Raw genomic sequence first — 57120 nt, forward strand, 5'->3', positions numbered from 1 at the left:
GGCCTTCACCGCGTGAGACCTCCTTCCCCCTCCCAGGGGGAAGGCCGGGATGGGGGTTTGCCCCAGGGTCCAGAATTAGGCCACGTCACGCGTGGCGATGCTGGGTCTTGCGGCGCAAGCGCCGCGTTCCTGCTCCTTTCTTTCACGGGCGAAAGAAAGGTGGGCCAAAGAAGCGCTCTCCAAGACCTCACCGGCCCTGACCAGCCCGCCTCACAGCGGGCGTCGGACAGAGGGCGCGTCAGGTGAGTGAACATCCCGTGTTCTCGGTTCAGGCCCGCGGCCTTCACCGCGTGAGACCTCCTTCCCCCTCCCAGGGGGAAGGCCGGGATGGGGGTTTGCCCCAGGGTCCAGAATTAGGCCTCATCGCGCGTCGCGACTGACCGCCGTAACGCAGCGAAGGCGGGAAGTATGCGCGCGCAGAGGCCGAAGAGATGGTGACCAGGGAGAACTGATACGCGCGACCCCGCGCGTGTCACAAACGTCGTTGGTCAGGGTCTGCGAGCCTTTTCTTTGCCCCGCTTTCTTTTCGCGAGATAGCGGGAAGAGGCGGCGCTTACGCCGCAATGCCTTGTCGGACGAGGGCCCTATCACCTTAAGCGGACACCATGGTCTCTGGTTCAGGCCGGGATCAACCGGAGGTTGGCCCGCGGCCTTCACCGTCCTGTCTTCTTTCCACTTCGGCTTTTGGTTACTTCTTGCCGGGGACGGCGACAGGGGGGCGGCATGGGGGGAGACAGGAGGCGGGTGGCCGGGGAGTCCCGGGTGGCCCTGAGCAAGAGGGCACAGGCGGTGGCCCGGCGGCTGCGGAATGCCTGGCCGGACAGCCGCTGTTCCCTGCACCATGACAGTGCCCATCAGCTGCTGGTGGCCACCATTCTGTCGGCCCAGTGCACGGATGCCCGCGTCAACCAGGTGACGCCCGCCCTCTTCACCCGCTGGCCCGATGCGGCCGCCCTGGCGGGGGCGCCCCGGGAGGAGCTGGCCGCCGCCGTTCATGCCTGCGGCTACCACAACCAGAAGGCGCGCTCCATCCAGGGGGCCTGTCGCCGCATCGTCGAGGAGCATGGCGGCCAAGTGCCCGCCACCCTGGAGGAGCTGATCCGCCTGCCGGGGGTGGGTCGCAAGACGGCCAACTGCGTGCTGGGCGCCTGGCATGGGAAGCCCGCCCTCGTGGTGGACACCCACATGATCCGCATCCTCGGTCTGCTTGGCCTGGTGGCCAGCCGGGATCCGGAGGTGATCGAACGGGAGATGATGGCCCTGCTGCCTCCCGCCGAGTGGGTCGCGTTCACCCACCGCATCATCGACCACGGGCGAGCCGTCTGTGTGGCCCGGCGGCCGCGTTGCGGCGAGTGCGTGCTGGCGGATCTTTGTCCCTCGGCCATGGACTGATCCGCCCCATTTTCATTGGTATCGATATCGGTATCGATATCGGTATCGGTATCGGTATCAGTATCAGCGCGGCCGTCGCCCCTTTGTCTCGCATTCGATCGCAGGTGTCAATGTGCTTTGTGTTCACCAAGCGCTCCGCCACAGGTGGGGAGAAGGGCAGGAATGGGTTTCCGCGAACGACTTTTCCTTGTGCTGGCCGGCCTTTTCATCGCCGCCCTGGTGGCCTGCAACCTCATCTTCCAGAAGTTCTTCACCTGGAGTCCCTTTGGACTGGTCACCTTCGAACTCAGCGTGGGGATCCTGCCCTATCCCATCACCTTCCTGGTGACCGACATCATCAGCGAGCTCTATGGACGACGCAAGGCCAACCAGGTGGTGGTCTCCGGCCTCTTCGCCTCGATCTTCGTGATGGGAGTGGTGATCGTGGCCGATCTGGCCCCGGCCACGGACTGGTCGCCGGTGGACGGACCGACCTTCCGCCGCGTCTTCGGTCTCTTCGGCCCCGCCGTCTTCGCCTCCATGACGGCCTATCTGGCCGCCCAGTTCATCGACATCCGCCTCTTCCACTTCTGGAAGCGCCTCACGCGCGGCCGCCATCTTTGGTTGCGCAACAACGGTTCGACCATCGTCTCGCAGTTCGTGGACACGGGATCCGTCCTGGGCCTGCTCTGCCTGGCCGGCGTCATCCCCTGGGAACGCTTCAGCAGCCTGCTGGCCATGGGTTTTCTCTTCAAGGTGATCGTGGCCCTGCTGGACACGCCCTTCTTTTATCTTGCCGTGGCCCTGCTCAAGTCCCGGGTGCACGAGGATCCGGAGGAACTGGCCTGGGAGGGGGATGAGGCCTGAGGAGGCCCGCCTCCCGCGTCTCGTCATGGCGGCCGGGCTGCCTGGGGCGCACCGGGCGGGACACATCAAGAACAACTGGGAGCAAGATGGACGGGCATCACATCCGGCGCGTCGAGGAGCTGACCCGCGAGCTGCTGGTCCAGGTGGGGGAGGATCCGGCGCGGGAGGGACTGTTGCGCACGCCCCAGCGCGTGGCCACGGCCTGGAACTTCCTCACCCAGGGTTACCGCATCAATCTGGGGCACCTGCTCAACGACGCCATCTTCCACGAGGAGTGCAGTGAACTGGTGGTGGTGAAGGACGTGGAGTTCTTCAGCCTCTGCGAGCACCACCTGCTGCCCTTCTTCGGCCGGGCCCACGTGGGCTATCTGCCCCGCGGCAAGGTGATCGGCCTCTCCAAGATCCCCCGCATCATCGACATGCACGCCCGGCGCCTGCAGGTGCAGGAGCGGCTGACCCACCAGGTGGCCCAGACCCTCATGCACGTCCTCGAGCCCGCCGGCGTGGCCGTGGTGATGGAGGCCCGCCACATGTGCATGCAAATGCGCGGCGTGGAGAAGCAGAACTCCTACGCCACCACCAGCGCCATGCTGGGCGAGTTCCATGATGACCAGGAGACCCGGGCCGAGTTCATGTCCATCATCGGCATGAAGACAATCTGATCGCCATCGCCATCGCCATCGCTATCGGTATCGCTATCGCTATCGAGTTTCGATCCCGATCCCGATCCCGATAGAGATCCCGAGTGCTTCGGTGGGTATGGACAATCACAGGAGGCATCATGGAGTTCCAGTACCACGACCCCTTTCCACTGGGCGAGGACACGGCCACCTACACGTCGCTGGGCAAGGACTATCTGGAGCCCATCGCCTTCAAGGGCGACGTCGTGCTCAAGGTCGGGCATGAGGCCATCTCGCTGCTGACCCGCAAGGCCTTCACCGATGTCAATTTCCTGATGCGGACCAGCCACCAGGAGCTGGTGGCGCGCATCCTGGAGGATCCCGAGGCCAGCGACAACGACCGCTACATCGCCCGCGCCATGCTGCTCAACGCCGTCATTTCCGCCGAACGGAACCTGCCCTTCTGCCAGGACACGGGCACGGCCATCATTTACGCCAAGAAGGGCCACCGGGTGGCCACCTCCGGCCGCGACGAGGAGGCCGTCTCCCTGGGCGTGTTCCGCGCCTACACCCAGGAGAACTTCCGCTATTCCCAGATGCTGCCGCTCAGCATGTATGAGGAGAAGAACTCCGGCACCAACCTGCCGGCCCAGATCGACATCATGGCCTGCCACGGCACGGACTACCGCTTTCTCTTCGTGGCCAAGGGCGGGGGCAGCGCCAACAAGAGCCAGCTCTTCCAGATGACCAAGGCCGTGCTCACGCCGGCCGCGCTCAAGCCCTTCCTCGTCGAGAAGATGAAGACGTTGGGCACGGCGGCCTGTCCGCCCTACCACCTGGTCTTCGTCGTGGGCGGCACCAGCGCCGAGGCGGTGATGAAAGTGGTCAAGCTGGCCTCCTGCGGCTGGCACGACGGCCTGCCCACCCAGGCCGGTCCGGGCGGCCAGGCCTTCCGCGACCTGGAGCTGGAGCAGGAGCTGCTTGAGGAGTCGCGCCGCCTGGGGATCGGCGCCCAGTTCGGCGGCAAGTACTTCTGTCACGACGTCCGCGTGGTGCGCCTGCCCCGCCATGGCGCCAGCTGCCCCATCGGGATGGGCGTCTCGTGCAGCGCCGACCGCAACATCAAGGGCCGCATCGATGCGGATGGCATCTGGTTGGAGCAACTGGACCTGGATCCCATGCGCTTCCTCAAGGACTCCGAGCAGGACTTCGCCACCGGCGTGCCCATCGACCTCAACCGCCCGATGGAGGAGATCCGCGGCGAACTCAGCCGGCACCCTGTCAAGACCCTCCTGCGCCTGACTGGCAAACTGGTGGTGGCCCGCGACATGGCCCATGCCGCCCTCCATGCGCGGTTGCAGAAGGGCGAGCCCCTGCCCGAGTACATGTGCCGCCATCCCGTCTACTACGCCGGTCCGGCCAAGCGACCCAACGGCATGGCCACCGGATCCTTCGGACCGACCACGGCCCAGCGCATGGACTCCTACGTCGACAGCTTCCAGAAGGCGGGCGGCAGCCACATCATGATCGCCAAGGGCAACCGCAGCCAGGCGGTGACCGAGGCCTGCCAGGCCAACGGCGGCTTCTATCTGGGTTCCCCGGGCGGCCCGGCGGCCCTCCTGGCGAAAAACCACATCCTGAGCCAGAAGATCATCGACTACCCCGAATTCGGCATGGAAGCCATTTGGGAAATCGAGGTGAAGGACTTCCCGGCCATCATCCTGGTGGACGACAAGGGGAATGACTTCTTCCGCCAGCTGCTGTGAGGCGGACCGCCCAGGGCCTTGGCGGCCGGACGGGAGCGCCGGATCCCTTGCCATGGGGACGACTGATTCTGCAGCATGGGAAAGGATGGTGATGACATACGCCAATAACGGAACAACACTGGTCCACCATTGCTAGGTGGGGTGCCCTGGATTGAACGGGTCGCTTGTTGGCCTTTCAATTGGCAGAATAATTGCACCAGCTCCGCAATCGGGGAAGAAGGTCTCCAAAGGGGCTGGCCGTGCCACCCGTCCGTCAGGCGGTCCGGTGGCCATGTTAAAGGAGAGAAGACTCCTGTAAGGATTGCCGGACGCGTGGCGCGGGGTCGACCACCTTGCCACCCGGCACCCAGGTCCCTACTTTGAAACGATTTCATGGTCGTGCGTCAAGCCGACCCTGACCAAAGGGCCAGACACCAATAACTTGGGAGACAGAGGGATGCAGTTCCGCAAAGACGAGCGTGGCTTTACCCTGGTCGAAGTGCTGATCGTGGTGATCCTGGTGGCCATCCTGGCTGCCATCGCCGTGCCCAAGTACATCCAGGCCGTCAAGGGCGCACGCGCCTCCGACGCCAAGGTTCAGATCAACGCCATTCTGAATGCGTCCAAGATCTACCAGCAGGAGACGGGCAACTGGCCCTCCGACATCACGGCCCTGACCGACCAGGGATATGTCGAGCTGGACAATGCCACCATGCGCATGTGGACCTTCCAGCTGGTGGGCGACCAGCAGGTCCAGGCCACGTCCACGGCCGAGATGAAGGGCGGCGCCGGCAACGTCGTCACCTTCAACATCCAGGAAGGTCGCTGGGAAGGCTACGGCTTCCCCAAGACCACGGGCGAGTAGAGCAACCGGTCGGCCGCCTTGGGCGGCCGACCTCCTTGTTTCTCTTCCGCTTCGCATGTCCGGTCCGGCCCGCCAGCCGACCGGCGGGCGCGCTGGCGCTCCTGGATCGCCTTCGCCCAAGCATGTCACTGGCTCGCTCCGATTTGACGAGAGTTCTCACCTTGTCTCTGACCTAGCACTGGGGTCCGTGTGGATATCGATCAACTACTGAAGTTCGCGGTGGAGCAGGGCGCTTCCGACCTGCACCTCTCGGTGGGCAACACGCCCATGATCCGCCTCCATGGCGCTTTGAAGAAGCTCAACATGGGCATCATGACCCAGGAGGCGATGGACAGCTACGCCGCCCGGGTGATGAACTCCCGCATGAAGCAGACCTTCGAGGAGAAGTTCGAGGTGGACTTCTCCTACAAGTTGGATGGCGTGGCGCGCTTCCGCGTCAACTTCTTCCAGCAGATCCTGGGCTCGGCGGCGGTTTTCCGCACCATCCCGGATACGTTGAAGACGCTTGATGAGTTGGGCCTGCCCGGCAAGGTGTTGACCGAGCTGGCCCTCAAGGACCGCGGCCTGGTGCTGCTCACCGGGCCCACCGGCTCGGGCAAGTCCACCACCCTGGCGGCCATGGTGGACATCATCAACGATGCCTACGAGAAGCACGTCATCACCATCGAGGATCCCATCGAGTTCTTCCACACCTCGCGCAACTGCATGATCAACCAGCGCGAAGTGGGGGCGAACACGCACACCTTCGCCAGCGCCCTGCGCGTGGCCCTGCGCGAGGATCCCGACGTCATCCTGGTGGGCGAGATGCGCGACCTGGAGACGGTGCAGCTGGCCCTCACGGCGGCCGAGACCGGCCACTTGGTGCTCGCCACCCTGCACACCTCCAGCGCGACCAAGACCATCGACCGCGTCATCGACATCTTCCCCAGCGCCCAGAAGCAGCAGGTCCGCTCCATGCTGTCGGAGTCGCTGGAGGCGGTGGTGGCCCAACGCCTGCTGCCCACCAAGGACGGCAAGGGCCGCGTCGTCGCCACCGAGGTGATGGTGGCCACCACGGCGGTGCGCAACCTCATCCGCGAGGACAAGATCTTCCAGATCCCCAACGTCATCCAGTCCGGCTCGAAAGCGGGCATGCACACCCTGGACGGGGATCTGCTGCGCCTGGTGCGCGAAGGCAAGGTGGACCGCTCCGAGGCGATCCAGATCGCCGAGAATCCCAAGGTCTTCGACCTGGAGCTGGGCGACCATTACGTCTGATCCCCACCCGATCGGACACCGCGAGAAGGGAGGCCTGCATGTCGAGAACCGGAACCGCCGTCCAGCCGGGTCCGTCCTGGCTCCGCTCCGAGCGCGGCATCTCCTTCTATCCGCAGCTCATCATCGCGGTGCTGATGCTGGCCGTGGCCTCCACGGCGCTGGTCAAGAACATCTACCAGGCCCATGAGAACACGCAGGTGGAGTACCGCCGCCTGCGCGCCCTGGAGGAACTGCAGGCCGAGATCGAATACTGGAAGGCGGCCGTCTTCATCTACGGCCCCAACCACCCGCGCCCCAACACCCGGCACATCGTCAACCTGGACACGGGCAAGCGCGGGCGCCGCAACTACATCCTGGCCGAGTTCGACCCCGCCCCCCAGATATCCCTCATCCGCCTCAACGGGGCCGACGCCTATGAGATCACGGTGGCCATCCGCTGGCCGGAGCGCGGCGTCATGCGGCGGGAGACCCTGCGCACCGCCATCAACCAGATCCGCTAGGAAAGGGGGGCACCATGAACGCTCTGCGCACCCTGGGACGCTCCGAACGGGGCATCTACCTGACTGAGTTGATGGTCTCTGTCAGCATGCTGGCCGTGATGGTGCTGGGCATGACGACGGTGCTCATCGTGCAGGCCCGCCAGATGGCCCGGGACAAGGTCCTGACCGACATGTACTACTACGCCGACATGATCCTGGACGAGACGGCCACCTCTTTCGGCACCGCCGCCGAGGTGGAGCGCAACGCCAACGCGGGCGGCACGGTTCGCCAGGACCTGGAATTCAATTTCGTGGGCACCACCAACATGGGTCGCAAGATGGAGAGCCGCTTCACGCGGGAGGGGGAGCGCAAGGTGATCATCCGCCACAACGGGCAGCGCCCCGCCTTCATCGACAAGTTCCCGCCCGCTGAACTGGACCCCGACCGCCATCGCAAGCTCAAGTACCGGGTCTACGTCAAGGATTTCCGGGTGCGCTCCTACCAGGATCGCGAGTTCGTCAATCCGCGCATCGGCAACATCCTCTCGGAGGTGGTGCTTACGCTGGAACTGGAAGACAAGGCGAGCGACTACAAGGTGGAGCGCACCTTCCGGCGCATTTTCACCACGCCCAACAAGCATATCACCGAGAACCGCCTCTTGCAGTCCGGACAAGGAAGCTGAGATGCCTTGCCCGCGCCCACAGTCCCGCTCCAGCGCCGCCGCTTCGACCGGCGCGGGCCGGCTGCGGGCGGTGGAGTGCGGCGTGGCCGCGCTGCTCGCCTTGCTGCTCGGCACGCTGGCCAGCGGACTGCCCGGCGGGCGGGGTCCGCGGCGGGACGGAGAAAGAGGGGTGGCCGTGCTGCTGCTCACCGTGCTGCTCAGCACGGTGGCCCTCAGCGTGGCGGGCGCCCATTTCATGCAGAACCGCCAGCATCGTTTCGAGTTGATGCGCCAACGGGCCGAGGTCTACGCCCGCTATTGCAGCGAGTATGCCGTGGCCCGCTACGGCGTGCCCGCCTTCATGCAGCGTCCGGAGCTGGCCGACGTCAACCGGGACGAGCAGAACTGGATCGAGCCCCGGCGCCTGGGCGACATCATGCCCGGGGCCTTCCAGGGGGACGATGCGGCCCACTCCTTCGCTTTCGGCTATGACAGCCTGATGATGGACAAGGTCTTCGACCTGTCCAGCTCCAAGGCCTTCTACTTTGTCAGCGCCCAGGGCGTCGTCACCTGGTCCGACGGCCGCGGCCGGCCGCGCGAGGCCCGCCACCGCAGCGCCCTGGCCCTCACCTTCAGCGATTTCTCGCGCTTCATGTACTTCTCCAACGGCGAGATCTCGCCCGAAGGCAACCAAGTCTACTTCGGCGCCAACGAGGACTGGTACGGCCGCGTCCACGTCAACGGCCGCGCCGCCATCTCCAACAACAGCAACCGTCCCCGCTTCCATGGCCTGTTCTCGCAGACGGCCGATGATGTCATCAACCTGACATCGACCCAGTACGAGGATGTCTTTCTGGGCGGCTGGTTCATTCCCCACCCGCGCATCCAGTGGCCGCCCGCCCGGGCCATCGACCAGATCAAGGAGCTGCGCACCGCCGACCACACCTACGAGGCCTCCTACGAGGTCCACGATTCCCTCTATTCGACGACGCATCCGCTCACAACCTGGATCAAGTTCGACCGCAGCCAATATTGGGTGGCCCAGTACCGGGCCGACACCCTGGGCGCCGCTGGCGACACCATCTATGTCCCCATCCAGGGCGCGCAGAACTGGCTGCGGCGCAATCTCCCCACCACGCCGGGCCGGGAGCTGATCTATGTGAAGGGGGTCTGCCGCCTGCAGGGCGTGGTGCGGGGCAAGGTGACGGTGCTCGCCTCCGATTCCCTCTTCATCATGGGGGACGTCATCACCGAGGACACGGACGTCGTTTCCTGCGGCAGCCAGGAGCGATTCGGCAAGGTGCCCCTCGGCTCCCCCAACCGCATCGGCCTGGCCAGCGAGAACAACATCATCATCGCCTCCACCCTGGCCAACGGCTTCTCCAACGGCGCCAACAACGGACCCACCTGCGCCCTGGCCAACGACCCCGTCGTGAGCACCTGCGGCCAGGCGCGCAAGGACGTGATCATCACCGCCGCCCTCTTCGCCGTGGCCTGCAGCTACGAGGCGGAGTTCTGGAACACCACCGCCTGGCAGGGGGGCACGCCTCCCACCGGACCGCAGGACGGGCAATGCGAATACCCGGGCCGACCCAACATCTGCAACGCCCATGCCCGGGTGTGGACACCGGCCCAGTGCCCGGGCGCCAGCGGCATGTTCGACAACCGCGGCCTCATCTGGCTCTGCGGCTCCATCGTGCAGACGCACCGCGGTTTTGTCATCCGCAACGGCAACGAATACTGGGGCGACCGTTCCATTGGCTACACGGGCAAGGTCTACCGCTACGACGACAACTTCCTGGCGGGCGGCCCCCCTGTCTGGTTCCGCGTCACCTACGAAGATGGCAGCGTGGACGTGGTGACCGAGATGGTCGTGCCCGATTACGACCGCTGGCGGGCCCTGCGCCGACAGGAGCTGGCGGCGCGATGAGCAAGGGAAAGGAGACGGACATGCAGCCGACAACCATGTCCTCGGGCGGGCGGCCCGGCTTGCGCCGGATGGCGGCGGGGGAGGGCGGCGTCGCCATCCTGCTGCTGACCGTCATGCTTAGCATGGTGGCCCTCAGCATCGCCACGGCCCATTTCATGCAGAACCGCTCCCACCGCTTCGAACTGATGCGCCAGCGGGCGGACATCTATGCCCGCTACTGCAGCGAGTACGCCGTGGCCCGCTACGGGGTGCCGGCCTTCATGCAGAACCCGGAGCTGGCCGACGGCGGGGACAACGAGAACAATTTCATGGAACCCCGCGCCATGACGGACATGATGAGCAACACGTTCATGTCCTCCGACGACGGTTACGCCTTCCGCTTCGCCTACGACAGCCTGAAGATGGACAAGGTCTTCGACGTCACCAGCTCCAAGCCCTTCTACTTCGTCTCGGCGCAGGGGGTGGTCACCTGGCGGGACCGCCGGACCAACACCGTGCGCGAGGCACGCCACCGCAGCGCCCTGGGCCTCACCTTCAGCGACTTCTCCCGCTTCATGTACTTCTCCAACGGGGAGGAAAGCCCCGAGAACAACCCCGTCACCTTTGGCGTCAACGAGAACTGGTACGGCCGAGTGCACATCAACGGACGCGCCCGCATCTCTGACTTTGGCTGGCCCATCTTCCACGGCTTCTTCACACAAACCGAGGATGTCGTGGATAACCTGTCTGTTGGTAATTATGACCAGGTCTTCCAGGGCGGCTACACCATCCCCTTCCCCGTCATCCAGTGGCCACCAGCCAATGCCATCAGCCAGATCAAGGAGCAGCGTCTCCCCGACCACACCTACGAAGCCCACGAGGACGTCGATGAGGGAGGCAACATCCGCCGGCACCCCCTCACCACCCTGCTCAAGTTCCGCGACCGCCGCTACCATGTGGCCCAGTACTGGGCCGACACCCTGGCCGCCGGGGTGGACACCATCTACAAGCAGGTGAACGGGCAGAACTGGGTGAGCAAGAACCTGCCCACCGCCCAGGGCCGCGAGATGATCTACGTGAAGGGGGTCTGCCGCCTGGAGGGCATTGTCCAGGGCAAGATCACAATCCTCTCCAGTGACTCCATGTTCATCATGGACAACATCATCACCTACGACACACAGCTCTCCCAGTGCGGCAACCTGGCGGAATTCGGAAAGGTGCCGGTGGGCTCTCCCCACCGCATCGGCCTGGCCAGCGAGAAGGACATCATCATCGCCGCCACCCTGCCCAACGGTTTTTCCGACGGGGTGGGCGGTGGCCTCACCTGCGGCATCGTCTACAATCCGGCCACGGATTCCAACATCGGCAACATCTGTAGTCAGGGCCGCCGCGACGTGATCATCACCGCCGCCCTCTTCGCCGTCGGCTGCTCCTACGAGGCCGAGTTCTGGAACACGACGGCCTGGGGGGCGGCCATGCAGGCCCTATCGAACAGCACGGCGGAGGATTGTGATCCTCCCGCCAACGGTGCGGTGCGCATCTGGCGGCCACTGCCCCTGCCGGCACAACCCTGGCCTCCCAATTACCGGTACAAGCGTTGCGACGGGGCGGTTCAGCTCACCGACCGGCGGGGCACCATCTGGTTGACGGGCAGCATCGTGCAGAGCCACCGCGGCTTTGTCATCCGCAACGCGCCCGGGCCCTGGGGGCAGGCCACCATCGGCTATAATCAGAAGGTTTATCGCTACGACGACAATTTCCTTTCCGGCGGCCCGCCCGTCTGGTTCCGCGTCACCTACGCCGACGGCAGCCAGGACGTGGCCACGGAGATGGTGGTGCCGGATTATGACCGCTGGCGCAAGGCGCGCCGGGAAATCCTGACCAACTGACACAACGGGTGATCGATCAGCAGCAAGGACACCAGCGCATGTTCTTCGGAGGACAATCCAACCAGACGCTGGGACTCGACATCGGCACGCACTCCATCAAGGCCGTGCTGTGCGAGTTCCACCACAAGACGCCGCGGGTCGTCAAGGCCGGCGTCCGGGAGATCCGGGGCGAGGCGCCCTACGAACCCAAAAAGCTCCGCAAGTCGGAGACGCTGCTCACCTTGAGGGAATTGATGGGCGACCTGCGCATCAATCCGGGCAAGGTGAAGTCGCTGGTCACGTCCCTGGGCGGACCCGCCACCAGCATGAAGGAGATCGTCTCCGTCCGCATGACGGAGGAGGAGCTGGCCTCCAGCCTCATCTTCGAGGCCCGCAAGCACCTGCCTCTGGACGACTCGGACACGATCATCGATCACCAGACGCTGGGGGAGGATCCGGAGGATCCCCAGAAGACGAGGATCCTGCTGGTGGCCACCACGCGCAAGATGTACGGCTGGCACGAGGGCATCCTGCGCGAGGCGGGCTTCAAGCCGGGCGTGGTGGACTTGGAGCCCCTCGCCGTCCTCAACTCCTTCGCCCAGAACGCCCAGCTGCCCGACCAGGGCATGCTGCTCTTCCTCAACCTGGGGGCGCGCGGCACGCAGTTCATCATCACGGGGCGGCAGACCAAGGTCTTCTACCGTGAGATCCCCCTGGGCGGTTGGCACCTGAGCGAGGATCTGGCCCGCCAGAAGTCGCTGCCCATCGAGGAGGCGGAGGAGCGCAAGCGCAAGAACGGGGTGGCCGCCTTCCACGGAGGCAACGGCGACGGCAGTTCGGCCCTGGCCCTGCAGCAGCGCACCGTGCTCGAGGATTTCCTCGACGAGATCCGCCGCACCCTGCGTTTCTACGCCAAGGAGAGCGGCAAGAATGATTTCGGCAAGGTGCTGCTGACGGGCGGAGGCGCGGCCATGCCCGGCCTGCCCGAGCTGCTCACCGAGAAGTTCAATCTGCCCGTCGAGGCCTGGAATCCCCTGGCCGAGCTGGAAGGCGCCGAGAACCTGCCCCTGCAGGGACCGCAGTTCGCCCAGTGCGTGGGCCTGGCGATGAGGAGGGACTGAGTTGCAACACCTCTACCGCATCAACCTCAACAAGGGCGAGGACAAGGCGGCGCGCATCGCGCAGCAGCTGGACAACCAGCGCTGGGCCCTGCTTGTCCTCCTGGCCCTGCTGGCGGGCGGCGTCTCATGGTGGACCTGGTCCAGCAACCGTGAGCTGGACCACATGATCGCCGACAAGGAGGCCAAGATCGAACAGGTCAAGGCCGAGCTGCTGGAACTGAAGGAAACGGGCAACAAGCTGTCCAAGCAGGACATCCTGCGCTTGGCCAAGATGGAGAAGAGCCGCCTCCTCTGGACGCGCAAGATCATGGGCCTGGGCATGGAATGCTCGCGGGAGATGGCCCTGACCAGCGTGCGCTTCGAGAAGGGCTACCTCTACATCGTGGGCGTCCACAAGGTGCGCGAGGGGGTCGATCCCATCGACAACGTGATGGCCTTCGTGGACCAGCTCAAGGCCAACGCCCTCTTCAACCAGGACTTCGCCAGCGTGCAGTTCTTCAGCAGCCAGGACATCGTCAGCCACGACCAGAAGGCCCTGCTCTTCGAGATCCAGTGCAAGATCCAGCCGCAGTTCCTCAGCCGCGAGATGAACTTCGGCCAGGAATCCTAGGCCAGCGAAAGGACGCCGCCCATGAAACGAAACATCACCGGGTACGTGCTGCTGCTGGCTTTCGCCATCGCCATGAGCTACGCCTTCAGCACCATCGTCATCGCCAAACCCCAGCGCATCACCGAGCTGGAGGCCCAGCTGAAGTTCGAGCAGGAGAAGTTGATCAGCGCCCAGATCCTGGCCAGCGAACTGGTCAGCGTGTCCAGCATGATCGAGAAGAACCTGGCGGGCTCCACAAGGGACGGCCTCACGGAAGAAGCCAGCCTCGATTTCCTCAACACCATCATCGTCCGCTTGAGCGAGCTGGGCTGCGAGATCACCGACCTCAAGGCCCTGCCGCGCGAGAAGAACATCACCGACTACATCCGCACGCCCTACCAGGTGTCCTTCCGCGGCACCTACGCCCAGTTCGGGCGCTTCCTGAGCGAGATGGAGAAGGACAGCCGGCTGGTCACCGTGGAATTCCTCAAGATCGACAACGACCTGACCCAGTTGAATTTCGCCCGCACCTTCGATGACCTGAAGACACACAACTTCATCGTCAAGTTCTCCACCCTGACCCTGGTGCGCAGCGACCAGGACACGGACGCCGTGGCGAAGGGCGGACCAGGTGCGACCACCGCCAACACCGGGAACGCGGCCGTTCTGGCCGGGGAGGATGGCCAGTGAAAACCTATGCCCAGCTCTTCTGGAACCTGCTCATCGTCCTCTTCTTCGTCTCCCTGGGCTGGTTCGGCTGGCAGGCCTGGAACCTCCGCACCACCGTGGCGGAGTTGAAGGCGCGGCCCGACATCACGGTAGGCAGCGACAAGCGCCTGCGTAAAACGGTGGACGACCTGGAGGACCGCCTCAAGGAGCGCGCCACCTTCGTCTTCGAGAGCCGGACGGATCCCCTGGAGCTGTCCCGCGTCATCATCTCCAAGAACATCATGATGGACGACAAGAACTTCCTTGCCGCCCTGGAGAAGAAGCCGCGCCTCTCCTGCATCATCAACGGGGACGTGCCGCGGGCCATCATCCGCCTGAAGAACAAGAACCACGTGGTGGCGCCGGGGGACCGCTTCGAAGGATACCACGTGGCGGACATCGGCCGCGAGCAGGTCCGCCTCAGCGGCAACGGCCAGAACCTGACCCTGCGGGTGGAGGCCGCCACCAAGGACTTGGCCAAGCGCCTGTCCGAAGCCCACATCGACTTCTGATACCGAGGGAATTCACTGAAAACGGAGATAGAGCCCGATGACCAATCGATCCCTCCTTTCCATCTGTTGCGGAGGCATCCTGCTGGCGTCCAGCTGCTGGCTGGCCCCGGCCCACGCCATCACGCCCAGCCTGGACAACCGGGTCAGCATCAATGCCCAGGACGCCAACCTGGCGGACATCCTGGCCATCCTGGCCCGCCAGTCGGGCTACAACATCGTCACCGGCTCGGAGCTGAGTTCCGAGAAGGACAACGAGTTCGACCGCATCTCGCTCAGCCTGACCGACACGCCCATCCAGGAGGCGCTGGACCTGGTGGTGCGCGCCGCCGGCCTGAGCTACGAGAAAGTGGGCAACAGCTTCCTGGTGGCCGACCCCGTCAAGATCGCCACCGAGACCGGCCAGACCTCCTACGTCATCCCGCTCAACTTCGTCTCCGCCAGTGAAGTGCGGGAGATGATCAAGGACCTCACCAAGAGCGCCCAGGTGGACACCTCGGGCAACGCCCTCATCCTGCGCACCTCGACCAAGGTGCTGGACGAGGTGCGGGAGGTGGTGGCCCGCGTGGATCGGCCGGTGCCCCAGGTCATGCTGGAGGCCAAGCTGATCGAGGTCGTGGTGGGCGACCAGGAGTTGATGGGCGTGGATTGGGCGCGCCTCAACAAGATCACCAACATCCTGGCCGAGAACGGCAAGGTCCGCCAGGATTGGATGACCCCGGACGACTGGGGCAATCCCAGCAGCAACCAGGGCTGGAAGAACAACGCGGGAGGCCCCTGGGTCTGGATGAACGAGATCCAGACGGCCCGCGGCGCCCTGCCCCAGACGGCTCCCTTCCAGCCGCTGGACCTGGAGAACATGGGCCACTTCAGCCGCCAGATGACGGCCTTCGACGTGACCCTCAACTTCATGCTGCGCAACAACAAGGCCAGCGTGCTGGCCGCCAGCAAGGTGGCCACGCTCAACAACCGGCCGGCCAACATCGCCGTGGTGGACGTGGTCAGCTACGTCTTCAACGCGGGCGGCCAGACGCAGCAGATCACGGTCAAGGAGCAGGAGGTCGGCATCAAGCTAAGCATCCGACCCTCCATCAACCCCGAAGGCTGGATCACCACCGAGGTGTCGCCCGAGGTCAGCTCCATCGTGGACTGGATCGGCCCCAACTCCGACATCCCGCAGGTCAAGAAGCGGACCGCCACGACCACGGTGCGGGTCAAGGACAGCGAGTCCATCATCATCGCCGGCCTGCTGGAGACGCAAAAGACGCGGGTGGTCAACCGCCTGCCCATCCTGAGCAAGCTGCCCTTCGTCGGCGGCCTGTTCCGCTCCAATGAGGAGCGCATCGTCAAGACCGATCTGGTCATCCAGATCACGCCGCGCATCCTCATGCCCGAGGGCACCCATGTGGAGCCCCTGCCGGCCAACATCCAGGCGATCGAGGACGAACTGCGGCTGGACGACCTCATCCAGGACAACGACAAGTAAGCGGAGGATGCCAAGATGAAGGGTATGAGATTCCTGCTCCCCGCCGCCCTGGCACTGGCCTCCCTCTGGTGGGCCTGTGACAGCCGGACGGTGACCCAGGGCACGGGCGGGGACGGCAGCGGCCGCGCCATCGCCAGTGTCGAGGTCAGCGTCCAGCAGGGCGAGCTGTTCTACTCGCAGTCCACGCGCACGGCCCTGCGCGACACGGTGCGCGTGCTGGTGCTGGACGCCCAGCGCTCGGCCATCGCCGGCGTGACCGTCAGCTGCCAGGTGCAATCCAGTTTCGGCGGCGCGCTGGTGGCGCTGACCAACCACACCACGGACGCAACGGGCGAGGCCCGCTACGCCTTCCGCGTCCTTTCCAGCGACGCCGCCTTCTCCGGCGACCAGACCGTCACCTTCGTCGCCACCGCCGGCAGCCGCACGGGCTCGGCCCGCCTCTATCTCCACGAGCAGAGCGACATCCAGCTGGCCTTCCTCAATCCGGAGAACGGCTCCACCATCTACCGGATGGAGGACGCGGCGGAGACCCTGCCCGTGCAGGTCTACGCCTACCGCGACGTGACGGTGGGCGACGACACCCAGCGCATCGGCGTGCAGGGCGTGCTGCTCAACTTCTCGGTGGCGGCCATCGGCCCGGGCATTCCCGGCGTCATTTCCGCCCAGGGCCTCACCGGCGCGGGCGGCGTGACCACCAACGTCTACTACGCCAACAGCTCCAACCAGCCACGGGACACGGTGCGCGTCGCCTTCACGGCCTCCATCGCCGGCAGCCCGGCCCTCAACACGCAGAGCACGGTCAACCTGCTCAACAACTTCGGCTACCGCCTGGAGCGCATCCTGCCCCAGAACCCGCAGCTGCGCGGCGACATCCTCTGCGCCGACTCGACCCGCTTCGTCTACCAGTACAAGGACCACAGCGGCAGCCCGGTCTCCGGCCAGCGTTTCAACATCGTGCCCAGCCTCGGCGAGCTGACCAGCTCCACCATGTATTCCATGGTCACGGACGAGGCCGGCATCCTGCAGTTCTCCTGGCGTTCCTGCGACCAGGAGGGCGGGCAGCTCGTCCTCGCCCTCAACCACACCAGCGGCCGCACTTACAGCTACTTGTTCTCCGTGCAGGACGCCCGTCCCGTCGACCTCTCCATCATCACGCCGGCCTCGGGCGGCGAGCTGGAGATCGACAGCGAGTGCCTGGACGAGAACGCCACCACGGTGCGGGCCCGTCTGCGCTACAATGACACCTTCTCGCCCATCGTGGGCCGCACCATCGTCTTCTCGGCCGACTACGGGCAGATCGGCGGCAGCGCCACCACCGACGGCAGCGGCGTGGCCAGCGTCACCTGGCACAACTGCAACGAGAACAACGCCGGCCAGACCCTGACGCTGTCGGCCAACTTCATGGGCGGCAGCCCCACGCCCCTGTTGCAGGCCGTGGGCACCTACTCCATGGACCTGCCCCTGGGCACGCCCCATCATATCACCCTTAGCGTGGCCAATCCCGTGCTACCGGATCCCCAATCGGGGGCCCTGCAGTCGCCGGTGACGGCCACGGTCTTCAACAGCCAGAACCAGCGTCTGGGGGCTGGCATGGCCATCGGTTTCCGCACCAACGGCATCGGCCAGATCACGACCAGCGCCTTCACCAATGACACGGGCCAAGCCAGCGCCCTCTTCTCCATGAACAACCAGACGGGCATCAGCATGCTGCGCGCCTACTACGTGCGGCCCAACACCACGCCGGCCGAAACCCTCTGGAGCACGCCCAACACCATCACCGTGCAATCCGGCTTGCCGGCCAACGTCACCCTCTCCACCGCCACGCCGCGCATCCAGATCCTGGGCTTCGGCGCGGCCAGCGTGGCCTTGGTCACGGCCCGGGTGGTGGACGCCAGCGGCGCCACCATCACCATGGACTTGCCCGTCCACTTCACCATCCAGGCAGCGCCCCAGGGGGTCTATCTCAGCCGGCCGGGCACGGAGGAGCAGTTCTTCGCGGGGGACACCCTGGACGTCACCACCCAGAACGGCCAGGCCCAGATGACGATCAACGCCGGGCGGCGCCCGGGCATCGTCCAGATCGCCGCCGTGGTGGAGGCCACCTCCTATGACGTGGTGTCCACCGCCTCGCTGGTCACCATCGTGGCCGGCCCGCCCGTCTACGGCACGCTGGACTTCGATCCCACCGGCGTCCAGGTGGGGGCCTCCATCTGGCGCGTGCGCTGGTCGGCCCACTTTTGGGACCGCTATTCCAACGACGTGGAGGACTCCACCGCCGTCTACTTCTTCCTGGAACCAGCCAACATCGCCTCCATGGACGGCTTCGGCCTCACCGGCTTCGACGCCGACGACGGCGAGCACCTGCACGGCATCGCCGAGGACTGGATGACCTATCACTGCTCCAGCATCGGCGACACCATTGACGCGGCCTGGGCCTGCAGCGCCGGAGAAATCCTGGAGTACAACAACCCCTTCGACCCCAATGAGGTGACGGGCAGCCATCCGGGCGAGGTCTGCGTCACGCGCAACCCGGCCAATCCCATGTTCCAGCTGCCCTTCCAGGCCGGCGATCGGGATGACAACCTGGTCATCACCGGCACAAGGACCCAGATTCCCTACAGCATGTTGCCATGCAACCCCCCAACCCCCGTTCCCTATCCACCGAATGAGTGTTTCATGATAACGGCTCGGCTGGTGGACGGCTATGGCTGCGCGGTCCGGAATCAGCTGATCCAGTTCTGGGCCGACTTTGGTGGTGTCATCACCGTGCGGCCGCAATGGAGGCCACCGGCGGAGTGGGGATACGGACTTGATGTGGGCCTGACGGATGCCAACGGTGTGGTGGTGGCGGACATCTGTTGTGATCCCCGCGTTCTGCAGAACTTGGGGGCGCCCTGCGCCACAAACCCGAACTGCTGGAGCTTCGGCAGTTACACGCTGAACTATGGCTGTTACCGGTTGCCTGATGGCATTCCTTCCTCCAATGACATCAGCGTCACGTTGTCCCGGCCTTGTCAATAGACTTGTGATGCCCGCGCCGCGCGGCGCCAAGCAGGCGCGGCGCGGGCCACCCACCACATCCACGACCGCTCAGGGGAATTTGGAAGAAGAGCATGTTTGAGAAGATCGGCGAGATTCTGGTCCGCAAGGGCTTCATCAATCAGGAACAAGTCAGGCAGGCGATCAGCCAGAACTACATGGGCAAAAAGCTGGGCCAGGTCATGTTGGACCTCAACATGATCACCGAGGACCAGCTGGTCGAGGGCCTGGCCGAGCAATTGGGCGTGGATTTCGTCAGCAGCGAGCGCATCCTGCTGGCCGACGACGACGCCCTCACCAAGGTTGGCGAGGACTTCGCCAAGGCCAACCGCATCGTCCCCATCGTCATCGAGCACGGCGTGCTGGTGGTGGCCATGGCCGACACCGACGACCTCTCCGTGCTGGACGGCCTCAAGCGCTCCGTCTCCATGCCCATCCAGGCACGGCTGGGCGGCGAGCGCACCATCGACGAGGCGGTGGATCGGCTCTACACCAAGATCCGCCGCTCCACCGAGATCCACGACACCATCGCCAAGATGGAGTTCGTGGCCGACCCCGATGCCGACGACAAGGACCTGGGCATCGAGGTGGAGAAGGAGGTGGCGGACAGCCCGGTGGTGCGCATCGTCAACCAGATGTTCACCCAGGCCATCCAGGAGCGCGCCACCGACATCCACGTGGAGCCGCAGGAGAACCACCTGCGCATCCGCTACCGCATCGACGGCATCCTGATGGAGGCGATGAGCATCCCCATCAGCAGCCACGCCGGCATCGTCAGCCGCATCAAGATCATCTCCAAGCTCAACATCGCCGAGCGTCGCCTCACCCAGGACGGCCGCCTCTCCATCAAGACCCAGGACCGCCTGGTGGACGTGCGCGTCAGCGTGCTGCCCACCGTCTTCGGGGAGAAGGTGGTGCTGCGCCTGCTGGACAAGTCGGGTTTCATGTTCAGCCTGCGCAACCTGGGCTTCAATGACGACGACCACGCCAAGTTCAACCACTGGATCACCCAGCCCTACGGCATGGTGATCATCTCCGGCCCCACCGGCTCGGGCAAGTCCACCACCCTTTACGCCGCCTTGAGCGAGGTGCGCTCCATCACGAGCAACATCACGACGGTGGAAGACCCGGTGGAGTACCAAGTGGAAGGGATCAGCCAGGTGCAGGTGCGGGAGAAGATCGGCCTCACCTTCGCCGCCGCCCTGCGCTCCATCCTGCGCCAGGACCCGGACACCCTGCTCATCGGCGAAATCCGCGACCACGAGACGGCGGACATCGCCATCAAGTTCGCCCTGACCGGCCACCTGGTCTTCTCGACCCTGCACGCCAACGACGCCCCCTCCACCATCACGCGCTACATCGACCTGGGGGTGCCGCCCTTCCTGGTGGGCAGCTGCCTCAACCTGGTGATGGCCCAGCGCCTCGTGCGCAAGATCTGCGTCCACTGCAAGGAGGAGCGGGTCTCCACCCCGGAGGACTGGCTGGCCATCCACGAGAATCCGGACAAGTACACGGGCAAGCCGGTCTTCACCGGCAAGGGCTGCCCCCATTGCCGCAACTCCGGCTACCGCGGCCGGACGGGCATCTTCGAGATTCTCGAGGTGCGCCAGGACGTGCGCAAGCTGATCTACGACGGCGCCAGCCAGGAGCAGATCCGCGAGATGGCCATCAACCAGCATGGGATGGTGTCATTGCGCAACGCCGGCCTGCGCCGGGCGATGGAAGGCATCACGACCTTGTCGGAAGTCAAGCGCGCCACGGTGGAAGATTTCTAGCTGAAGGTCAGGCGTCCCGCTTCCCATCGTCACCGGGATCGCTATCGCTATCGGGATCGCTATCGGGATCGCTATCGGGACCATCTTCCTGTCACGATCCCCGAGGACTCGGAATCGAGAAGGAACCACCAACCCGTGCGACAGGAACGCCCTCGGTCGGACCTTGGATTCACCATCCGATTCCGATCCCGATCGCGATCCCGATCCCGAGGGAAGGCGGACTGCCGCGTCAACACGATCAGGCGTAGGAACAGCCCATGCCCAAATTCAACTATGTGATCCGCAACGCCGCCGGCCACCGCGTGGAGGCGACGATCACGGCCAACACCTTCGACGCCGCCCTGGAGATGGTGAAGAACCAGGGCACCCTCATCTCGCTGAAGGAGGCCAAGGGCGATCAGGTGCAGCGCCTGACGGTGCTGGACAAGATCAACATGGCCCTCGAAACGGTGAAGAACCATGTGCCCTTGAAGACCATGGTCTTCTTCACGCGGCAGTTGTCGACCATGTTCTCCGCCGGCCTGACGCTGGAGAAGGCCATCGGCAACCTGGCGCGGGAGGAGCGCAACAAGAAGTTCAAGCGGACCCTGATGGGCGTCCACGCCGAGATCAAGAAGGGTCTGCAGCTCTCCGACGCCATGGCCCACTATCCCTATCACTTCAGCAACCTCTACATCGCGTTGGTGAAGGCGGGCGAGGTCTCGGGCTCCCTGCACACGGTGCTGACGGACATGGCCGACTACCTGGAGACAGTGGAGGACACGCGCCAGGAAGTGAAGGGCGCCATGTACTACCCCATCTTCATGATCCTCTTCCTCTTCTTTGTCGTGTTCATCCTGCTGTGGAAGATCATTCCGCAGTTCACGGACATCTACACCCAGCTGGGCGCCACCCTGCCGGCCCCCACCCGCGCCATGGTGACCCTTTCCGAGTTGATCGCCGAGAACTTCTTCATCTCGGTCTTCATCCTGGTCTTCTCCGTCTTCTGGCTGTGGGTGCTGACCTTGACCGACCGCGGCGAGCTGGTGCTGGACCAGCTGCTGCTCAAGATGCCCGTCTTCGGCGGCCTCATCCACGACAGTGTGATGAACAAGTACGCCAAGACCCTGGGCATCCTCTTCGGCAGCGGCGTCACCGTCACCGAAGCCCTCAAGCTGGTGCAGAGCGTGGTGGGCAACTCGGTCATCTCCCGCGGCGTGGGCGACCTGCAGGAAATGCTGAAGGAGGGTTACTCCCTCTCCAACGCCATGATCAAGACCGGCATCTTTCCGCCCACCCTGGTGCAGCTGACCCAGACGGGCGAGGAGACCGGCGAGCTGGACACCCTGCTCAAGAAGGCGGCGGAGTTCTACCAGAAACAGGTGGAATCGGTCATCGCCCGCCTCACCAGCCTGATCGAGCCGATGATGATCATCGGCATCGGCGTGGTGATCGCCACCATCGTGGTGGTCATCTACCTGCCGGTCTTCGAGTTCGGCCAGGCTGTGCAGCAGCTGGGCTACTAAGGCGTTCGCATGGGATCTGCCGGGGGCCGGGGCGCGCAAGCCCCGGCCCTTTTTCTTGCGCCGGTGCCGGGCTGCTGGATGCTTGACACCGGGCGCCGACACCGGAGCACGCGCACGGACATGAACCTCATCATCGCCTGGACACCGGGGTGGCTGGCCCTCCTGCTGGGATTGGCCCTGGGCAGCCTCAACAACGTGCTCATCCATCGTCTGCCGGAAGGCCGGTCGATCTGGCGTCCACCCTCCTCCTGCCCTTCCTGCGCCAGACGGATCCGTCCCTGGGAGAACCTGCCCCTGCTCAGCTGGCTGCTCCTGCGCGGCCGCTGCGCGGGCTGCGGCTGGCGCATCCCCTGGCGCTATCCGCTGGTGGAGGCGGGCACGGCGGCGGTGGCGCTGAGCGGAGCGGCCGTCCTGCCGCTGGGGTGGGCCTGGCTGGCCTGGCTGCCGGCCTCCTCCCTGCTGGTGGCCTTGGCCGTGATTGATCTGCGCACCCTGCGCCTGCCCAACCCCCTCACCGCCGCCCTGGCCGTCTGCGGCCTGCTGGGCATGGCGCTGCGGCTGGGCGGCCTGGCCGGTCCGGCGAGCGGGCTGCCGGGGATCCTCGACGCCCTGCTGGGTTCCCTCGCGGGCGGGGGCGTGCTCTGGATCTTCGCCTGGATCGGCTGGTGGCTCTTCAAGCGGGAAAGCATGGGGGCCGGCGACATCAAGCTGATGGCCGCCATGGGCCTCCTCCTGGGCTGGCAGAACGCCCTGCTCGCCATCTTCCTCGCCGCGCTGGGCGGCTCGCTGGCCGGGCTGGCCCTGCGCCGCTCGCGCCACCAGGAAATGCCCTTCGGCCCCTGGCTGGCGCTGGGCAGCTGGGTCGCCTTCCTGTGGGGGGAGCGCCTGGTCGCCCTCTACCTGGCCTGGGTGCTGGGCTGAACGCCGCCTGCCCTTGTGGCGTGGCAAGCCCCCCCCTACATTGAGCGCAACAAGCGAGGCGACAACCATGTCCATCCTGCTCAGCCCCGGGCGATTGGCCCTACTGCTCCTGCTGCTGGCCGCGATCGGCGCGGCGGTCCCGCCGCTGCCGGACCACCGGCCGGTGGGCTCGCCCCGTCCCCTCGAGGCGGGGGACCACTTCACCCTGCTGGCCACCCGCCTCTTCCTGTCGCCCTCCCTGGCGGATTCCTTCGTCATGGTGGGCCAGGATCTGCCCGCCACCCTCTTGGATGCGCGCGGCAACTTCTATCAACTGCGCCTGGAGGAGAGAGTCGCGGGCCTGCCCGGTCCAAGCGCCTGGGTCTACCGCAGCGAGCTGGAGCTACGCGACCTGGCCGGCCTGCCCAGCGCCGCCGCGCCGCGCCCCAAGATCCTGGCGACTCCCCTGGCGGCCCGTCCACTGGCCAAGGGGGATACCCTCACCCTGCAGGCGCCCCTGCTCTTCCAGGGTCCGGACCTCCTGGGCGAGCATGAGCTGTACCCGGGGCGGCAACTGCTGACCGTGCTGGCCGCCGAGAACAGCCAGGGCTTCGTCCAGGTGCGGACCGCCGACGGCCGGGGCGGCTGGCTGCACCGGGCGGAACTGGCCGAGGAGCGCCGCCGGCCGCGATGAATCCCCACGAGCTCTTCATGGACCTGGCCCTGCGCGAGGCACGCAAGGCCGCTGAAGCCGGCGAGGTGCCGGTGGGCGCCGTGGTGGTGCGGGAGGGGCATGTCATCGGCCGCGGCCACAACCAGACCGAGGGCCTGCAGGATCCCACCGCCCACGCCGAGATCCTGGCCATCACCGCGGCGGCCAACGCCATCGGTTCCTGGCGCCTGGAGGCCTGCACCCTCTATGTCACACTGGAGCCTTGCACCATGTGCGGCGGGGCCATCGTCCTGGCGCGCCTGCCGCTGCTGGTCTTCGGTGCCTGGGACCCCAAGGCGGGCGCCTGCGGCAGCGTGCTGGACGTGGTGCGCCGGCCCGAGTTGAACCATCGCGTCGAGCTGGTGGGCGGCGTGCGCGAGGCGGAGTGCGGCGCCCTGCTCAGGGATTTCTTCCGCGAGCTGAGAAGCAGGGGGCGGGCGGGACGGGGGGACTTCCCTGCGACCGACGTGAATGCATGACTGTTCGCCACAGTCGCACGGACCCTTCTTTCCATCAAGTCAACGGGCGGCTCCGCATCACAGGCGCCACGCCGCTACCTGCAACCAGGAGATTCCCATGATCATCACCACCACCCCCACCATCGAGGGCCGGCCCATCGCCCGCTACCTGGGCGTCATCGCCGGCGAGGCGATCGTGGGCGCCAACCTCGGGTGCCGAGGCGGTGGTGGGCGTCGACCTGGACTACGAGGTGGTGGGCGCCAACGGCAGCATGCTGATGGTGAGCGTGAGCGGCACAGCGGTGTCGTTTGGCTGATGGAGCTGGGTCGGCCAGAACCGATTGACATGATGTCCGCAACAGGTGCCAGGGCCCTCGTCTGACAAGGCCTTGCGGCGCAAGCGCCGCCGCTTCCCGCTTTCTTTTCGCGAAAGGAAAGCGGGGCAAAGAAAAGGCTCGCAGACCCTGACCGCCGTTGTTTGTGACACGCGCGGGGTCGCGCGTATCAGCTTTTCCTGCTCACCATCTCTTCGGCCTCTGCGCGCGCATACGCTCCGACGCCGCGCTGCGCGCGACGTCCCGGCGTGGCGCACGCGACGAGGCCGAAAACAGGGACTGAACTTGCCAGGTGCATCTTCGCCGGGCGAGAGACATGGCCACGTGAGGTGAAGGCCGAGGGCCAACCGGCGGTTGGCCACGGCCTGAACCGAGAACATGGGTTGTCGATTCACCTGATGCGGCCCTCTGTCCGACGCCCGCCGTGAGGCGGGCTAGTTAGGGCCCGGAGTGTCTTGGAGAGCGCTTCTTTGGCCCACCTTTCTTCTCGCTGGAAGAAAGGTGGGAAGGTGGCGCGCCGCTGGCGCCGCAAGACGTTGCCGAAGGGATGGACGGGATCCCAATTTTCGTTGGGATGAACACGACGCTTGGATGACATGGTCTGGCATGTCGGACCTGGGGGATTCCCCCGCTTGGTCCGGCGCTCGCCCCTGTGCTACCTTGGCCCCCGACGGAGGAGTGCCGGAGTGGTTGAACGGGACGGACTCGAAATCCGTTGTGCGCCTCGTTGCGCACCGTGGGTTCGAATCCCACCTCCTCCGCTGCAGGGCCTCGCCGACGCGGGGCCTTGTCTTGCCCGCCGCTCATGACCACAGTGCGCCATGCAAGTGGAGGCCGGATGAACAGTGCTGATCTGCTGCGCACCCTGCGCGCGTTCATCGAAGACCGCTTCCACCTAGGGGAGGACCGCCTGCCCGAGGAGGAGGTGGGGGCCGCCATCCGCAAGGGCGTCGAGTTCCGCGGCCTCAACGTGTGGGTGCTGGTCTGCGCCATCATGATCGCCTCCGTCGGGCTCAACATGAACTCCACGGCGGTCATCATCGGCGCCATGCTTATCTCGCCCCTGATGGGTCCCATCATGGGGGTCGGCCTGGCCGTGGGCATCCTCGACTGGACCCTTTACAAGAAGTCCATCAAGAATTTCACTGTGATGGTGGTGGTCAGCCTGGGCACGGCCACCCTCTACTTCCTGCTCAGCCCCATTTCCCAGGCCCGCTCCGAGCTGCTGGCCCGCACCACGCCCACCATCTGGGACGTGCTCATCGCCCTCTTCGGCGGCATGGCCGGCATCGTCGCCGCGGCCAGCCGGGAACGGGGCAACGTGCTGCCCGGGGTGGCCATCGCCACCGCGTTGATGCCGCCCCTCTGCACCTCCGGTTACTGCCTGGCCACCGCCCAGTGGACCTATCTGGCCGGCGCCCTCTACCTCTTCCTTATCAACACGGTTTTCATCAGCCTGGGCACCCTGGCCGTGGTGCGCGTGCTCCGCTTCAGCCACGTCTCCTTCAGCGATCCCGCCTTGCTCGCCCGCGTGCGGCGCGTCATCCTCATGGTGGTGGTGATCACGGTGGGTCCCAGCCTCTACCTGGCCTGGGGCATGGTCCGCCAATCCGTCCTCGAGCAGAACCTGCAGAACTTCCTCAGAAAGGAGTTCCGCTTCGCCGAGGCACGCGTGCTCTCCTGGGAGCTGGATCGCTCGACCCGGCCCACCCGCCTGGACTTGTACTTGATCGGGACGCCCCTGGAAGACGAGGTGGTGGCCATGTTGCAGGCCAGGCGGGCGGATTACCGCCTGCAGGACGTGGAGCTGGTGCTGCACCAGGACCAGCCGGGTTCCTGGGCCGAGGCCGATGGCCGGCGGGCCGACCTGCTGGAGGACCTCTACCGGCGCCGCGAGTCGGAGCTGGGGGACCTGGGGCAGCGCGCCCGCCTGCTGGAGGCCCGGCTTCAATTCTGGCATCTGGACGAGGAGCGGCTGGACAAGCTGGCCCGGGAGGCGCGGGCCGTCTTCCCCGACCTGGGCGAGATCGCCGCCGCCCCGGCCATCCTGCACGGCGAGGCGGTGGGGGATACCGTCCTGCTCGTGCTGGCCCGGGGCAAGAAGACCCTGCGACGGGATACGCGCAACCGTCTGGAGGCCTGGCTGGGCGAACGCTACGATCGGCGGCGGGTGGTCCTCCTCCCCGAGCGCTGACCCCTGCCGGCTTTCCGCTCCCCCGGTGGTTCGCTACACTTTGGCCGCGCCCGACACTGTCCGCCAGCCACACTCGGTTCGGGGGTTCCATGCCGTTTGCACCAGCCCAGGTCGCCCTGGGGACGCTCAACCTGAGCGCGGGGCAGATCACCGTCTTTTTGGCCGTCCTCCTCATGGTGGTCCTGCTCGCCTATTTCTACCAGCGCATCAAGAAGGATCCGGGGGGCCTCTTCATCCGCCGCATCGCCGGCATCGACGCCATCGAGGAGGCGGTGGGCCGCTGCACGGAGATGGGCCGTCCCATCCTCTACGTGCCCGGCATCGAGGACATGCAGGACATCCAGACGATCGCCTCCATGCTCATCCTGGGCAAGGTGTCCGAGACGGCGGCCCGCTACAAGACCGAGATCTTCGTCCCCTGCCGCATTCCCTTCGTCATGAGCGTGGCCGAGGAGATGGTGCGCCAGGGATTCTACAACGCCGGCGTCCCCGAAGACCACAAGCCCGGCAACATCAGCTTCATCTCCGACGAGCAGTTCGCCTTCACCGCCGGCGTCAACGGCATCATGCTGCGCGAACGCCCGGCCGCCAACCTGATGCTGGGCCGTTTCTTCGCGGAATCCCTCATCCTCTCGGAGACGGGCTTCGAGGCGAAGGCGATCCAGGTGGCGGGCACGGCCGAGGTCACCCAGCTGCCCTTCTTCATCGCCGCCTGCGACTACGTGCTGATCGGGGAGGAGCTCTTCGCCGCCTCGGCCTACCTCAGCCGCGACCCCAAGCTGCTCTCCAACCTCAAGGCGACGGATTGGTACAAGATCATCTGCATCACCGTCATCCTGCTCGGCTCCCTGCTCGTCACCCTGGACTCCCTGGGTTGGCTGGAGGGGGCGGGCCGCTTCCGCGATTTCTTCCTGATCCAGTAGGATGGGCCGCGTCACCATCGGGCAACAAGGGAAACCCCGCCACGCATGAAAAAAGAGATCCCCCTGCTCATCGCCTTCCTCCTGGGCACCTGGATGATCCTGGAGAACTTCCTGACAGGAATTCCGCGGGTGGGCCAGGTCAAGGAAGTGATCACCAACGGCGGCATCGTGATCATGGCCTTCACCTATGTGCTGGGCATCTACAGCATCGTCTCGGTCAATGTGACGCGCATCCGCCGCGGCATTGACGTGGTGCCCAAGATCGCCCTCCTGACCGCCCTCGTCCTCATGGTGTCCATGGGCTTCTGGCGCGGCATCGCCGAGGGGAGCCCCTTCAACTGGCTCTACCTCAACCTCTACGTGCCCCTCCAGGCCACCATGTTCAGCCTGCTTGCCTTCTACATCGCCAGCGCCGCCTTCCGCGCCTTCCGCGCCCGCAGCGTGGAGGCCACCCTGCTCCTCGTCTGCGCCACGCTGGTGATGGTGGGCCGCATCCCGCTGGGGGAGAAGATCTGGAGCGCCTTTCCCGCCATCAGCGACTGGATCATGAACTTCCCCAACCTGGCGGGCAAGCGCGCCATCATGATCGGTGCCGCCCTGGGGGCCATCTCGACGGGCCTGCGGGTCATCCTCGGCCTGGAGCGCAGCTACCTGGGAGGCGAGTGATGAAGACCCTCACCCGCTGGCTCACGCGCTTCCTGGCCCTGGACCGCCGCTGGATCTTCCTCCTGATGGCGCTGTGCATCCTCACGCCGCTCATCGTGCCCTTCGGCCTCCCCTTCCGGCCGGATCCCGCCGTGCAGCGCCTCTACCAGGCGATCGAGGATCTCGACGAAGGCTCCCTCGTCCTCATCTCCTGCGACTACGATCCCGGCTCCAAGCCCGAATTGCAACCCTTCACCGAGGCGCTCTTCCACCATCTGTTCCGGCGCAAGCTGAAGGTGGTGGTGAGCTGCCTCTGGCCCGGCGCGCCGCCCCTGGTCAACCAGGCCATCGCCCAGGCCCTGGCCGTGGAGGAGATCCGGGCGCTGGGCCTGCAGGACAAGATTGACTACGTCAACCTGGGCTACAAGGATGGCCGCCAGCTGGCCATGCTGGGCATGGGGGAGAACATCCACGCCACCTTCCCCAAGAGCTACGACGGCACGCCCATCGCCCAGATCCCCATCATGCAGCGGATGCGCAAGCTGGGCGACAGCGACCTCTTCGTCAACGTGTCGGGCGGCAGCCCGGGCACCAAGGAATGGGTGGAGACAGCCCAGGGCCGCTTCGGCCTGCGCATGGTCGCCTCCTGCACGGCGGTGATGGCGCCGGACAACATCCCCTACTACGAGGCGGGCCAACTCGTCGGGCTGGCGGGCGGGATGAAGGGCAGCGCCGACTACGAGCTGCTGGTGGGCGTGCCGGGGACGGCCACCCGCGGCATGGACGCCCAGAGCTTCGGCCACCTGCTCATCATCGCTTTCATCGCGCTGGGCAACGTGGCCTACTTCACGACGCGCGGGAGGAAGCACTGATGCTGGACTGGCTTTTCTCCGCGGAGGCCCTGGGCGCCTTCCTGACCTGCTTCGCCACGCTGATGATCTTCAGCTTCCTCTACAAGGACAACCCCTACTACAAGTTCGCCGAGCACGTCTTCGTGGGCACCTCCACCGGCTACGGCATCACCCTGGTCTGGTTCCAGATCTTGCGCCCCAACCTGGTGGACCGCCTGCTGCCGCCGGTGGACGCCGTCAAGCAGTTGCTCTTCCGCCAGGGCCGCCTGCTGCCCGAGGACTACCTGGCCTACGATGTCGGGCTGTGGGAGCGCCTCGCCCACGGCCAGTTCATCTACTACCTCTTCCTGGCCCTGGGCATCCTCATGCTCTTCAAGATCAGCCGCAAGCTGCACTGGCTCAGCCGCTGGCCGCTCGCCTATGTGATCGGCGCCTTCGCCGGCATCCAGATCATCCAATCGGCCCAGGGCGCCCTCATCCCCCAGCTGGAAGCCACCATGAAGGACTTCACGGGCCGGGAGACGATCACGACCACGCTGACCGAGGGCGGCGTGCTGCCCCTGGGCGAGCTGGAGGCCCGGCGCGCCCACCAGGTGGCGACCATCAGCGGCTGGATGGCGCCGCTGGATTCGGCCGGCGCCGTGCGCGCCGGCACGGCCTGGCAACGGGAGCTGGAGATCCGCCTCAACCGGCTCGCCTCCGTCGACGACCCTGCGGCGGCGGGGGTCGGCGTGCGCGACGCCTTCAAGACCATGCGTGTCCGCCAGGCCGAGCTGGTCTCCCGCGACACCGACTTCGAAGCGCTGCTCTGCCGGGAGCTGGGCGGCCGTCCGCTGGAGGAGGCGCTGCTGGTGGCCGCCGGGCAGGAGCCGGGCCTGGAAGACTCCACGCGGGCCGCCCGCCTGGAGACGCTCGTCCTGCGGCGGGAGGATCTGGCCCGGCTCGAGCAGGAGCTGGCGCCCTGGCAGGAGCGGCTGGCCCTGGTCTCCACCCGTGTCTGGCTGGAGTTTCCCCTGGGCCGCGCGGCGTTGGTGGAGGGCTTCGCCCCCCGGCTGGAGCTGCCCCCCCCCGTGGCGGCGGAGGCCCTCGCCTTTCCACCGGACCGCCCGCCATTGGTGCAGGTCCTGAAGGAGAGCGGCTTCACGGGCGGCGCGGCGCGGGACTGGAGCCTGCCCGTGACGCGGCGGCTGGCCGACTCCCTGCTCAGCGAGGTCAATCCCCGACCCGACCGCCTGGCCGACTGGAACGCGGCCCAACTGGACGACCTCCTGCGGCGCCTCGCTCCCGTCCCCGGCAGCCTGCGCGCCGAACTGGAGGCCCGCCTCGACCTTTTCGCCCACCTGCCGGCCGAGGCCCGCGCCGCCGCCGAGACGGACTTCCTCGCCTTCTGGAGCCGCGGCCTGCGCCGGGAGCTGCGCGACCTGCGTCAGACCTGGCTGCTGGGCACCATCGCCACGCACAGCTCGCCGGAGTTGTCCACGCCCTTCACCCGCGAGCAGTCCGCCGCTCTCCGGGCCGATCCCGCCGCCTACCTGGCCGCCCATGGGGTGGAGGTCTCGGCCGGCCAGGTGCGCCTGCGCATGCTGGTGGAGATCCTCTCCAACCTGCTCGTGGTGCTGGGCGTCTGCGCCGGCGTTTTCTACTTCTTCTTTTCGAAAAAGCACACGGGGGCGCTGGGCGCCGTGTCGAAGGTGGGCATCGCCTTCCTCATGATGAGCTTCGGCGCCAGTTTCGGCTACACGGTGATGGGCCGCATCAGCCTGGCCATCGGCCGCTTCCAGGATCTGCTGGCCTGGCCCTGGATGGCGGGCACGGCCCTGGTGGTGCTCGTCGTCGCCCTGGCCTTGGAGAGCCGCCGCATGGCCAAGGCCTGATCCGGGGCGAAGGACTGAGGTCCGCAATCACCCGGGCGACGACCGGCGTGACAGACCAGCCGGTTTGCGCCGGGAATGCCATCAAGAAACGAGCTGCAAGGGCGGGACATGAGACTGTTGGTGACGGGCGGGGCGGGCTTCATCGGCTCCAATTTCATCCGCTGGCTGCTGGAGCGCCAGCCGGACGTCACCGTGCTCAACCTGGACGCCCTCACCTACGCCGGCTGCCGCGAGAGCCTGGCCGACCTGGAGGGGGATCCTCGCTATGACTTCGTCCAGGGGGACATCCAGGACGAGGCGCTGGTCCACCGCCTGGTCGCCCGGACGGACGCCGTGGTCAACTTCGCGGCGGAAAGCCATGTGGACCGCAGCATCGCCGACCCCGACGTCTTCCTGCGCACCAATGTGCTGGGCCTGCGCGTGCTGCTCGACGCCGTGCGGGCGGTGGCGGGGTCCGGCCGGAACTGCCGACTGCTGCAGGTCTCCACCGACGAGGTCTACGGCGACCTGGGCGGGGGGGGCGGCTTTTTCACGGAGGAGCGGGCCCTCGCCCCCTCCAGCCCCTACAGCGCCAGCAAGGCGGCGGGGGACCATCTGGTGGCGGCCTGGCGGCGCACCTACGGCCTGGACCTGGTGCTGACCCGCTGCAGCAACAACTACGGCCCCTACCAGTTCCCCGAGAAGCTCATCCCGCTCATGATCTGGCGGGCCACCCGCGGCGAAGAGCTGCCTGTGTACGGCCAGGGCCTCAACGTGCGGGACTGGCTCTACGTGGAGGACCACGTCGAGGCGCTCTGGACCGTCCTCACCCGCGCCGCGGCGGGAGCCGTCTACAACATCGGCGGCGCCAACGAGTGGCGCAACATCGACATCGTCAAGCTGATCCTGCGGGAGCTGGACCGCCCCGAGTCGCTCATCCGCTTCGTGGCGGACCGCCCCGGCCACGACCTGCGCTACGCCGTGGACGCCGCGCGCCTGGGGCGCGAGCTGGGTTGGCGCCCGCGCACGGACTTCGCGGAGGGCCTGCGCCGCACCATCCGCTGGTACCGCGACCACGAGGCCTGGACGGAGCGTCTGCGCCGGCGGGTGGAGCACGCGCCAGGTTGATCAGCCAGGACAGACCCAGTTGGAGGCATCGCCCCGCCATGACCGTAGCCCTGCTCGGCCGCCCGGCCGCCCTCGTGCTGGCCGGACTTCTCCTTTGCGCCACGGCCGGCGCCCTCGACCTGAAGGATCTGGGCAAACTGGGCCGGAGCGCATCCGCGGCGCCCGCCCCCGCCGCCCCTTCCTGGGTGCTGGAGCGCCCCATTGATCCCGAGAGCTACCGCCTGGGCCCGGGCGACCTGCTCGGCCTCTACGCCTACAACCTGGAGCGGACCCGCGAGGAGCGGCCGGTGGAGAGCGACGGGCGCCTGGAATTGCCCGGCCTGGGGCGGGTGCCCGCCGCCGGACTCAGCCTGGCCGAACTGCGCCGCCGCGTCTCCCGCGACCTGGTCCGTGTCTTCGCCTGCGACTCGGTGGATCTCTGGATCGCCCAGCCGCGCCGCATCCGCGTGCAGGTGGGGGGAGCGGGGCAGGAGACGCGCTGGCTGGAAATGGACTATCAGAGCCGGTTGAGCGCCACCCTGGCGGAGGCGGTGCGGCCTCCGGCGGTCGCCGATCCCGACGCCACCCTGCCCGGGCTGGTGCGGCCCCTTCCGGCCGCGGACAGCCTGGCCTGGCGCAACGTGGTCATCCAACGGGATGGGGCGCGGATCAGCGCCGACCTCCTCCATGTGCTGCGCAGCGGTTCATGGGAGGACGACCCCATGCTCGAGGGGGGCGACCGCGTCATTTGGAGCCGGCGGGGCGCCACCATCGGGGCCTGGGGGCCTTTCCGCCACGGCGAGGGGGAGCAGGAGTTCCGTCCGGGCGACACGCCGCGGCGGCTGGTCGAACTCATGGGCGGGCCGCGGGCCGGCCTGGAAGATGTCCACTACGAGCTGGTGCGGGCCGGAGCCGGGGGCGGGATCCAGGCGCGCTGGACCCTGCATCCGGGGGACGGCCTCTTCGCCTCGCTGGAGCTGCAGCCCTTCGACCGGCTTTACCTGCGCGCCGGCAACCAGCTGGATCCCGTCTGGCAGGCCAGCGTGGGTGGCCAGGTGCGCCGGCCGGGCAGCTACCCCGTGGAAGCGGGCCGCACCACCCTGGCCGACCTGCTGGCCCTGGCGCGGCCGGATTCCGCCACGGCCGACCTCACCCACTTCCGCGTCCTGCGCAAGCCCGTCCATGACCCGGAGACGCGCTTCATCGGCGAAGTGATGCAGCTGACCGAGCTGAACCGCTTCGAGCGCGACTACCTGAAGAGCCGCATCATCCATGAGGGTGGACGCGTCTCCCTGACCTACGACGGCGCCTGGTTCGATCCCGCCCGCGTCCAGGTGCTGGACGGCGACGAGATCCAGGTGCTGCGCCGGGGCCGCGAGGTGGAGGTGATCGGGGCCGTCAACCGGGCCGGCGCCATGGCCTGGCGGGAGGGCTGGTCGGCGCGTCGCTACGTGCAGGCCGCCGGCGGCAAGATGCGCGGCTCCAACCTGACGGACCTGCGCCTCCGCCCCTCCGGCACCGACCAGTTCATTCCGGTGGGCCGCGGCTACAAGCCCCGGCCCGGCGACGTGCTCATGCTCATGTACCGGGAGGAGCTGACCGCCTGGCAGAAATTCAAGGAGGGCATCACTGTGGCCGCCCAGGTGCTCACGGTGGTGCTGGTGGCGCGCTCGTTCTGACGGTCTGTCAAACTGGGGCCTTTGCCGGGCTTCGCGACCCAGTCAAGGCCGGTTGTTCGTGGCTTCCGCCGCATGCCGGTGGTGGGTGAAGGGACGCGGCGCATGATCCGGGGCGAAATGTACACGACCGGCATCCTGGCGCAAGGGTCCAGCTCCAGCGCGGGTCGAACTCCCCTCCGCCCTGGCCCAAGATGAGCTGGATCCGCCGCATCTCCCTCGAGCGGGTTTTCCTGTTCCTGGTGGACTTCGCCAGCATCTGGGCCTCCACCTGGCTCACCTGGTGGCTGCGCTTCCGCTCCGGCCTCTTCCTGGAGCCCGAACCCTTCCAGCCACCGCTGGCCGTCTACCTGGTGCTCAGCGTCTATTGGCTGATCATCTTCGCCCTGCGCGGCCAGTACCGCAAGCTCTACCACATCAGCCGCTTCCGCGCCGTGCAGGAGGTGCTGGTCTCCACCGTGGTGGGCCTGCTCATCCTCTTCGTCCTCACCTATGATCCGGGGCGCGGGGCCTTCGGCGCGGGGCGCCTGCTGCTGATCAGCTACGGCCTGGTGCTGGCGGCGGGGGCGGGCACCGGCCGCGTCCTCTTCCGCACGGGGCAGAAGCGCCTGTTGGAGCGCGGCCATGGGCTGCGTCCGACCATCATCGTCGGGTCCGGCCCGCGCGCCCTCCAGCTCACGGAGCAGTTCGCCCGCCATCCGGGGATGGGCTACCGGGTGGTGGCCCGTCTCGGCGCCGGCGGGCCGGAGGAAGCCGTCCTGGCCCCGGCCGACGGCGGCCTGGAGGACCTGGAGCGCCTCGTGCGCGAGCGCCAGGCGGTGGAAGTGGTGGTGACCGAGCCTGAGCGCGAGCTGCTCCTCCAGGTCATCCAGCGCGCCACCCGCCAGGGGGCGGACGTCCTCATCGTGCCCGACCTCTACGACCTGGTCCTGGGCAACGTCAAGGCCTTCGACATCTGGGGCATGCCCGTCATCCAGGTCTTCCCCCACTTGATGGCCCCTTGGCAGTTCCTGCTCAAGCGCGGGCTGGACCTGGCCGCTGGCGCGCTCCTGCTCGTGGCCGGGCTGCCTCTCCTGCTTCTCCTGCCGCCCCTCATCCGCCGCCAGTCGCCGGGGGCGCCCGCCCTCTTCCGCCAGCGCCGGGTGGGGCGGGGCGGCCGCGAATTCACCCTCTACAAGTTCCGCACCCTGCATGCGGCCGAGCATGCCCGCCAGGAAGAGGAGGAGGCGCCCCCGCCCCTTCTGCCCGACGACCCGCGCCTCATCCCGGTGGGCCGCCTGCTGCGCCGCTACCGCATCGACGAATGGCCCCAGGCCTGGAACGTGCTGCGCGGCCAGATGTCGCTGGTGGGGCCGCGCCCGGAGCAGCGGACCCTGGTGGAGGACTACATCCGCCGCTGGCCGCTCTACGCCCGCCGCCACAACGTGCGGCCCGGCCTCACCGGCTGGGCCCAGGTGCGCCAGCACTACGACCAGAGCCTCACCCGCCTGGAGGACAAGCTGGGCCTCGACCTCTTCTACCTGGAGAACATGTCCCTGGGCCTGGATCTGAAGATCCTGCTCTTCACGGTGCGCACCATCCTGCTGGGCACCGGTCGTTGAAGGGCACGTGCCATGGGGTGGAGGTGAAGTTGCAAAACAGAAATTGTCTTCTAATTTGCAGATATGATTGACCGTCTTGCCTTTCATCGTCTCAACGACCTGCTGACCCGCTGGCCGGCCTGCGCCTTGGTGGGACCGCGTCAGTGCGGCAAGACCACCTTGGCGCGCTCCCTCGGGGGAGAGATCTTCGACTTGGAACTGGAGTCCGAGCGCCTGCGCCTGGATCTGGCCTGGGACGGGCTGATCCGTGGGGATCGCCTGATCGTCCTGGATGAGGCCCAATCCTGGCCCGGGTTGTTTCCGCGCCTGCGGGCCGCCATCGACCAGCGGCGGGACCAAAGGGGCCGCTTTCTCCTGCTGGGCTCCGTCTCCCCCCTGCTCATGACCCAGGTGGCGGAATCCCTGGCGGGTCGGTTGGCCGTGCTGCCGCTCAGCCCCTTCCTGCGCGGCGAGTTGCCGCCGGAGGCCCGGGAGCGGCACTGGCTGTGCGGGGGCTTTCCCGATGGCGGCTGTCTGGATCCGGGCCACTTTCCCGAGTGGCAGGAGCACTACCTGGACCTGCTGGCCCAGCGCGACCTGCCGGAGCTGGGCCTGGGGACCCGCCCGCAACAGACCGCGCGCCTCTTGCGCATGCTGGCCGCCGTGCACGGCCAGGAGTGGAACGCCTCGCGGCTGGGTCAATCCCTGGGGCTCAGCTACCACACGGTCAACCATCATGTGGACGTGCTGGAGGGCGCCTTCCTGGCCCGGCGCCTGCCCGCCTGGCACCGCAACGCGGGCAAGCGGCTGGTCAAGCGGCCCAAACTCTACCTGCGGGACAGCGGCCTGCTGCACAGCCTGCTGCGCATCCGGGACGGCGAGACGCTGCTGGAGCACCCCGCCGTGGGAGCCAGTTGGGAGAGCCACGTGATCGACCAGGCGCTAGGTCTGCTGGAGTGCTTGGGCATCCCCCACCAGGTCACCTACCTGCGCAGCAGCGACCAGTACGAAATCGACCTGATCCTGGAAGGGGCGGGCGCGCCTGTGGCCGTGGAGATCAAGCTGAGCAGCCAGGCCGACCCCCGCGATGTGGCCCGCCTGAGTCTCGCCGCGGACTGGATCGGCGCGGGCACCCGGGTGGTGGTCACCGCCGGCGGGCAGGATCTGCGTTCCGCCTCCACCTGGATCTGCGGCCTGGACGAGTTTCTGGCCGGGCTGCCCGAGTTGTTGGGCTGAAGGCACAACCGGCCAAATCTGGACCTTCATGCACGGTTCACAATTGACCTTCCGGAGAAAGGCTCTGTTGGAGAACGGGTTCAACGCCGATGGTTGTGGCGATGATGTTGGGTGGGTCGCTTGGGTTGGTGGCGCGGCCCTGATTCACCGGCCTGCTGGGCACAGGATGCCGGGTGTTGAAGGCTGGATGCCGCAGGTGGGGCCGGGTCCACCCTGCCTCCTGGCGTGGATCCCCTTGACTCCCGCCCATCAGGACTCTACCTTTCGCGGCTTCAAGGGCGGCTAGCTCAGTTGGTTAGAGCGCTAGCTCGACACGCTAGAGGTCACAGGTTCGATTCCTGTGCCGCCCATGGCCGAAGGCGCAGCCTTTGGCCCACAAGGGGATGACGTCATTGGCGCACGTCACCCCGGGCAAACGAAAGGCCGGGCTCATGTTGACCCTGACCTTTCCAGACGGCGCCTGCCGCCAGGTCCAGCCTGGCGCCACGCCCCTGGAAGTCGCCAAGGAAATCAGTCCCTCGTTGGCCAAGGCCGCCCTGGCGGCCGAACTGGACGGCGAGATCCTTTCCTTGGTCCATCCTCTGCAGAAGGACGCCCGCGTCCGCTTCCTCACCTGGGAGGACGAGGCGGGCAAGGCCGTCTTCTGGCACAGCTCCGCCCACGTCCTGGCCCAGGCGGTCAAGGAACTGTGGCCGGAAGCCATGCTGGACGACGGCCCCCCCACCGAGGCCGGCTTCTACTACGACATCAAATTCCCCCAGCCCATCGGCGAGGAGGACCTGCCCCGCATCGAGGAGAAGATGCGGGAGATCCTCACGCGCAAGGAGCGCCTGGTGCGCCGGGAACTGCCCGCCTCCGAGGCGCGCCGCTTCTTCCAGGAGCGCGGCGAGCGCTTCAAGCTGGACCTCATCGACGCCATCGAGGCCCGCGGCGAAGCTGTCTCCGTCTATGAGCAGGGCGCCTGGGCCGACCTCTGCCGCGGTCCGCACCTGCTGGACACAGCCAGGATCAAGGCTGTGAAAGTGCTGAGCGTGGCCGGCGCCTACCTGCGCGGCGACGAGCAGAACGAGCAGCTGCAGCGCGTGCGCGCCATCAGCTTCCTCAGCCAGGCCGAGCTGGACCAGTACCTCTTCATGATCGAGGAGGCGAAGAAGCGGGACCACCGCAAGCTGGGCCGCGAGCTGGAGCTCTTCTCCTTCCACGAGGTGGGGCCGGGCTTCCCCTTCTGGCATCCCAACGGCGCCATCGTCTGGGACGAGCTGGTGGGCTTCTGGCGCGAACTGCACCGCGCCGCCGGCTACCAGGAGATCCGCACGCCCATCATCCTCTCCGAGGAGCTGTGGCACCGCAGCGGCCACTGGGACAACTACGGCGAGAACATGTACTTCACCAAGATCGACGAAGGCGCCTTCGCGGTGAAGCCCATGAACTGCCCCGGCCACCTCACCGTCTTCGGCAGCCAGCCACATTCCTACAAGGAGCTGCCGCTCAAGTACGCCGAGCTGGGCCAGGTCCACCGCCACGAGAAGTCGGGCGTGCTGCACGGCCTCTTCCGGGTGCGCAGTTTCGTGCAGGACGACGCCCATGTCTTCTGCACGCCTGAGCAGGCCGAGGAGGAGGTGGTCAAGATCATCTCCCTGGTGGACCGCATCTACGCCACCTTCGGCTTCAAGTACGAGATGGAGCTGTCCACCCGGCCCGAGAGCAAGTACATCGGCAGCCTGGAGGTCTGGGCCCATGCCGAGGCGGCGTTGGCGGCCGCGCTCCGGCGGGTGGGCGCCAGCTTCAAGCTCAACCCCGGCGACGGCGCCTTCTACGGCCCCAAGATCGACTTCCACATCAAGGACAGCCTGGGGCGCCGCTGGCAGTGCGCCACCATCCAGCTGGACTTCTCCATGCCCGAGCGCTTCGGGCTGGAGTACATCGGCGTGGACGGCGAGCGCCACCGCCCGGTCATGATCCATCGCGCCATTTTCGGCAGCCTGGAGCGCTTCATCGGCATCCTCATCGAGCACTTCGCCGGCAACCTGCCCACCTGGCTGGCGCCTGTCCAGGCCATCGTGCTGCCCATCACCGAGGGGCAGTTGGAGGCGGCGCGCGCCGTGCAGGAGCGGCTGGCGGCGGCGGGGATCCGCGCCCAGCTGGAGACGCGCAACGAGAAGATCGGCTACAAGATCCGCGCCGCGGAGACGCGCAAGATCCCGTGGATGCTGGTGGTGGGCGCCCGCGAGGCGGAGCAGGGCCTGGTGGCGGTGCGCCGCCACGGCCGCGGCGACCTGGGCGTCCGGCCGGTGGAGGAGATGGTCATGGAGCTGCGCCGGCTCGTGGACGGGCGCAGCCTGGAGGAGGAGCTTCCGGCGACCGGCGCCTGAAGCCCCGTCGCGGCGGCCGCCGCAGGGCGGCCACATGCCTGAACCGCGCAGGCCCAACACAAGGAGTCCATCATCGCCAGAAGGAAGTTCCTGCAGCGCCCGGCCATCCTGGTGCCCAAGCATCGGATCAACGAGAACATCCGCATCCCCAGCGTCCGCCTCATCGCGGCGGACGGCTCGCAGGCGGGGATCGTGGACACGCTGGCGGCGGTCGAGATGGCCCAGCATGAGGGCCTGGACCTGGTGGAGATCGCGCCCAACGCCGATCCGCCGGTCTGCAAGATCATGGACTACGGGAAGTTCCTCTACCAGCAGTCCAAGAAGGACAAGGCCGCCAAGGTCAAACAGCACACGATCACGGTGAAGGGCGTGCGCCTGACGCCCAAGATCAGCCAGCACGACCTGGAGACGAAGGCGGCCCAGGCGCGGGACTTCCTGGAGGACGGCCACAAGGTGAAGGCCTTCGTCATCTTTCGCGGCCGCATGATCACGCACAAGGAGTTCGGGCAGGAGGCCCTGGATAAGTTCCTGGAGATCCTCAAGGAGATCATCCTGATCGAGCAGGAGCCGAAAATGGACGGGCCGCGCAGCATGAGCGCCCTGCTGGCCCCCAAGAAGACCGCGGTCAAGAAGAAGACGGAGGAATAGATCATGCCCAAAATGAGAACCAACCGCGCGGCGGCGAAGCGCTTCAAACTGACCGGCAAGGGCCGGGTCAAGCGCCACAAGGCCTACGGCAGCCACATCCTCACCAGCAAGTCGCCCGGCCGCAAGCGCAACCTGCGCAAAAGCGCCCTGGTGTCCCCCGCCGATGAACCGCGCGTCAAGCGCATGATCCTGAGCTAAGGAGGCCCCCCCATGCCGAGAGCAACCAACAACCCCGCCTCCAAGGCCCGCCGCAAGCGCGTGTTCGAAGCCGCCAAGGGCTTCCGCGGCGGACGGCGCAACCTGCTGCGCCAGACCCTGCAGGCCGTCGATCGCGCCCTGGCCAACTCCACGGCCCACCGCAAGGTCCGCAAGGGCGAGTTCCGCCGCCTCTGGATCGCCCGCATCAACGCCGCCGTGCGCCTGCACGACGCCGACATGAACTACAGCCGCTTCATCCACCTGCTGGCCGCCAAGGGGATGGATCTGGATCGCCGCCAGCTGGCGGACATGGCCGTCCGCGAACCGGAGGCCTTCGGGCAGCTGGTGCGGTCCTTGCGCTAGCGCCGAACGGAATCGCACCTGGAAATGTCCCCCGCGGGGGACATTTCCGTGAGCACTCCTCCCGGGGTGGCCCGCCTGCGCTCGGGAGGCCTCGCAGATATCACGCCGCCGGACCCTCGCCGCCCCACGGGGAGAGGGACACCGGGAAGGGAGCGACATGAGCAGCATCCTGGACAAACTGCGGGCGGATTTCCACGCCGCCCTGGCCGCCGCCGCCGATCGCGAGGGGCTCGCCGCCCTGTGGGCGGCCTGGCTGGGTCGCAAGGGAAGCCTGCAGGATCTCTTCAAGCAGATGAAGGAGCTGCCCCCGGCGGAGCGGCCCGGCTTCGGGGCCTTGGTCAATGTGCTCAAGGAGGAGCTGGAGGCGGCCTTCAAGGCCCGGCAGGAGGCGCTGCGCCGCGCCGCGGGCGTCACGCCGGTGGATCTCACGCTGCCCGGGCACCCCGTGCCCCTGGGCGGCGCGCACCCCCTGCAGCAGATCCTCGACCGCATCACCGAGGTCTTCGCCCACATGGGTTTCACCGTGGAGGACGGGCCCGAGGTGGAGAGCGAGCGCTACAACTTCGACATGCTCAACACGCCTTTCTGGCATCCGGCCCGCCTGGAGAGCGACTCCCTCTACCTGGCCCAGGGCCACATGCTGCGCACCGAGACGAGCCCCGTCCAGATCCGGGTGATGGAACAGGTGCGGCCGCCCCTGCGCATCATCGCGCCGGGGCGCGTCTACCGCAACGACAAGCCGGACGCCAGCCACAGCCCCATGTTCATGCAGGTGGAGGGTCTCTACGTGGACCGCGGCGTGACCTTCGCCGACCTCAAGGGCACGCTGCTGGAGTTCTATCGCCGCATTTTCGGCGCAGCGACGCGCATCCGCTTCCGGCCGCATTTCTTCCCCTTCACCGAGCCCAGCGCCGAGGTGGACGTCAGCTGCTTCCTCTGCGCCGGAGCCGGCTGCCGCGTCTGCAAGCAGTCGGGCTGGCTGGAGATGGGCGGCAGCGGCATGGTGGATCCCGCCGTGCTGGAGGGCGTCGGGATCGACCCCGAGGAGTGGACGGGCTTCGCCTTCGGCCTGGGCGTGGAGCGCATGGCCATGCTGCTCTACGGCGTGGACGACATCCGGCACTTCTATGAGAACGACTGGCGCTTCCTCGAGCAGTTTTAGCGCATGACAGGGCACGGGCGCACCACCAGCTGGCGGACCGCAACATGAAGATCTCCCTCTCCTGGCTCTCCGATTTCATTCCCGTGGACCGCAGCGCGGCGGGGGTCGAGGCCCTGGTCGAGCAGCTGACCATGCTGGGCTTCGAGGTGGAGGGCGTGCAGCGCATCGAGCGCGGCCTGGAAGGGGTGGTGGCGGCCCGCATCGAGCGGGTCGAGCCCCACCCCGGCGCCGACCGCCTGCATCTGGTCACGGTGGACCACGGCGCGGAGCCGCTCACCTTGGTCTGCGGCGCCCCCAACGCGGTGGAGGGCCTGACCGTGCCCCTGGCGCGGCTGGGCGCCCGCCTGCCCGGCCTGGACAATCAGCCGCTCAAGAAGGCGCGCATCCGCGGCGTGGAGAGCGAGGGCATGCTCTGCAGCGAAGTGGAGCTGGGCCTCTCCGACGATCACAGCGGCCTGCTCGTGCTGGACGCCACGCGCTGGCGGCCGGGCGATCCCCTGGCCCGCGACTTCGGCCTGAGCGAGGTGGTGCTGGACCTGGAGATCACCCAGAACCGCGGCGACGCCCTTTCCATCCTTGGCATCGCCCGCGACCTGGCCGCCCTCAACGGCTGGCAGCCGGCCCGTCCCGCCCTGCCCGCCGCACCCAGCACGGAGGGCGGACCCTCCCTGCGCGTGACCATCGCGCCGGACTGCGCGGGCTGCCCGCGCTACGCCGCCCGCCTGATGGAGGGCGTCGCGGTCGGACCCAGCCCGCGCTGGCTGGTGGATCGCCTGGAGGCGGTGGGCCTGCGCGCCATCAACAACGTGGTGGACGCCACCAACTATGTGATGTGGGAACTGGGCCACCCGCTCCACGCCTTCGACTGGCGGCGCATCCAGGGCGGCGAGATCCGCGTGCGCTTCGCCGCCGCCGGCGAGTCCTTCACCACCCTGGACGGGGTGGAGCGGGAGCTGGGGCCGGAGCACACCCTCATCTGCGACGCCGCCCGGCCGGTGGCGCTGGGCGGGATCATGGGCGGGCTGGAGTCCGGCATCGCGCCCGACACGACGACCATCCTGCTCGAGTGCGCGGCCTTCGACCCCGTCAACATCCGCATGGGGGCCCGCCGGGCCGGCCTTGCCTCCGACTCCAGCCGCCGCTTCGAGCGTGGCGTCGATCCGGACGACGTGGCGCAGGTGCTGGACCGGGCCTGCGCTCTCATCGCCCACATCGCTGGTGGCCGCACGGCCGGTCCCCTCGTCGAGGACCATCCGCGTCCGCGCCGACCGCCGCTCATCCGCTTCCGGCCCGGGCGCTGCAACGCCGTGCTGGGGCTTGCCCTCTCTCCTGACCGCATGGTGCGCCACCTGGAGGCGCTGGGCGCCGCCTGCGCCCTGGCGGGCGACGGCACGGTGGCGGTGACCCCCCCCAGCTGGCGCTTCGACCTGGAGCGGGAGATCGACCTGATCGAGGAGGTGGTCCGCCTGGAGGGCTACCAGGAAGTAGCGGAGGCGACCAGCGCCCGCGTCCTGCTGGGCCAGCGCTCCAATCCGCGGCGCGAGCTGGCCGGCCGTGCGCGCCGGGCGGCGATCAACCTGGGCTTCCGCCAGGTGATGAGCTACAGCATGGTCAGTCCGGCCCTGCTGGAGCGCACCCTGCCGGGGCGCCCCGCCCTCCGCATCCGCAATCCCCTGGCCGAGGAGCTGTCCGTCCTGCGCACCAGTCTCCTGCCCAGCCTGGTGGCGACGGCGGTCCACAACCTCAACCGGCGCGCCGAGAGTCTGCGCCTCTTCGAGCTGGACCGCGAGTTCCACCCGGACCCGGCCAGCGAGACCGGCTGCCGGGAGTGCCAGCACCTGGCCCTCCTGCTGTGCGGCGATCGTCGGCCGGCGGGCTGGCAGGGTCCGGCCGAGCCCTTCACCTTCCACGATCTGCGCGAGTCCGTCCTGGCGCTTCTGAAGTCGCTTCACCTTGAAGGGCTTCGCTTTCTTCCCTACCTTGGCGACGTCTTCTCCGCCAATTCCCTGGCCCTTTCCAGCCAGGGGGAAACGCTTGGCGTGTTCGGCCAACTGGACCCTTTGGTCTGCGAAGGACTGGGAACGGAACGGCCGGTGTTCGCGCTGGATCTGGATCTGGAGGCGGTGTCCCGCCTCGCGCCGGGAGTCCCGCGCTACCAGCCCTTCTCCCGGCAGCCCTCCGTCCTGCGCGACCTCAATCTGGTCAGCGAGGCCGGAGTGTCGGCGGGGGAGCTGGCCGAGACGCTGCTGGAGACGGGCCGGCCCCTGCTTCGCCACGTGCAGGTGCAGGACATCTACCAAGGGCCGGGCGTGCCGGCGGGCAGCCTCAGCCGCACCTTCCGCCTGCGCTTCAACGACGCGGAGCGCAGCCTGACGGACGCGGAGCTTGATCCACTGGTGGCGCGCCTGTTGGAGCGGGTGGCCGCCCGACACGGGGCCCGGCTGCGGAGCTAGGCGAGATGGATGCCTTGACCCGGTTGGCGGCCCTGGTCGACCAGCTGCTGGCCGATCACGGGCGATGGCGGGAGCAGGCCGGCCAGCTGGAGCTTCGCCTCCAGGAGCGGGCCGGTGAGCAGGCCCGGGAGTGTCGTCGCCTGCAGGAACGCCTGGATCAGGCCCTCCGCCGGGTGCAGGACCTGGAGCAGGAGCGCCATCGCCTGCGCGAGCGGCTGGCGGCCCTGCCCGACGAGTCCAGCCTGGCCGAGGCCCGGAGTCGATTGGAGCGGCTGCTTGAGAACCTGGAAGACTGAACGGACCCGGAACGCGGGTCGTGGCCATAGATGACGGGATTGATCCCGCGAGCGAATGCAACATGAGTGTCAGCCGCACGGTGACCCTGCACGGCATCCGGGTGCCCCTGCGCACGGAGCTGGAGGACGCGGAGCTCGATGCCGCCGTCCTCATGGTGCGGGAGCGCATGGAGCTGGTCTCCCGTGGCGCGACACATCGCGAGCCGGCCATCGTGGCGGCTTTGGCGGCCCTCAATCTGGCGGGGGAGATGCTCCGCCGGGAGGAGGGTGCGGCCCCCGGGTCCGGCGCCCTTGATGTACTCAGCAAGCGGATCGAAGACCATTTGAGGACGGGAGAAGACACCGGCGGGTGAGAGCCGGGGCCACAGGCATGGACCCCTGCGGGCTCAACCCCTTGCAAAAGAACCGATTAAATAGACTATGGGAGCTTGTCTCACACGAGTGCCGATGGCAGGCCGCGCTTCGTTTCGGCGGAGTCGTCCTTCGGGGCCGGCGGATCCCAGACGCATTCTGGCGGGCACCCACCGTGACGATGTAAGAGGTTTCTTTTGTCTGGCGAGTCCGCAGGGGCTTTTTTCCACCGTCCGCCGCGACCGGCTTCCCTCAACCCAGGGACGCCTTGATGACTTTCCTGCCTGCACTGCTTGTCGGCATCCTGGCCCTGGCGCTGGGTCTCTATGCCGGTTTCCGCTTGGCCATGCGCGGCGCCAACTCCCATTATCAGCTTCGGCTGCGCGAGGCGGAGGACCTCCTGCGCGGCGCCCGCAGCGAGGCCGAGACCCTGGCCCACGAGGCGCGGCTCGAGGCGGAGGAGACCCTGGCGCGGGAACTGGACCGCCTGGAGGAGAAGAAGCAGCAGCGCGAGGAGCAGCTCAAGGAGCGCGAGATCCAATTGCGCGAGAAGGAGCTGACCGTCGAGAAGAAGCGCGAGCTGCTCAGCGGCAAGGAGCTGGACCTCAAGCACCGCGAACAGCTGATGGAGAGCCAGAGCGAGCGGCTGGAGAAGGCGCGGCGCCGGGCCGAGGAGATCGTCGAGCAGCAGAATGAGAAGCTGGAGAGTATCGCCCGCCTGACCACCGAGGAGGCCCGCGCCCAGCTCTTCCACAACCTGGAGCACAAGGTCCAGTCGGAGGCGGCCCAGCACTTCAACGAGATCCGCGAGCAGGCCCGCCTCTACGCCTCCCAGGAGGCCCGGCGCATCCTGGTCAGCGCCATGGAGCGGACGGCCGTGGAGCACAGCGCCCAGTCCACCGTCACCGTCTTCGAGCTTCCCTCCGACGAGATCAAGGGCCGCATCATCGGCCGCGAAGGACGCAACATCCGCTCCTTCGAGGCGGTCACCGGCGTGGAGCTGCTGGTGGACGACACGCCGCGCACCGTCCTCCTCTCCAGTTTCGACCCCATGCGGCGGGAGATCGCCCGCATCGCCCTCGCCAGCCTCATCAACGACGGCCGCATCCATCCCGCCCGCATCGAGGAGGTGGTGGAGCGGGTGCGGGAGGACATGGCGCAGACCATCCTCCAGATCGGCGAGCAGGCCATGCTGGATCTGGGCGTGCACGGCCTGCAGCAGGAGTTGATCCGCCACCTGGGCCTGCTCAACTACAAGAACGTCCAGGGACAGAACCTGTTGGCCCATTCCAAGGAGGTGGCCAGCATCGCCGGCATCCTGGCCGCCGAGCTGCACGTGGACAGCCGGCGGGTGCGGCGGGCCGGCCTCCTGCACGACATCGGCCAGGCGGTGGACGGCTACACGGAGCAGGACAGCTGCCAGCTGGGGGCCGACTTGGTGCGCAAGTACGGCGAGAAGCCGGACATCGAGGAGGCGATCCGCTTCCAGGAGGCCGATGCCGGCACACGCAGCCTGATGGCCACCCTCATCCACGTGGCCAACAAAGTCTCCCTCAGCCGGCCCGGCATCCGCGGCGAACACATGGGCCGCTACATCCAGCGGCTGTGCCAGATCGAGGAGGTGGCCCGCGGCATCGCCGGCGTGGACAACGCCTACGTCCTCCAGGCTGGCCGCGAGCTGCGCGTGGTGGTCAATCCGGCCGAGGTGCCGGAGGACCAGCTGGACCTCCTCTCGACGGAGATCGCCGAGGAGATCCAGCGCCGCGTCATTTATCCGGGCCAGATCCGCGTGACCACGGTGCGGGAGTTCCGCAGCGTGGGCGTGGCCAAGTAGGCGCCCGTGAAAGCGACGGCGCGCATCCTCTTCGTGGGCGACATCGTGGGCGAGCCGGGCCTGCAGGCCCTGGACCGCGAACTGCCCGGCCTGCTGCACGACACGGGGGCGGACCTCTGCGTCGCCAACGTCGAGAACGCCTGGGAAGGCAAGAGCATCAACGCGGAGATCCTCAAACGCGTGCGCGCCGCCGGCGTGCAGGTCATGACAGGTGGCAATCACAGCTGGGACCGCTTCCAGATCCACGGCCTGCTCAAGAGCGAGCCCGGCCTCCTGCGCCCCCTCAACTATCCGCCCGGCCTGGCCGGCCGGGGTTGGACCACCCACATGGCTCCTGGTCTGCCCCCCCTCGTCGTCATGAACGTGCAGGGCCGCGTCTTCATGGCGCCCATCGACTGCCCCTTCCGCCGCCTGGACGAGGAGCTGCAGGCGGTGGAGCGGGAGGTGGCCGCCCGCGCCCGGCCGCCCCTCATCCTGGTGGACATGCACGCCGAGGCGAGCGCCGAGAAGGCCGCCCTCGCCCTCCATGTGGACGGCCGCGTCGCCGCGGTGACGGGCACCCACACCCACGTGCAGAGTTCGGACGAGCGCATCCTGCCCAAAGGAACGGCCTTCATCACGGACGCCGGCATGACCGGCTGCCACGAGGGCGTCATCGGCATGAAGTCGGAGGTGGCCCTGCGCCGCTTCCTCCTGCAGACGCCGCAGAAGTACGAGTCGGCCCTGGGCGCCTCGGTGCTCGAGGGCGTCCTCTTCACCCTGGACACGGCCAGCGGCCGGGCCGTGGCCGTGGAGCGCATCCGCCGTCCGGACTTCATCCGCCAGGCCGGCTGAATCGGGAACCGGATCACGTCGATGAGTGGGGGATGCCCCGGTGGTCCAGCGACCCGTCCGCGGCAGCATCCACTCGGTGAGGAATTCCATGCGAACCCTGATCCACCACATCCGGCTTCATGATCCGCGCAGCCAGGGGCGGCGTCCCGGCAGCCTGGTGCTGGAGGAAGGCCGCATCGCGCGGATCCTGCCGGCCGGGCAGCCCCTGCCGCCGGCCGACCAGGTCGTGGACGGGGGCGGACGGACCCTGACCCCCGGCATCTTCGACGCCCATGTCCACCTCGTCCTGGGTGGCGAGGCCCTGGGCCGGGTGCAGGCCTCCGACCATGCCGACCGCGCCTCCCTGCTCACCGAGCTGGCCAGGCGGGCCCGCGCCGTGCCGGCCGGCCCTGACCAACGCGCTGGCTGGGTGCTGGGCCAGGGGCTGCAACCCGGCCCCCTGGTGCCCACCCTGGCCGAGCTGGACGAGGCGACGGGGGGAGTGCCGCTCTGCCTGGACACCCACGACCTGCATTCCTGCCTCTGCAACAGCGCGGCCCTGGCCCTGATCGGGGTCGCGGGGCGGCCCGATCCGCCCGGCGGCGCCGTGGAGCGCGACGAGGGCGGCCGTCCCACCGGCCTGCTCTGGGAGAATGCGGCCCTCTGGGTGCGTCCCGTCCTGCCCCCGGCCGGGGAGGAGGAGCGCCTCGCCTTCATCCTGGCGGCCCAGGCCCACGCCCATGCCTTCGGCATCACGGGCGTGGGGGAGAACCTGCGCCGCGCCGATCTCCCGCTCTTCCAGCGGCTGGAGGAGGAGGGCCGCCTCACCCTGCGCATCCAGGGCTGGCGCAACGACGGCAACCTGGCCCCCGACACCTACCTGCTCGAGCCTTATCGCTCCCCGCGCCTGCGGGTGGACACGCTCAAGCTCTTCGCGGACGGCGCCCTGGGCAGCCAGAGCGCGGCGATGGGCGCGCCCTACCTGGACGGACGGCGCGGCACCCTGGTGGCGGCGCCGGAGGATCTGCTGGCCTGGATGGGGCGCGGCCTGGAGCGTGGCTGGCGCCTGGCCGTGCATGCCATCGGCGATCTGGCCGTCACCCGCGTGATCGACTGCTTCGAGGAGCTGGCCAAGGAGGGCCATGCCGTGCGCGGCTGGCGGCACCGCATCGAGCATGCCCAGTTCATGCGGCGCGAGGACAAGGCCCGCTTGCGCCGCCTGGAGATCATTCCCAGCGTGCAGCCCCTGCATTGCGGCACCGACCAGGACGGCTTCGCCACGCGCCTCACCCGCGAGCAGGCCGCCCTCGCCTTCCCCTGGAAATCCCTGCTCGAGGCGGGACTGCCCCTGCCCGTGGGCACGGACTGGCCCGTCGAGCCCCTCGATCCCCGCCTCAATCTCTTCCACGGCACGACGCGCCTGAGCCGGGGCGGCCTTTCCCTCATCGGCACCCGCGAGGCGTTGAGCGTGGCCGAGCTGCTGCGCGGCATGACCTGGGAGGCGGCCCATGCGGCGGGCTGGGGCGAGGAGCTGGGCTGCCTGGCGCCGGGGGCCCATGCCGATCTGGTGCTGTGGGAGGAGGATCCCCTGGCCTTGCAGGGGGCTGCCCTGCTGGATCTGAAGCCGCACCGGGTCTGGAGCGCCGGCCGGCTGGTGGAGGGACCGTGCAGCGCCTGAGAGGTCTGCCCCGGCCCCCCCGCCGCCGCCTGCCCGAGGACCTGAACCTGGGCAGGCCGCGGACGGCCCTGGCCCACGCCCGCGACCTGCTGGCGCGGCCTCTGGCCACGCCCGGCGAGCTGGCCGCCTGGCTGGAGGAGCGGGCGGAGTACGAGGCGGCGGTGGAGGAGGTCCTGCTCCTGGCCCGTCTCGACCTCAGCGACCAGGTCGCCGACGCGCAGCGGCACGGCTGGCTGACGGATCTGCATCAGGAACTGGGGGCGCCGCTGGCCGATCTGCGCCACCGCCTGGATCGCAAGGCCTGGGAGGCGTCCGGACGCGACGGCCTGCCCGGGGCGACGGACTGGCCGGTCCTGGCGCGCCGCATGGAGCTGCATCGCGAGAGCAACCTGGTCCTGCAGGAACGCCTGCAGGTGCTGGAGACCGAGTACCTGCTGCTGGCGGGGAACCTGGCCATCCGGCGTTCCGGCCGGTCCTGCCCCCTGTCCGAGATGAGGCATCTGCTGAGCGGGGTGGATCCCGTGGCGCGCCGCCAGGTGTGGGAGGAGCGGGCCGCCCTGCTTGAGGAGCTGCGTCCCACCTTCGAGGACCTCATCGACGAGATGCTCGCCCTGCGCGAGCAGGTGGCCCGCAACGCCGACCAACCCAGCTGGAACGCCCTGCGCGCCGCCGGCGGGCAGGGGGGCGTCGCCTGGCGGCCGGAGGATCTGGTCGCCGGAGCGGAGCCGATGGTGGGCCGTCCCTGGGACATGGCCGCCTGCGCCGAGGGCTGCGGCGGCCGCTTCGCCGGCACGGCGGACCTGGTCGCCGAGCTGACGGACGGCCTCTCCTACCTGGCCCCCGCCCTGGCCCTCACCTTGCGCAAGCTGACGACCCTGGGCCTCCTGGACATCGAGTCGCACCCCGGCAAGTTCGATCTCGACGCCTGCCTGTGGCTGCCCGAGCGGCGGCTGCCCATCCTGCGCATGAACGCCCATGCCCTGGAGGACGACCTTTGCCGCTTCGTCCGCCACTTGGCGGAGGCCGGCCTCGCCCTGGCGGAGGACGCCACCCGCCGGCGGGAGGGCGTCCTGGTCCTGCCCGACCGGAGAGCCGTCGCCCAGGCGCGCCAGGCGGTCCAGGCGGTGGTGGGCGGCCTGGAGCCCGCCGCGGCCCGGTGCGTGGCGGAGCGCACCCGCCTCTTGCGCCAGCAGGAGGCGCGCCTCGCCCTGGCGCGGGAGTACTGGATGTGGCTGCTGCATGAGAACCCGGGGATGGGACGCACCCAGCGCCGCCGCCTGTGGCGGGCGACGCTGAGACTCATCTATCCCGGACTGGCGGCGGACCGGGAGGGACCCGAGTTGGAGGACACGCTCTTCCTCGAGGCCGCCTTCTTCCTGCCCGATTGGACTCCTCCCTCCCTGGCCCGCCACTTGATGGAGGGAGCGGCCCGGTAGGGCCTGATGAGACAAGAGCCCGGCGCGCGGCCGGGCTCCTGCCATTGATGCTGATGCCGAAGCTCACAGCTCGAAGTTGATCCCCTGGGCGAAGGCCGTCTTGCCCGACCAGTTGACCGTGTTGGACTGGCGGCGCATGTAGTACTTCCACACGTCGCTGCCCGATTCGCGGCCACCGCCCGTGTCCTTCTCCCCGCCGAAAGCCAGCCCGATCTCGGCGCCGGAGGTGCCCAGGTTGACGTTGGCGATGCCGCAGTCGCTGCCCATGGCCGAGAGGAAGGTCTCGCTCTCGATGACGTGGTTGGTGAAGATGCCGCTGGAGAGGCCCTGGGGCACGCCGTTCTGCAGGGCGATGGCCTCCTCGATCCCGCCGCTGTAAGGAATGATGTAGAGCAGGGGGGCGAAGGTCTCCTCCTGCACGATCTCCATCTCGTTGCGCACCTTGGCGATGGCCGGCGTCACGTAGCAACCGCTCTCGTAGCCCGGGCCGGCCAGCAGCTCGCCGCCGCAGATCATCTGGCCGCCCTCGGCCTTCACCTTGGCGATGGCGCTCTGCAAATCCTTGACCGCGCCGGCGTCCACCAGCGGCCCCATCAGCACGCCCTCGACCAGCGGGTTGCCGATCTTCACCGTCTGATAGGCGGCGGCCAGCTTCTGGATGACCGTGTCGGCCAGGGATTCATGGACAATGATGCGCCGGGTGGAGGTGCAGCGCTGGCCGGCCGTGCCGATGGCCCCGAAGGCGATGTTGGGGATGGCCAGGCTGAGGTCGGCATTGGGTGTCACGATGATGGCGTTGTTGCCGCCCAGCTCGAGGATGGTGCGGCCCAGGCGCTCGCCCACGATGGCGGCCAGGCGCTTGCCCATGGGCGTGGAGCCGGTGGCGCTGATCAGCGGCACGCGCGTGTCGCGCACCAGGGCGTCGCCCACGCTGCTCCCCTTGCCGATGATGAGGCTGCACACGCCGTCGGGCACGCCGTTCCGCTTCAGCACCCTCTCGGCGATCTTCTGGCAGGCCACGGCGGTGAGGGGCGTCTTGCTCGAGGGCTTCCACACCACCACGTCGCCGCAGATCAGGGCCAGCGCCGTGTTCCAGGACCAGACGGCCACCGGGAAGTTGAAGGCCGTGATCACGCCGATGATGCCCAGCGGATGCCATTGCTCGAACATGCGGTGGCGGGCCCGCTCGCTGTGGGTGGTCACGCCGTAGAGCTGACGGCTCATGCCGGTGGCGAAGTCGCAGATGTCGATCATCTCCTGCACCTCGCCGCGCCCCTCCTGGATCACCTTGCCCATTTCCAGGGTGACGAGGGCGGCCAGCTCCTCCTTGTGGGCGCGCAGTTCCTCGCCCAGCTGGCGGACGATCTCCCCGCGCCGGGGGGCGGGCCACATGCGCCACTCGCGGAAGGCCTGCTCGGCCGTGCGCATGACCTGCTCGTACTCGGCCATCTCGCACTGCTGGATGCCTGCCAGCACCTTGCCGTCGATGGGCGAGGCGGATTCCAGCACGTTGCCCTTGCAGGTGATCCAGCTGCCCGTGCTGGCGCCCTGGTTCAGTTCCTCGATGCCCAGTTTGGCGAGGATATCCTTCATGGGGTCGCTCCTGTGTTGAGGGGTTGATCCACCCGCCGCGGGTGGCCCGCCAAGATGGAATGAGGGCCGTCAAGAAGCAAACAAGTGGGCGAGCGGAAGCCCCCTCCTCCGTCCCCATTGCCGCCCACACCCGCCACAGGGAGAGTCGGGACCGGGCTCTTTGTGCTTGTCCCGCCCCGCAGCGTTTCCGTATTTGCAGCCGTGGCACCGGCACCCCTCATCCTGATGCTCCTCCTGCTCATCTCCGGCTCCGCCGCCGCGGCCCGGCCGCTGGTGGTGGCGGCGGGGGACAGCCTCGTGCTGGAGGGCGCCACCCTGACCGCCTCCCGCTCCCGGCCCGCCGCCCTCGTGCACGGCACTCTCATCCTGCGCGACTGCGTGGTGGCGGGCAAGGCGGGGGGAGCCTCGCTTCTGGTCTGTGAGGGAGACAAGGCACGGCTGGTGGTTGAGCGGTGCCGGCTCTGGGCCAGGCCCCGGGCGCGCCGGGCAGGATGGTCCAAGATGCCGGACGAGGTGGCGGACACCCGTCAGGCGAAGCGGACACTTACTCCCCCGCTGGTGGAGCTGCGCGGCGGCCGCGCCCTGTTCTCTTCCAGCACCATGTGGGCTCCAGGCTTTGGGCCGCTGGTGCAGGTGGCGGCGGGTGCCACGGCGCGCCTGAGGTCCTGCCTGCTGGGCGGGGGCGGGCCGGGGCCGGCCATCCAGGAGGAGAAGGACGGCGCCGTGCAACTTTCGTGGTCCATGAGCGACCGCGCGGCCCGGCCGCATGATCCGGCCCGGCCCGGCCTGGTGCAGGTCCCCGACCTGCGCCTGGTGGACCCCCGCCGCGGGGACCTCCGCCTGCGCTGGGATTCCCCCGCCCTGGAAGCCGGCGACCCTGATGAGCCATGGGACTTCGATCTCACCCGCGCCGATATTGGCTGGACACCCAAGTACGAGGAGGTGGAGGTCAGCGGCACCACTACCCTGACGGAGCGGGGCTGGTACAAGGTGATTGGCTACACGACCTTCACCGGCACGGACTTGGTGATTCCAGAGGGAACGACCATCCGCAATGACGACGGCTATACGATGATTTTCAGCGACACGGATAACACGAACGGTTACAACATTGTTGTTGGAGACCCAGATGGCGCGCGAACGGCCATTGTCGGCTCGCTGGACAGCGGAAGCATCTCCTTTGGATCAACCTCCACGGCACCCAGCCAAGCGGTCACGAGTTTCAATGGCGTTCTATTCAACAGAGCACCTGATTTCTACAACGGCGCCTTGTGTTTCAGATATTGTGATGTTGATCTCAATGGCGCCAGCGGGAACGTCAAATTCAACGCTTATCAAAACACGGAAGTCATATTTGATGCCGTGTGTTATGGCCAGTTCAGGAATTTTGACTTCACGGCAACGCACATTCAAAATGGAGTGATGGGGATTGGATGCATTGATGTCCAGTATTCGGACGTGGATGTGCTGAACAACACTTTCGACAGGATCAACGATTATCCGAACAATTGGTACTGGAAATTGATGCATTATGGCACTGTGCCGAATCCAAGCCACATCATCGCCAGCAATCAGTTCAACGCGCAGGACAATGGAGATCTGAATTTCCCCGTGCTGCTCGGCGGGGCGACCCTCAACTTGCACCACAATGTATTTGACAATGTCGAGGCTGGAGCCATCCTTGCGGCAACCGCGACCTTGAACATGAAGAACGGGGCGAACAATCAGTTCTTCAAGGAGGATGCGGTTGGCTACGAAAATTACCCCATGATCGAGGCAATTCAAACCTGGACTGATCTTGAGTGCGGATACAATGCTTTTGCAGCATATAATTACGCGCCAAGTTATCAATTCATTGTTTCGTCAGGTGGATCCTCCAACTGGGCTTACAATTTCTGGGGAGAAGATTGTGACAATGGTGAAAGTCCGGAGAACCACATTCCGGGCTTTGTGAGCACCTTCTCGCCCTGGCTGGCCACTTGCCCAACCCTCTTCGTCCCCTGTCAGGGCCAGGGTGGGGAGAACGACTTGTACGCATTTGGACAAGAGGCCGCGGAGATCGAGAACCATGAGGCGGCCGTCGCCTACTGGATCGAGCTTCTGGAGGACTACCCCGAATCGAAGTACTGCACGGAGGTGACTGGCATCATCAAGGCCATCGGGCTCTATACGGAGTACGGCGCCGAGGATTATCCGCTGATCCGGGCCGGGCTGGAAAGCGCGGCGGACGAGTCGGAACCCGTGGACGACCTCTTGTCCATTTTCCAGGTCTGCAGCGCATGGTGTGTGGAGGCCATGCACGGCGACCGCCCAGCCGCCGAGGCTCTGCTGGACAGCTTGCTGATCGAGAAAGACGGCTATGCCAAGGCCGAGCTGCTGATCAACACGGCCCTGGCCGAGATTGCCACCTATCCGGAGCAGGGCCAGATGAGCGCCCTGGGACCCGAGATGGAGGCGCAGCGCATCGATCGGCGCCGTCAGGCCCTGCGGAACCTGCAGCGCGTGCTGGTGCCGGCCATGGTGGCGGCCGGATCGCCCGCCCCTGGCCTGGACCCCGGGAAGCCCCTGGAGCGGCCTTCCACCTTCGGCATCCGCTCCTGCCACCCCAATCCCTTCAATCCCACCACCACACTGGACGTGCAGGTGGACGGGGAGGAGGCGCTGAGCCTTGAGATCTTCAACACCCTGGGCCAGCGCGTTGCCGTGCTACATGAGGGAGTCCTCCCGGCCGGCGCCCACACTTTCCGCTGGACGGCCGGCCAGGCGGCCACGGGCGTGTACCTGGCACGAGCGGTGCAGGGGCAGCGGGTGTCCGTGGCCAAGGTGATCCTGGTTCGGTAGGCATAGTCATGAACAAGACCCATGTGATGATTGTGGCGGTCCTCCTCTTCGGGGGACCGCCCCTCCCCCTCCCGGCCGCGGTCTGGACGGTGCCGGACCCGTGGCCCGTGATCCAGCAGGCGGTGGACTCCTGCGCCAGCGGGGACACGGTGCTGGTGGCGCCGGGCCACTACCTCGAGCGGCTGGTGATTCCCGACAAGACGTTGACGTTGGCTTCGCACGCGCTGTTGACGGGGGACACGCTCTTCATCCCCCAGACCATCCTGGACGGGGATTCCCTGGGCACGGTGATCCGGGTGGATACGGGCGGCCAGCACCGCTTCATTCTGGACGGTTTCCAGATCCGGAGAGGCGTGGGGCAGCACTGGGTAGGGGGTGGCGTGCACGTCACGGACAGTGCTGATGTGGCGCTAAGGCGCCTTCATTTCACTCAGAACGTGTCTAGGTATTCCGGCGTTTGTGTTTATGCGGACGAGACGGTTGAGACATTCAGTAGGCCAAAATATATGTTAATGCAACATATAAGAGCTTATGATAATAGTACAAGCGGGTTGAGTAGATATTTGTTAGTTGCTAGTTCTATTAATGGTACTAGGGTGAGTGATGTAAGAATTAGTGATATGGATGATTCCGGATTAATGCATGTAAGTAGCTCTGACAGCCTTTATGTTTCCGATATTTATGTGAGACGTGCGGTTTCAAGTGGTACACTCATAAGCGCCGGATTGCAATCTAATGGAGGACTTGGGTTCCAAGAGTATAGCAATATTACCATTGAAGATTGTACATGGAGTAATAGTGTTTTCGTAGTATTGAATGGATTTTGGCCAGGCACTGTGAAGAACGTGCGATTCATGGACAACACCCAAGTGGGCAACAGATCGCAAGCCAACAGGCTGTTTGACGTGATGTTTTGGGGTGTTCCAAGCCACCTGGACAGCTTGGTTTTTCAACGCAATCGGGGGGTGACGGGGCATTCCGTGGTGGGGGAGTTTGAACTACGGCACCCAAGTGACGCTCCCTGGCACCATGGGCGCTTGACCAATCTGATCGTGGAGGATTGTGTGTTGGGGGACAGCACGTATACACCCTGGAATTCCAGCAACAACTATCCTTCCATGTTGACCACCTCGAAGCTGACCCTGGAGAACGCCAGATTCGTGAACAACACGGTGATTCTGACCCCCGGGGCTGGTACACCAGAATGAGGAATTCAAGGAGCAAACTTATTGAAGTTCAGAAGCTACGGAACGGATAGTACTATTTTCCGAGATGTCCTATTCAAGGATAACTTGATAATTGATCAGGATGAGCCTGAAAGCATGCCATCATATTGGGCGAATGAAGGATACTGCGCCATAATCAAATCAGAATTGTATGACTATTTTCTTGTTGACAATGTGGTGTTTGATGGCAATCGACAGCCCAATATGGCCTTTGAACGGCCTTATGGGGGTTATTTGTCGGACGACGTCGACGTGGGCAGCGTGCTGCTCCTCGACCGGGCGACCAATCAATCCGCGAACACCATTCCCAAGCTTTTCACCAATCTGGTCTTTCGCAACAACGACGAGGGGAACATCCGGGCCAAGCTGGAATCCTACTTGCACTTCCGCAACGTGCTGATGTTGGCCACCTCGCGGCAGGGATTTGATTTGGAAGCGAAGTCAGTGCAGATGGACAATGTCTGGATCGACAGCTGCACGGCCTTTGCGCCCATCCCCTTCCAGTCGGAGCAGATGCCCCTGCGGCTGAAAGTCACGGAGCCCAGCTTCATCCGCAACACGACCATCACCAACAGCCAGACGCCCTACTTGGTCATGCCCGGTTACCGCAACCTGGACGCCCCGGCGGACCCAGTGGTCACCTTCGAGAACTGCCTGTTCTGGAACAACCAGATCACGCGCATGGAGGCGGAGCTGCCCCAGTACGAGTGGCCGGGCTGGAGCCATGTCCTGCCCGGGATCTACCGGAATTGCCTGCTGCCCGTGGCCATGCCGCTGGGAGAGGACAATCTGGTGGACGTGGATCCCGGGTTCGACTCAGTCCTGGGCATCCCGTGGTTGTCGCCGGCCTCCCCCTGCATCGACGCCGGCACGCCGGACAGCTTGTGGCAGGACGCCGAGGACCCAGACAACCCCGGCTTCGCCCTGTGGCCGGGGCAGGGCACCCGGCGCAACGACATGGGCTTCACCGGCGGGCCGCGGGCCGCCATCTTCGACACAGCCTGGGTGGCC

Annotated in this window: 46 protein-coding genes, 2 tRNA genes and 1 pseudogene; 48 read left to right on the forward strand and 1 reads right to left on the reverse strand. The window is 67.0% G+C overall.

Translation table 11 applies throughout. The annotated features are described in order from the left end of the window. Positions 1 to 744 precede the first annotated feature (744 nt). From nth to Q8O14_11035, 45 genes and pseudogenes are all read left to right on the forward strand, one after another. Positions 745 to 1392, forward strand: a complete 648-nt coding sequence (gene nth / locus Q8O14_10815; protein ID MDP2361224.1) for an endonuclease III — start codon at positions 745 to 747, stop codon at positions 1390 to 1392. A 162-nt stretch (positions 1393 to 1554) separates the two neighbouring features. Next, on the forward strand, positions 1555 to 2238 hold the full coding sequence (locus Q8O14_10820) for a queuosine precursor transporter (GenBank protein MDP2361225.1): 684 nt from the start codon (positions 1555 to 1557) through the stop codon (positions 2236 to 2238). 86 nt (positions 2239 to 2324) lie between these two features. After that, a complete protein-coding gene (gene folE, locus Q8O14_10825) occupies positions 2325 to 2900 on the forward strand; it encodes a GTP cyclohydrolase I FolE (protein MDP2361226.1) in 576 nt (191 codons plus the stop codon). A gap of 119 nt (positions 2901 to 3019) precedes the next feature. Then, positions 3020 to 4624, forward strand: coding sequence for a FumA C-terminus/TtdB family hydratase beta subunit (locus Q8O14_10830; GenBank protein ID MDP2361227.1), 1605 nt, complete (start codon positions 3020 to 3022; stop codon positions 4622 to 4624). Positions 4625 to 5060: 436 nt separating this feature from the next. Further along, a complete protein-coding gene (locus Q8O14_10835) occupies positions 5061 to 5468 on the forward strand; it encodes a prepilin-type N-terminal cleavage/methylation domain-containing protein (GenBank protein MDP2361228.1) in 408 nt (135 codons plus the stop codon). 189 nt (positions 5469 to 5657) lie between these two features. Continuing rightward, positions 5658 to 6725, forward strand: coding sequence for a type IV pilus twitching motility protein PilT (locus Q8O14_10840; protein MDP2361229.1), 1068 nt, complete (start codon positions 5658 to 5660; stop codon positions 6723 to 6725). A 38-nt stretch (positions 6726 to 6763) separates the two neighbouring features. Beyond that, on the forward strand, positions 6764 to 7225 hold the full coding sequence (locus tag Q8O14_10845) for a hypothetical protein (protein ID MDP2361230.1): 462 nt from the start codon (positions 6764 to 6766) through the stop codon (positions 7223 to 7225). Positions 7226 to 7239: 14 nt separating this feature from the next. Further along, positions 7240 to 7887: a hypothetical protein gene (locus Q8O14_10850; protein ID MDP2361231.1), complete on the forward strand. Its 648-nt coding sequence runs from the start codon at positions 7240 to 7242 to the stop codon at positions 7885 to 7887. Between the two features lies 1 nt (position 7888). Further along, positions 7889 to 9796, forward strand: coding sequence for a hypothetical protein (locus Q8O14_10855; protein ID MDP2361232.1), 1908 nt, complete (start codon positions 7889 to 7891; stop codon positions 9794 to 9796). After that, the gene (locus Q8O14_10860) at positions 9793 to 11664 is read left to right on the forward strand and encodes a hypothetical protein (GenBank protein ID MDP2361233.1); all 1872 of its coding nucleotides are present in this window, start codon (positions 9793 to 9795) and stop codon (positions 11662 to 11664) included. The genes Q8O14_10855 and Q8O14_10860 overlap by 4 nt, the downstream gene beginning before the upstream one ends. A 38-nt stretch (positions 11665 to 11702) precedes the next feature. Next, on the forward strand, positions 11703 to 12764 hold the full coding sequence (pilM, locus tag Q8O14_10865) for a type IV pilus assembly protein PilM (protein MDP2361234.1): 1062 nt from the start codon (positions 11703 to 11705) through the stop codon (positions 12762 to 12764). A gap of 1 nt (position 12765) precedes the next feature. After that, complete coding sequence (locus Q8O14_10870) at positions 12766 to 13374, forward strand: hypothetical protein (protein MDP2361235.1); 609 nt, start codon at positions 12766 to 12768, stop codon at positions 13372 to 13374. Positions 13375 to 13395: 21 nt separating this feature from the next. After that, positions 13396 to 14043 carry a type 4a pilus biogenesis protein PilO gene (gene pilO / locus Q8O14_10875; GenBank protein ID MDP2361236.1) on the forward strand — a complete coding sequence of 216 codons (648 nt, stop codon included), beginning with the start codon at positions 13396 to 13398 and terminating at the stop codon, positions 14041 to 14043. Then, positions 14040 to 14573 (forward strand): hypothetical protein, encoded by a 534-nt coding sequence (locus Q8O14_10880; GenBank protein MDP2361237.1) that lies wholly within the window; start codon positions 14040 to 14042, stop codon positions 14571 to 14573. The genes pilO and Q8O14_10880 overlap by 4 nt, the downstream gene beginning before the upstream one ends. Positions 14574 to 14610: 37 nt before the next feature. After that, positions 14611 to 16056 carry a hypothetical protein gene (locus Q8O14_10885; GenBank protein ID MDP2361238.1) on the forward strand — a complete coding sequence of 482 codons (1446 nt, stop codon included), beginning with the start codon at positions 14611 to 14613 and terminating at the stop codon, positions 16054 to 16056. Between the two features lie 15 nt (positions 16057 to 16071). Further along, positions 16072 to 19077: a hypothetical protein gene (locus Q8O14_10890; GenBank protein MDP2361239.1), complete on the forward strand. Its 3006-nt coding sequence runs from the start codon at positions 16072 to 16074 to the stop codon at positions 19075 to 19077. Positions 19078 to 19169: 92 nt separating this feature from the next. Then, positions 19170 to 20870 carry an ATPase, T2SS/T4P/T4SS family gene (locus Q8O14_10895; protein MDP2361240.1) on the forward strand — a complete coding sequence of 567 codons (1701 nt, stop codon included), beginning with the start codon at positions 19170 to 19172 and terminating at the stop codon, positions 20868 to 20870. Positions 20871 to 21127: 257 nt separating this feature from the next. Next, positions 21128 to 22375, forward strand: coding sequence for a type II secretion system F family protein (locus tag Q8O14_10900; GenBank protein MDP2361241.1), 1248 nt, complete (start codon positions 21128 to 21130; stop codon positions 22373 to 22375). A gap of 120 nt (positions 22376 to 22495) precedes the next feature. Then, on the forward strand, positions 22496 to 23296 hold the full coding sequence (locus Q8O14_10905) for an A24 family peptidase (GenBank protein ID MDP2361242.1): 801 nt from the start codon (positions 22496 to 22498) through the stop codon (positions 23294 to 23296). A 67-nt stretch (positions 23297 to 23363) separates the two neighbouring features. Then, positions 23364 to 23969, forward strand: a complete 606-nt coding sequence (locus Q8O14_10910) for a hypothetical protein (GenBank protein MDP2361243.1) — start codon at positions 23364 to 23366, stop codon at positions 23967 to 23969. Next, positions 23966 to 24466 (forward strand): tRNA adenosine(34) deaminase TadA, encoded by a 501-nt coding sequence (gene tadA / locus Q8O14_10915; GenBank protein MDP2361244.1) that lies wholly within the window; start codon positions 23966 to 23968, stop codon positions 24464 to 24466. The genes Q8O14_10910 and tadA overlap by 4 nt, the downstream gene beginning before the upstream one ends. 97 nt (positions 24467 to 24563) lie before the next feature. Next, positions 24564 to 24762: pseudogene (locus Q8O14_10920) on the forward strand (heavy metal-binding domain-containing protein). Positions 24763 to 25452: 690 nt separating this feature from the next. Beyond that, positions 25453 to 25541: transfer RNA gene (locus tag Q8O14_10925), tRNA-Ser, on the forward strand. Positions 25542 to 25618: 77 nt separating this feature from the next. Next, on the forward strand, positions 25619 to 26974 hold the full coding sequence (locus tag Q8O14_10930) for a TIGR00341 family protein (GenBank protein MDP2361245.1): 1356 nt from the start codon (positions 25619 to 25621) through the stop codon (positions 26972 to 26974). Between the two features lie 89 nt (positions 26975 to 27063). After that, the gene (locus Q8O14_10935) at positions 27064 to 27897 is read left to right on the forward strand and encodes a hypothetical protein (GenBank protein MDP2361246.1); all 834 of its coding nucleotides are present in this window, start codon (positions 27064 to 27066) and stop codon (positions 27895 to 27897) included. Positions 27898 to 27942: 45 nt separating this feature from the next. Further along, a complete protein-coding gene (locus tag Q8O14_10940) occupies positions 27943 to 28563 on the forward strand; it encodes a hypothetical protein (protein MDP2361247.1) in 621 nt (206 codons plus the stop codon). Next, positions 28563 to 29414, forward strand: coding sequence for a hypothetical protein (locus Q8O14_10945; protein ID MDP2361248.1), 852 nt, complete (start codon positions 28563 to 28565; stop codon positions 29412 to 29414). The genes Q8O14_10940 and Q8O14_10945 overlap by 1 nt, the downstream gene beginning before the upstream one ends. Beyond that, positions 29414 to 31267 carry a hypothetical protein gene (locus Q8O14_10950; protein ID MDP2361249.1) on the forward strand — a complete coding sequence of 618 codons (1854 nt, stop codon included), beginning with the start codon at positions 29414 to 29416 and terminating at the stop codon, positions 31265 to 31267. The genes Q8O14_10945 and Q8O14_10950 overlap by 1 nt, the downstream gene beginning before the upstream one ends. Before the next feature lie 108 nt (positions 31268 to 31375). Further along, the gene (rfbB, locus tag Q8O14_10955) at positions 31376 to 32374 is read left to right on the forward strand and encodes a dTDP-glucose 4,6-dehydratase (protein ID MDP2361250.1); all 999 of its coding nucleotides are present in this window, start codon (positions 31376 to 31378) and stop codon (positions 32372 to 32374) included. Positions 32375 to 32412: 38 nt separating this feature from the next. Then, positions 32413 to 34032 (forward strand): polysaccharide biosynthesis/export family protein, encoded by a 1620-nt coding sequence (locus tag Q8O14_10960; GenBank protein ID MDP2361251.1) that lies wholly within the window; start codon positions 32413 to 32415, stop codon positions 34030 to 34032. A 191-nt stretch (positions 34033 to 34223) separates the two neighbouring features. After that, positions 34224 to 35630, forward strand: a complete 1407-nt coding sequence (locus Q8O14_10965; GenBank protein ID MDP2361252.1) for an exopolysaccharide biosynthesis polyprenyl glycosylphosphotransferase — start codon at positions 34224 to 34226, stop codon at positions 35628 to 35630. Between the two features lie 63 nt (positions 35631 to 35693). Further along, positions 35694 to 36845: an ATP-binding protein gene (locus Q8O14_10970; protein MDP2361253.1), complete on the forward strand. Its 1152-nt coding sequence runs from the start codon at positions 35694 to 35696 to the stop codon at positions 36843 to 36845. Between the two features lie 276 nt (positions 36846 to 37121). Next, positions 37122 to 37195 (forward strand) — tRNA-Val (locus Q8O14_10975). Between the two features lie 81 nt (positions 37196 to 37276). Then, on the forward strand, positions 37277 to 39217 hold the full coding sequence (gene thrS, locus Q8O14_10980; protein ID MDP2361254.1) for a threonine--tRNA ligase: 1941 nt from the start codon (positions 37277 to 37279) through the stop codon (positions 39215 to 39217). Between the two features lie 111 nt (positions 39218 to 39328). Further along, entirely contained in the window at positions 39329 to 39865 is a 537-nt protein-coding gene (infC, locus tag Q8O14_10985; GenBank protein MDP2361255.1) for a translation initiation factor IF-3, read from the forward strand. A gap of 3 nt (positions 39866 to 39868) precedes the next feature. Next, the gene (gene rpmI, locus Q8O14_10990) at positions 39869 to 40063 is read left to right on the forward strand and encodes a 50S ribosomal protein L35 (protein ID MDP2361256.1); all 195 of its coding nucleotides are present in this window, start codon (positions 39869 to 39871) and stop codon (positions 40061 to 40063) included. Positions 40064 to 40075: 12 nt separating this feature from the next. After that, positions 40076 to 40426: a 50S ribosomal protein L20 gene (rplT, locus tag Q8O14_10995; protein ID MDP2361257.1), complete on the forward strand. Its 351-nt coding sequence runs from the start codon at positions 40076 to 40078 to the stop codon at positions 40424 to 40426. A gap of 157 nt (positions 40427 to 40583) precedes the next feature. After that, a complete protein-coding gene (pheS, locus tag Q8O14_11000) occupies positions 40584 to 41588 on the forward strand; it encodes a phenylalanine--tRNA ligase subunit alpha (protein MDP2361258.1) in 1005 nt (334 codons plus the stop codon). A gap of 44 nt (positions 41589 to 41632) precedes the next feature. After that, positions 41633 to 44041: a phenylalanine--tRNA ligase subunit beta gene (pheT, locus tag Q8O14_11005; protein MDP2361259.1), complete on the forward strand. Its 2409-nt coding sequence runs from the start codon at positions 41633 to 41635 to the stop codon at positions 44039 to 44041. A gap of 5 nt (positions 44042 to 44046) precedes the next feature. Continuing rightward, the gene (locus Q8O14_11010; protein MDP2361260.1) at positions 44047 to 44337 is read left to right on the forward strand and encodes a hypothetical protein; all 291 of its coding nucleotides are present in this window, start codon (positions 44047 to 44049) and stop codon (positions 44335 to 44337) included. 62 nt (positions 44338 to 44399) lie between these two features. After that, on the forward strand, positions 44400 to 44690 hold the full coding sequence (gene zapA, locus Q8O14_11015; GenBank protein MDP2361261.1) for a cell division protein ZapA: 291 nt from the start codon (positions 44400 to 44402) through the stop codon (positions 44688 to 44690). 269 nt (positions 44691 to 44959) lie between these two features. Beyond that, on the forward strand, positions 44960 to 46522 hold the full coding sequence (gene rny / locus Q8O14_11020) for a ribonuclease Y (GenBank protein MDP2361262.1): 1563 nt from the start codon (positions 44960 to 44962) through the stop codon (positions 46520 to 46522). A 6-nt stretch (positions 46523 to 46528) separates the two neighbouring features. Further along, positions 46529 to 47356: a TIGR00282 family metallophosphoesterase gene (locus tag Q8O14_11025; protein MDP2361263.1), complete on the forward strand. Its 828-nt coding sequence runs from the start codon at positions 46529 to 46531 to the stop codon at positions 47354 to 47356. A gap of 88 nt (positions 47357 to 47444) precedes the next feature. After that, positions 47445 to 49013 (forward strand): amidohydrolase family protein, encoded by a 1569-nt coding sequence (locus Q8O14_11030; GenBank protein MDP2361264.1) that lies wholly within the window; start codon positions 47445 to 47447, stop codon positions 49011 to 49013. Beyond that, complete coding sequence (locus Q8O14_11035) at positions 49001 to 50449, forward strand: hypothetical protein (protein ID MDP2361265.1); 1449 nt, start codon at positions 49001 to 49003, stop codon at positions 50447 to 50449. Before Q8O14_11030 ends, Q8O14_11035 begins: the two co-directional genes overlap by 13 nt. Before the next feature lie 63 nt (positions 50450 to 50512). Here the strand turns inward: Q8O14_11035 and Q8O14_11040 are convergent, their stop codons facing one another. Next, positions 50513 to 52042 carry an aldehyde dehydrogenase family protein gene (locus tag Q8O14_11040; protein MDP2361266.1) on the reverse strand — a complete coding sequence of 510 codons (1530 nt, stop codon included), beginning with the start codon at positions 52040 to 52042 and terminating at the stop codon, positions 50513 to 50515. A gap of 558 nt (positions 52043 to 52600) precedes the next feature. Between Q8O14_11040 and Q8O14_11045 the strand changes: the two genes are divergently transcribed. From Q8O14_11045 to Q8O14_11055, 3 genes are all read left to right on the forward strand, one after another. Next, a complete protein-coding gene (locus tag Q8O14_11045) occupies positions 52601 to 54883 on the forward strand; it encodes a T9SS type A sorting domain-containing protein (protein MDP2361267.1) in 2283 nt (760 codons plus the stop codon). A gap of 8 nt (positions 54884 to 54891) precedes the next feature. Continuing rightward, entirely contained in the window at positions 54892 to 56091 is a 1200-nt protein-coding gene (locus Q8O14_11050) for a hypothetical protein (GenBank protein MDP2361268.1), read from the forward strand. A 252-nt stretch (positions 56092 to 56343) separates the two neighbouring features. Further along, positions 56344 to 57120: hypothetical protein (locus Q8O14_11055; protein ID MDP2361269.1), on the forward strand; the 777-nt coding region annotated here is incomplete at its 3' end.

The organism is bacterium (assembly GCA_030685015.1).
Classification (GTDB): Bacteria; CAIWAD01; CAIWAD01; order CAIWAD01; family CAIWAD01; genus CAIWAD01.

What these genes read in the sequence shown, in the direction of transcription:
- Q8O14_10820 (MDP2361225.1), top strand. Translation starts at nt 1,555, where the DNA reads ATGGGTTTCCGCGAACGACTTTTCCTTGTGCTGGCCGGCCTTTTCATC.
- folE (MDP2361226.1), top strand. Translation starts at nt 2,325, where the DNA reads ATGGACGGGCATCACATCCGGCGCGTCGAGGAGCTGACCCGCGAGCTG.
- Q8O14_10830 (MDP2361227.1), top strand. Translation starts at nt 3,020, where the DNA reads ATGGAGTTCCAGTACCACGACCCCTTTCCACTGGGCGAGGACACGGCC.
- Q8O14_10835 (MDP2361228.1), top strand. Translation starts at nt 5,061, where the DNA reads ATGCAGTTCCGCAAAGACGAGCGTGGCTTTACCCTGGTCGAAGTGCTG.
- Q8O14_10845 (MDP2361230.1), top strand. Translation starts at nt 6,764, where the DNA reads ATGTCGAGAACCGGAACCGCCGTCCAGCCGGGTCCGTCCTGGCTCCGC.
- Q8O14_10850 (MDP2361231.1), top strand. Translation starts at nt 7,240, where the DNA reads ATGAACGCTCTGCGCACCCTGGGACGCTCCGAACGGGGCATCTACCTG.
- Q8O14_10855 (MDP2361232.1), top strand. Translation starts at nt 7,889, where the DNA reads ATGCCTTGCCCGCGCCCACAGTCCCGCTCCAGCGCCGCCGCTTCGACC.
- Q8O14_10860 (MDP2361233.1), top strand. Translation starts at nt 9,793, where the DNA reads ATGAGCAAGGGAAAGGAGACGGACATGCAGCCGACAACCATGTCCTCG.
- pilM (MDP2361234.1), top strand. Translation starts at nt 11,703, where the DNA reads ATGTTCTTCGGAGGACAATCCAACCAGACGCTGGGACTCGACATCGGC.
- pilO (MDP2361236.1), top strand. Translation starts at nt 13,396, where the DNA reads ATGAAACGAAACATCACCGGGTACGTGCTGCTGCTGGCTTTCGCCATC.
- Q8O14_10885 (MDP2361238.1), top strand. Translation starts at nt 14,611, where the DNA reads ATGACCAATCGATCCCTCCTTTCCATCTGTTGCGGAGGCATCCTGCTG.
- Q8O14_10890 (MDP2361239.1), top strand. Translation starts at nt 16,072, where the DNA reads ATGAAGGGTATGAGATTCCTGCTCCCCGCCGCCCTGGCACTGGCCTCC.
- Q8O14_10895 (MDP2361240.1), top strand. Translation starts at nt 19,170, where the DNA reads ATGTTTGAGAAGATCGGCGAGATTCTGGTCCGCAAGGGCTTCATCAAT.
- Q8O14_10900 (MDP2361241.1), top strand. Translation starts at nt 21,128, where the DNA reads ATGCCCAAATTCAACTATGTGATCCGCAACGCCGCCGGCCACCGCGTG.
- Q8O14_10905 (MDP2361242.1), top strand. Translation starts at nt 22,496, where the DNA reads ATGAACCTCATCATCGCCTGGACACCGGGGTGGCTGGCCCTCCTGCTG.
- Q8O14_10910 (MDP2361243.1), top strand. Translation starts at nt 23,364, where the DNA reads ATGTCCATCCTGCTCAGCCCCGGGCGATTGGCCCTACTGCTCCTGCTG.
- tadA (MDP2361244.1), top strand. Translation starts at nt 23,966, where the DNA reads ATGAATCCCCACGAGCTCTTCATGGACCTGGCCCTGCGCGAGGCACGC.
- Q8O14_10930 (MDP2361245.1), top strand. Translation starts at nt 25,619, where the DNA reads ATGAACAGTGCTGATCTGCTGCGCACCCTGCGCGCGTTCATCGAAGAC.
- Q8O14_10935 (MDP2361246.1), top strand. Translation starts at nt 27,064, where the DNA reads ATGCCGTTTGCACCAGCCCAGGTCGCCCTGGGGACGCTCAACCTGAGC.
- Q8O14_10940 (MDP2361247.1), top strand. Translation starts at nt 27,943, where the DNA reads ATGAAAAAAGAGATCCCCCTGCTCATCGCCTTCCTCCTGGGCACCTGG.
- Q8O14_10945 (MDP2361248.1), top strand. Translation starts at nt 28,563, where the DNA reads ATGAAGACCCTCACCCGCTGGCTCACGCGCTTCCTGGCCCTGGACCGC.
- Q8O14_10950 (MDP2361249.1), top strand. Translation starts at nt 29,414, where the DNA reads ATGCTGGACTGGCTTTTCTCCGCGGAGGCCCTGGGCGCCTTCCTGACC.
- rfbB (MDP2361250.1), top strand. Translation starts at nt 31,376, where the DNA reads ATGAGACTGTTGGTGACGGGCGGGGCGGGCTTCATCGGCTCCAATTTC.
- Q8O14_10960 (MDP2361251.1), top strand. Translation starts at nt 32,413, where the DNA reads ATGACCGTAGCCCTGCTCGGCCGCCCGGCCGCCCTCGTGCTGGCCGGA.
- Q8O14_10965 (MDP2361252.1), top strand. Translation starts at nt 34,224, where the DNA reads ATGAGCTGGATCCGCCGCATCTCCCTCGAGCGGGTTTTCCTGTTCCTG.
- Q8O14_10970 (MDP2361253.1), top strand. Translation starts at nt 35,694, where the DNA reads ATGATTGACCGTCTTGCCTTTCATCGTCTCAACGACCTGCTGACCCGC.
- thrS (MDP2361254.1), top strand. Translation starts at nt 37,277, where the DNA reads ATGTTGACCCTGACCTTTCCAGACGGCGCCTGCCGCCAGGTCCAGCCT.
- rpmI (MDP2361256.1), top strand. Translation starts at nt 39,869, where the DNA reads ATGCCCAAAATGAGAACCAACCGCGCGGCGGCGAAGCGCTTCAAACTG.
- rplT (MDP2361257.1), top strand. Translation starts at nt 40,076, where the DNA reads ATGCCGAGAGCAACCAACAACCCCGCCTCCAAGGCCCGCCGCAAGCGC.
- pheS (MDP2361258.1), top strand. Translation starts at nt 40,584, where the DNA reads ATGAGCAGCATCCTGGACAAACTGCGGGCGGATTTCCACGCCGCCCTG.
- pheT (MDP2361259.1), top strand. Translation starts at nt 41,633, where the DNA reads ATGAAGATCTCCCTCTCCTGGCTCTCCGATTTCATTCCCGTGGACCGC.
- Q8O14_11010 (MDP2361260.1), top strand. Translation starts at nt 44,047, where the DNA reads ATGGATGCCTTGACCCGGTTGGCGGCCCTGGTCGACCAGCTGCTGGCC.
- zapA (MDP2361261.1), top strand. Translation starts at nt 44,400, where the DNA reads ATGAGTGTCAGCCGCACGGTGACCCTGCACGGCATCCGGGTGCCCCTG.
- rny (MDP2361262.1), top strand. Translation starts at nt 44,960, where the DNA reads ATGACTTTCCTGCCTGCACTGCTTGTCGGCATCCTGGCCCTGGCGCTG.
- Q8O14_11030 (MDP2361264.1), top strand. Translation starts at nt 47,445, where the DNA reads ATGCGAACCCTGATCCACCACATCCGGCTTCATGATCCGCGCAGCCAG.
- Q8O14_11040 (MDP2361266.1), bottom strand. Translation starts at nt 52,042, where the DNA reads ATGAAGGATATCCTCGCCAAACTGGGCATCGAGGAACTGAACCAGGGC.
- Q8O14_11050 (MDP2361268.1), top strand. Translation starts at nt 54,892, where the DNA reads ATGAACAAGACCCATGTGATGATTGTGGCGGTCCTCCTCTTCGGGGGA.